Genomic DNA, 42,410 nt, shown 5'->3' with positions numbered 1-42,410 from the left:
ACACGCAGCCTGAACTTGATGCAATCGCAAGGCAACTCAACCAACGACCCCGCAAGACCTTGCAATATCAAACCCCAGCTGAGAAGTTCTCACAGTGTGTTGCCGCGACCAGTTGAATCCACCGCCAACTGCTGACATTCGAATGTTTCCATCATAGGTTGAGACACGTTCACCCGAAGGCGTTCACAATAGCTCTAACAGGCGATCTGGAGTGACTTTAGATGACGGACAGGTCCTACCTCCACAACGGATCTCTGGATTCGGGCAACATTTGCGCCGAATGTACAACGAGACCTGTGGCTCTTGGAACGAAGAATTTTCTCTTCATGGGATCAGAAGGCGGCGGTAAGGCTGCGGCTATATAGCCTATACCCTCATTGAAACCACTAAGCTCAATAATGTCGATCCCCAAGCCTGGCTCACGTGGGTGCCGGCTCAAATTGCAGGTCACAAAATCAATCGTATCAACGACCTCATGCCATGATGTTACGCTGCAAAAGCAGCGTAACTGAACCCGAACCAATGGAACAGGACGCCTTCACCGAACGCTCACGATTGTTCGGGAACAGGGGGAACTCCAGTTACGAAGTCTGCATGCTATCCCGCAACTTTGAGTATATAACCTCGTTCAGAACGCAAGGGTTTAAGCCGGGGGCTTTTACTAAAATAGTCATTTGTGCGATGGGGTCGAAATCAGCGCGGAAGTGAGCCGTACTTTTGACTACGATAATCAATGGACCTTCGAGCAATAGTCCAAAACTGCGCAAAAGGGCTAGGTCAACACATTGAAAGCGTTTTTCGCTAACCACGATATGGATATCATTGGTCAGTCCTGTAATGCGCAACAAGGCCATTTTACCAAGATCGGCAAGGCAACCAGCGTACATATCACCTGTACAGGCAATCGGTTTGTCAGTTAACTGTACCACTTCAAATGTTGCCGTTAGGGGTGTCTCATTTTCAATGGGGGCTGTGCCGCCAAGCGCAACTTTAATAAAAGACCCTAGCCCAGCCTCCCACGCCTGCGCCACACAATCAGTATCAGCAATGATCCCAACGATTGCAGGAACTGCATCCAGACTGACAAGCGAATGCAAAATAGAGGTAGTATCGCTGGATGCTCCAGCACCTGGATTGTCCTGAACATCCGCAAGAATGACCGGTTTTGGACATTGCTCTATTAACTCTGCAGCTTTGTGAATCGCATCCTCCGGCAATAAAAGATTGTTACCGATACTGCTGCGTGCTGCCATGAACCGATCAAAAATAATCTGAGTGGCCTGTTCTGCCGCCTTCTTTGTCGCGGCATAGGCAACAACGGACGGTCCTGCGTTAGCTACATCAGCAGAAGAAAACCCCGCTGCAGCATCCACACTGATTAGACCTTCTATGTTCAGCTCATCAAAACCGGAGTAAATTGTAGCAAATGGCTCAATAGAGGTCGCCTGTGCCGACAATGGGATCAAAAAGGGCAATTGTAAGAACGATTTTTCTATAGGTTTATTGTCGTTTAATATTTGTCTGAGAATACGTGTCGCCCGTACCCCTGTAAGCGCCATATCGATATGAGGGTATTCTCGGTATATTGTGATTGCATCACACGTCTCGACAAAGTCAGCTGAAATGTTAGCGTGAAAATCAAGCGCTGCAACAATTGGAACATTTCCTACAACAGAACGTATGCGTTCAAGAAATTCCTGTTCCCCATCATCAAAACCTTCTGCGACCATCGCGCCATGCAGATCTAACAGCACGCCATCAAGTGGAAGTAGACCACGTAACCCGTCACAAACTTCTTCGGTGTAAACGTCAAATGCTTCGCTCGTCACTTTGCCTGCAGGTTCTGCTGAAGCCCACAAGATCGGTAATAGTTCAAAATCATTACCCTCCGAGATAAAGCCACCAGTGGGAATGTTCATGCCGCAAAAAGTTTTGAGCATGTCTTGTCCACGCGTTGCAGCAGGCCAACTGTCTGCTTTCTCAAACTCAGATACTGGCGTTTTTACCGGATTAAACGTATTAGTTTCATGCATAAAGCTTGCAATTGCGACACGCGGTTTAGCATTCATCCTGATATTACCTCTTGTTTATTTTGGTTCTTTGCATACTCCCGAGAACTAACGCTCACTTTTCAGGAGTATGCTTTTGCCGCAAAACGGATGGACAGTATTAATGTAAATGAGTAGATTTATCAGTTGGTTGCTGTGTCATAATTGAGTTTCTGCAGTTACAAGCCCTGCAGCATGATACTTTTCACGCAAATGATCACGGTAAATCGCCTTACCCATTGCAATCATCATCAATCCCAAAATGAAAGAAAATGGCAAGGCTCCAATAATCATTGCGTTTTGTATCGCCTCCATCGGGTTACTTTCGCCCGCAGCAAGCAACAAAGTGCCAAGAACACCCGTCAAAACGAAGCCCCAAACAATGCGATGCTTGATGCCCGTTTCTTGATCTCCACCAGACATGATGGTGTTCATGACCAAAATACCAGAGTCTGCTGTTGTCACCAAGAATGTCAGGACCAGTACAGCACATACAACATTCATCGCAGACAAAAATCCGCCGTCCAGAATGTAGGACATAGTTATGAAAAGCTTGTTTGTATTGGAGGCGCTAGAGATAGCTCCGTTCGCAATGCCACTAAGTTCAAGGTCAATTGCTGTAGCACCCAGAATTGTCATCCACGCAAAGCAAACCAAGGAAGGTGCAACAACACAACCGATAACAAATTCACGAACCGTACGGCCTTTTGATATCCGAGCAAGAAACAAACCTACAAAAGGTGCGTATGCAACCATCCAAGCCCAGTAGAAGGTTGTCCATCCTGCCTGCCATGTGAACTGACGACCATTGTTGCCTGCCTCGTAGACAGCCAAAAGGGTCGCTTCATCTAGCGTTGCTGCCTCGCTACTCAACCCTGAAACAAATTTATCATAGCTGCCCCAGGCATTGGTTGCACCAGCAAAAAGGTCATTTGAGTATGGCTGCGCCACTGCTGGCAACGCCGTTGTGAATTCAGCCTCACTTAGTGGGAAGTAAGCAAGAAAAGACAGAGATAAGAAGTTCAGAATGTAATCTACCAGTGCGATGCCGTAGGTGGTCATTGCAAAGAAAAACGAACCAAATATTACGAAGGTGAGTAGCAACACCATAGACAGTATTAAGTTCAAGTTTGATAGGTATTTTACGCCTTTTCCTACGCCTGATACGGCGGATAGAATAGACAAAGACATTATGATCACAAGCCCTGCGATCAGACCCGCATCACTTGGTGTTGGGGTTTCACCGCCCAGGTTCATGATCCATTCCATCCCGGTAATTGCGTAAACACCGTTCAGAAACTGACTGACACCAAAGCCAATCGTCACAGAAACAGCCAAAATTGTTGCTACGACGCCAAACGTGTCGATAATGTGCCCGAAAAATCCGTTTGCATACCGTCCAATAAGCGGAGTCAGAGCGCTGCGGAGTGTTAAAGGCAAGCCTCGAGTGTAAGAGCAGTAGGCCATAGCTAGACCGGCAATCACAAACACGCCCCATGTATGAAAACCATAGTGTGCGAATGTGAAGATGTATGCTGGCCTTAGCGCTTCTATAGTATTTGCCTCAACCTTTTGCGCTAGAATTTCAGGATTTGATGCCCATAATCCCAAAGGCTCTGCAGTAGCAAAGACCATAAGACCTACGCCTAAACCTGCACCAAACATCATTGCAAACCATGAGAAATTCGAATATTCGGGCTTTTCTCCGGGAAGCCCCATTACTAGCTTACCTGTTGAAGGAATGACTGCAATTGCGATGAGAAAAACTGCAAAAACTCCAAAAAGTATAATGTAGAAGGCATTGAAGTTTTCAAGAAGCTGCCATTTAAAACTATTTAGAATGTTGTTCGCGGATTTAGGCCAAAGCAATGCCCAAAGAACCAGCGCAACCATGATGCATTTACTGCCTATTGCAATTGGAAAACAGTAATTCTCATAGAATCCAGACGATGATTTTTTAATCACAACATCCGTAAACGGTGGTTTTATCATACTCAATCCCCTCCTTAGTACTTTTTACTTAGGTGGTTCCACCACAATATGATAGCGATCAACAGTGCGCAGATATTCACACCTGTAATCATTTGTAATCACATTAACGTCTTACTGCGAAGCTTGGAGCCATGATGACTACCAATTTTTCAAAAAATTTACGTAGATTATGTTCTGAACATTTCAGTATTGCACAAGTTTGCCGTGAAATTAATTTCAACCGCCAGCAGTTTAATCGCTATCTCAACGGAGGTGGCATGCCTTCGGCCCATAATCTAAGGAGAATTTCTCAGTATTTCGGGGTAAGTGTAGATGCTCTGATGTTGGATGAAGAACAGTTTTCTGCTGTATTAAAGTCTAACAGATATGGAGAAGTTCATAGATCACGCCATTCACTGGATTCGATTTTCGTAGACCAAGCTAGGCATTTGCGTCGGTACTTAGGATACTATCATGGGCATTTTCAAACTCCGACTTGGGAGGGTGGGATCATCCGCACTTTGATCAGATTGCAGGAAGAGAACGGCAAAGTTGTAAGCTACACGCTTGAACGAGCCAAAAGCCAGGATGGCAGCGTACGCCAAAGAACGCGTCATTTAGGTCTAGTAGCTTTTCAAGGTAACAGGATTTACCTTATCGAAAACTCAAATAGCGAGGATAATTTTATATCAAGCACCATCATGTTTCCCGAACATCGGCAGAAGATCAATTTAGTTCAGGGGCTTACAATGGGAGTCGCTACCAAGCCCCGAGTTATGCCTTACGCGACGCCAATAGTCTGGAAGCGCATTACCGACGAAAAATCGGCACGCTGGAGTATAGAGCAAACAGGGATCTTTTCTACTTCCAGCACCGCTATTGATCCTGTCATTCGCAAACTCTTGACGGGAGTTCGTCCCTGATCCAGATCAGACTTTGAGTATCCGTCATGCGCAATGTGTACTGGCATTCCTGCCATTCTGTAGAAACATTTCAGGCGAACGTTGCGTAGCCTTGAAGGTCTAGAAATATGCGCTGAAAATCGCCTGGGTGTTGAAGAGGCCGTAGCACCGGGTGCTGTTGCACAATTCGAAATTAGCATACAGCTTGCCCAATCCCATGCATCTGGTCATGCAGAAACCTTCTCGAACCTGGCGCGTCCGAGGGCCGTCATTGTGTTGAGAACGGCGACGCCAAGTTTTGCCTCTGTCCTCTGATTGTTCATCTTTCGTGACCGGAGCGTGGTCCCGATCACCTGCTTAAAACGACCCATCAAGGTTTCGCCTCTAGACCTTTGGCCATATCCGGTTTGCTTTTGCCAAGACATCCTGCCGTTTTTTTTGAATGACAAGAACTAATCTCGGTCGCGGTATATCTTTGAGAAGCTGCTGTTGAACGAAATGTTCAAAAGGGTATCCGTCGTCTGATGCCAACATATTGGAAATCTGGCTGAGACCTCAAGTTGATTGACTTTGTTGAACCAAATGATGGACAAGATAAGATGATCGCAGAGTTGAAGGCAAAGATCTTTAACGGGTGAAACTTTAAGTCATTGCGGCCAAATCAACTTGAGATTGAGTGCTTGTTCAGAAAAGAATTTCACTATGTAAGGGTCGATGTCCGCTTTTGGTCACGCGCGACGCGTCAGGAATGGCAGTGATTGATCTTTCAAAAAGAAAAGGAAGCAAACTTTGAGGGGACTACTTGGGGTCGCTGCAATCAATCTTTATCGTACTTATTCTGTCCATGAAATTTTCTCCTTGTGACATGCACAGGAGGACTTCCCAAGAGATTGAGGCTTCGCTCGTAGGTCATCATTGTTTGATTTTGTGTTCTAGTTCTAGGTATAAGCATTTTAGCTATTGCAATTATTAGTTGATTGATTGCCTAGAGAGGACCTCAAGGGGACATTATGCCGACAGGAAGAATACTCATTACGATATTATTTTTACTCGTGAGTTTCTGGCAAACGCAGGCCGCAGCTCAAACTTTAGAAGAATGTAAATCTGATCTGATCGGTGACGAGCCCAGCTATTTTCAAGCATGTAAAGACATAGCATGGCAAACTGGAGATAAATACCTTCTGGGTTACATTGGTCGTGTTTATTTTGATGATGAGAGAATAGAACAGAATTATCAGGAAGCGGCCAAATGGTTCTTACTGGCTGCAGAGCGAGGAAACTCCGGGGCACAACAAGCAATGGGTACTTTTTTTGAGTTCGGTATGGGCGTTCCACGTGATTACCGTGAAGCCCTTAAATGGTACCTTCGAGCTGCTGAAGATAAAGATGCCTCTGCCTTTACTTTTAAAGCTTTGGGTAGGTTTTATGAAAATGGTCGGGGTACCCCACCAAACTATAAAATTGCTATGAAATGGTATCACCTCGCGGCCAAGCACGGAGACGAGTTCGACGTCTTCAGATTAGGTGATATATACGCCCGCGGCCAAATTGTGCCACAGGATCTCGATGAAGCTGAGAAATGGTATAGCCTTGCCGCAGAACAAGGCAACGCGTCTGCTCAAGCTTCCCTTGCTGAGATGTATTTGCAAAATCGTAGTAAGTTCTACAATCCTGTACAGGGATATAAATGGCTTCTTCTTGCTGAGCTCCTTGATAATGAAAAGGCTAAAAGAGTGCGAAGAAAGGTTGAAGGAGTTCTCGAGTACCAACAGATTGTTGAAGGGCAACGACTGGCTCGCGAATGGTGGGATGCCCGAGAAAACTAGTGGCCGATTACCCTGCACACCCGAGATAGCGGTGTTCGGAGGATGCTTTCAGACTATCGCCCGGCAGAATGGCCACAATCCGAAAAAGAAACAGGGCAAATGGGACGTAAGCAGGCATCCCAGGTATCTTTGGAGACTCGGGCATTAGCGGTGGACAAACCTCTTTTTTGAGGATTTATGAGCCTGATTACTAAAAGCGGGCGTTGTCGTAGACAAGAAGTAAGCCAACAAAGTACAGCTTCTTTTACCCCTCCATCATCGGTTTAGATAGGCCGACCAGCAGTTGAAATTTCGTTCTTGCTGGCAACGCTTCGAACTAGCGCGAATGTCTGTTCTTGGTCACGTATGGTAATTCTAGATCACGCACAAGAGCTACTGTAGAAGTCTTGGGGTGAAGGTATCTCAACCCATGATGGAAGCGATCGAAGGTCCGGCTTTAGCCCTATCAGAGTGAAACTTTATTTTTTTCGCATCAACGCTGCTACAATCTCTGCCTTGTCTCTATGTCGCGCGCTATCGAGGTGCGCATAGTGTCGCCGCGTTGTCGTTAAGTCAGAATGCCCTAAGATGTCCGCGATATCAGCCAGATCAACCCCACTCAAACGCAGATGAGATCCAACGGTGCGGCGCAGGTCATGGACTTGCAAGTCAGAAATGCCAGCCTTCTTGCACACATCATTATGTGCACCATAGAGAGTATGCTCATTTACAGCTGTGTTCCCCTTACCAAAAGAAGCAAAAACATAATCACAGCCTTTTACTGGAGGATACTTCTCAGGTGACCGACTACTTCTTGGGCAAGTCGAAATGTCTTCTCCCCAGTCTTCGTTGGCTGTGATACCGCCCCCATCTCCAAGTCAAGCTGGTCCCGGCGCAGACTGAGCGTCTCTTCCTTTCTTCGGCCAGTCATCAGAAGATAACGCAGAGCATGGACACCCATGATCCAATGCCGCCCCCACCGGCCTGAACCTCTTCCAGCCCATTCCAATACTTGCTCAGCTCCTCTGAACTCATAAACCATGTTCGCGGCTTACGAGGATTCCTCGTTACGTGGAGCCAAGGATTAGCAAACGAAAGAGGGAGCAAACCCTGGGAGATTGACCAGTTGATTATTACCTGGCTTGTGATCGCTGCAGTATTTGCTGCGATCAGGCCATGCTTCTCAGAAAGCAGCCCAAACTTCATGCGACACCTATCGACCGTCAACGCTGCCGGGCTTAAGTTGTGCCAGTCCTTAAACTTGTTTTTCCAATCAGATTTGTACTTTGCAAGGGTAGTGTCTGCGACCTCCCCCTCTCTGCGTTTGAAGTAAATCTGAGCAAGCTCATCCAGGGTCTCGATATGCAATAACCCTTCGCGCATAGCGTTTTTCATTTTGCGCGCCTTCTCACGCGCTTCATCTACACTGAGTTCTGGGAAATACCCTAGCGTCTCATGCAGGCGCTGACCTGCAACTTTGACGTAAACCGAAAAGGTTTTTTTTTTGCGCCAACTGTGACGAGCAGCCCCTCCTCTACGGAGTCGGAGAGCCGGATACGTTTGCCTTCATACTTAAAAATTTTGAGATATGAGTTGGTGAGCCGGGTTGCCATGGAGATGCCTTAAATCACCCCCCCTATATGAACACGAAAAATAAATCACACGCTAGTCACACAACCAATAAAACTTGCGGCATTTCGATATAGCTCGAAATAACCGCAAGCCATTGAAATTAAAAGAAGAGGCAGCTCAGCCTAAACCCATCAAACAGCACCCGGATAATTTGGGCTTTCGCGTGTAATCGTGACGTCGTGGGCGTGGCTTTCACGAAGGGAGGCGCCGGAGATGCGGACGAAGGTTGCGCGGTCTTTGTACTCTGGCAGGTTCGGCGCACCGACATATCCCATGGACGCACGAACACCACCTGCGAGCTGGTGCAGAACGGAAGAGAGAGGACCTTTGTAAGGCACCTGTCCTTCAATACCTTCTGGAACCAGCTTCAGCTTATCAGAGACCTCTGCCTGGAAGTAACGATCTGCGGAACCACGTGCCATTGCACCGACAGAGCCCATACCACGATAGGCTTTGTAGGAACGCCCCTGATGCAGATAAACCTCACCTGGGCTTTCTTCGGTACCAGCCAGTAGTGAACCCACCATGCAGGAGCCTGCACCTGCTGCGAATGCTTTTGCCATATCGCCGGAGAACTTGATGCCACCATCTGCAATGATTGGCACGTCAGCCTTAGCAGCCTCGGCTGCGCACTCAAGGATCGCTGTGAGCTGAGGAACGCCGACACCAGCAACAATGCGCGTTGTACAGATAGAACCCGGCCCGATACCAACCTTCACGGCATCTGCACCAGCTTCAATCAGCGCTTTTGTTGCAGCTGGAGTTGCTACGTTGCCAGCCACCAGCTCTACACTCGGGAAGCGCTTCTTGATTGCAGCTACCTGATCGATCACTGCTTGCGAATGGCCGTGCGCGGTATCCACAACCAGAAGGTCGACATCAGCCTCAATCAGGGCCTCAGCGCGGCGCATGCCATCTTCACCCACGCTGGTTGCTGCGCCAGACAGAAGGCGGCCTTGCACATCCTTGGATGCATTCGGGTTGAGCTGCGCCTTTTCCATGTCTTTTACAGTAATAAGACCAACACAATATTGGTTCTCATCAACCACCAAAAGCTTTTCGATACGGTGTTGGTGCAATAAGCGCTTGGCTTCATCCTGACGAACGTTATCGCGCACTGTGATCAGGTTGTCGCGGGTCATCAGCTCACAGACCAGCTGCTCAGGGTTTGAGGCGAAGCGTACGTCGCGGTTGGTCAGAATACCAACGAGGCGACCTGTGGCAGTGCCGCCGCGACCACCGTTTTCAACCACTGGCACACCAGAGATCTTATGCGCTTCCATCAGATTGAGAGCGTCTTCCAGAGTTGCATCGGGACCAATCACCAATGGATTGACAACCATGCCGCTCTCGAATTTCTTCACCTGACGGACTTCTTCGGCCTGACGTTCTGGTGTCATGTTCTTGTGGATGATGCCGAGGCCACCAGCCTGTGCCATAGCAATCGCTAGGCGCGCTTCTGTCACTGTGTCCATTGCGGAAGAGAGGATAGGCAAATGCAAATGAAGATTGCGAGAGATTCGCGAGTGCAGTTCGACCTGCGCTGGCATGATCTCAGAATGCCCTGGAAGGAGCAGAACATCATCAAAAGTCAGCGCTTCGTGACCTGAAGATGGTTCGTAAAATGTAGGCATTGCCAAGTTCCCTTCGGATGAATATAGACCGCCCTGACCCACTCCCTGCTCAAGTGGATTTGACTGCAGAGTTGTCTGAAAAGATAGAGAAGTTGACGCGGGTCACTACCACGGCTTTTGCGATTTGAAAAGGGGCATTTATCAATTTCAGGCCGCGGATTGCATATTTGAGCCTCACCACATTGATTTTACTAAATTGCCAGTATCACCGATGAGTGTTGGTAGACCGAGTTCCTTTAGGGTCAGCTTTCTAGAACAGACACCTTCAGAGATACTCAGAGGCCTCAACGACACCCCTGAGTGATTTCAGACCGGAAAGCTCCGAGTATGCCGCACCGCCTCCGCATGACGACTGTGATCGTTGGCATGACGCTTTTGCTGGTGCAGCTGGACGCCACAGTGCTTGGAGTTGCGATCCCCACTATCGCCCGCGACCTGAAAATCAATCCACTTTCGTTGCATATGACCATATCGCTCTATCAGCTCACATTGGCGGTGTTTATTCCCATTTCTGGCTGGGCAGCTGACCGCTTCGGCTCAAAACGATTGTTCATTGGTGCAGCGCTCCTGTTTATGAGCATGTCGGTGGCTTGCGCCCTTTCAAGCAATCTGACCCATCTTTTGATTGCCCGGGCAATACAGGGGTTTGCCGGAGCCTTTTTGATGCCGATTGGACGCCTAACAGTCATCCGCATGGCAGGCACGAAGAACCTTGTGCAAGCGATGGTTTGGGTCGTCACGCCCGCTGCATTCGGGATCGCCTTTGGACCCTTTCTGGGCGGCATCATTGTGCACTACCTCAATTGGCGCTGGATCTTTTTGATCAATGTGCCGGTTTGCATTGCAGTTGGCGCAATGAGCAGCTTTTACTTTCGCAATTACAGGCGGAAGAACAAGGTGCCCTTCGATTTTCTGGGGTTTATTTTGCTCGGAAGTACTGCCGCATCGCTCCTGGCTGGGATTGCTAGTCTAACGAAGATCACGGGCGATGCATTTATTCCCCTTGGCCTTTTTGCGGCAAGTTTATCATTCGCCTTGATCTTTATTTGGCATGCGCGGCGTGCTCCCCATCCAGTGATTGACCTGAAGCTCTTCACAAATCTCAGCTACCGTGTCTCGACCTATGCAGCCGTCCCATTGCGCATCGGCGTCGCTTCCTTTGCGTTTGTGATGCCACTCATCCTGCAAATCCCTATGGGCTTAGATAGCTTGACAACCGGCCTTCTCATGGGGGCTGCTGCCATCGGTGCCCTGCTTTCACGCGTGGTCGCTCACCGACTGATCAAAACATTCGGCTTTCGTGGCGTCCTGCTGCCCTGCACCGTTGCTCTTTCCGCTCTAACGATGGCTGTGGGCTTTGTCTGGCTTACCAAGTCACTTGCAGCAGTCACACTCCTTATCCTGCTCACGGGCTTCACACGAAGCCTTGTGTTCACATCTGCTAACACAGCAAGCTATGCAGATCTGACCAGATGTCTTGTTAATCAGGGTGTGAGCTTTGCAGGGCTGGTTCAGCAACTGTCCATTTCACTGGCGGTTGGTTTTGCTGCAGCCATTTTGCATGTTCGGCAGAATATCACAGAGGAGCCTTTGCTCACCGGGCCTGATTTTATCTGGCTTTCCGTTTGCACTGGTCTGTTTGCATTGCTGCCTGTTCTGTTTTTCTGGTTTCTACCCGTCAATCTTGGAAAGAACAAAGTGGATGAACAGGCACATTTGCATCATTAAAAAAGGCTGGTCGAAACCAGCCTTTCTGAAAACTATTTAGACCCTCTGTAGCCCTTGGCGAGAATGAACATCTCAGGGCTACCTTTGCGGCTCGCTGGTGGTTTGATATGCACCACCGACTTAAATTCCTTCTTTAGATCCTGAAGCAGCTTTGCCTCAGCGCCTCCAGCAAACACCTTGGATAGGAATGCGCCGCCTTCGTTCAGGTTCTGACGAGCAAAATCGATCGCGATCTCGAACAAATAAGTCGTACGCAGGTGGTCTGTCTGACGATGACCTGTTGTCGGTGCTGCCATGTCTGACATCACCAGATCGGGACGATGCCCGCCGAGCGCTTTCATCAACTCATCAGGAGCATCATCATCCAGAAAGTCTTTTTGAAGGATCACAACACCTGGGATCGGTTCAACTTCGAGATAATCAATCCCGACCACCAAGGGCTCATCATCCATAGAGCCGACAATTGGCGCAGTTAGCTGTGACCAGCCACCCGGAGCACATCCCAGATCGACCACACGCATGCCCGGCTTCAGGATTTCATGCTTCTCATTGATCTCGATCAGCTTGTAAGCCGCCCTGGAGCGATAACCATCGACCTTGGCACGGCGGACGTACGGATCATTCAGCTGGCGTTGTAGCCAGAGCGTTGAAGAGTTGGACCGTTTACGCGCAGTTTTCACGCGCTGAAACATGCCCCGATCACCTGATCCACGACCACTTGAGTTGCCGCTCATCTGTTATATTCCTTTCTAGGGGTGCGCCGGCGCTTATGGTTGGAGTTGCTCCAGACTTTGTCTGCAGCCATCATCTCCATCAAAATACCTTCTCGCAGTCCTCTGTCAGCAACACGTAAACGCTGACAAGGCCATCTGCGGCGTATTCCTTCCAAAATTGCGCAACCTGCTAGCACCAAATCGGCTCGGTCCTCACCAATACAAGGGTTTTCTACCCGTTCTTGGTAGGACATATTCAAAAGCTGGTTAATCATGGCTGAAACATCTTCCTGTTCCATCCATGCTCCATCAACGCGGCGGCGATCATAGCGCTTAAGACCCAAGTGGACCCCAGCCAATGTGGTCACCGTCCCGGATGTTCCCAGCATATGGACATTTCCGCGCTCTATAGCACGGGAGAGTTCATTGCCAAGAGGGAAATTCTCCAATCTCTGCGAGACATCACCAACCATGGCTTCAAAAACATCTGGCGTAACGTGCACGCCGCCATGTCTTTCCGCCAGATTTACAACGCCCAGAGGCAGAGACGTCCATGTTCTGACAAAGCGCGTCAGCGCATATCCCCGCGCACCATATCTGTTGCGCAGATCAAGCCAGACAATCTCAGAGGACCCGCCCCCAATATCGAAAAGAAGAACACCGTCAGCCTCAGGATCGACCAGAGAAACACACCCTGCAACTGCTAAGCGTGCTTCAGTCTCCTGACTGACAATCTCAAGCTCAAGCCCTGCCTCTTTCTTGGCACGGCTGACAAACTCCTCGCCAGTTTCAGCTGCCCGGCAGGCTTCGGTTGCAATCAGCCGTGCCCGCTGAACGCCGCGCTCGGAAATCTTTTGCTGACAAACCTGCAAGGCCTCAATGGCTCGTGAAATGGCGTCATCGGAGAGTTTCCGGTTACGTCCGACACCCTCCCCCAAGCGTACAATCTTGGAGTAGGCATCGACAACGCGAAACCCGCGCTGCTCTGGTCTGGCAATCAACAAACGACAATTGTTGGTGCCTAGATCCAAAGCTGCATAAAGTTCCTGAGACCCTGTCGCCTGATGCCTGTGGCGCGAAGGAAAACGATGCGTCCCATCACCACGCGTATCCGCATGATGATTGCGTCGGTTTGCATCATTTTCGCGAGATCTATAGCCTTGAGAAGGACGCGGAGATTGTTGCTCTACAGGCCCTGACTGTCTGGCCTGCGATGACCCATGCGTTTTAACCTCCTCCTTAGGTGCAGGAGCAGGTTGTATAACTTCTACTGATGTACCGCCCGGATCAATATTGACAACGGGCGCATGTAGTTTCTGGTTTAGGAGCGCACGTCTTTCTGCCCGATTAGGCTTTGCGCGACGTGCTTTCCTCTGCCGCTTGGCGCCTTCAGGACGAGAACTGCCGGCCTCTTCCGCAATCCCAGCAGAATGACCAGCTTCAGCGCGGTGCAAAGACGCATTTTTGGCGTCACCACCTTGGCGCTTTCTATGGCGTTGCTTCCGTCTGCCCTTTTTCGAGCTTCCCGGGACGCCGGGCGTTCTCGCTCCATCCGAAGAGGACCGCTCACCCGTTTTCTTCAAGTGCTATGCCTTTGTGCAGTCCTTGAGGCATCTAAATGCGATCTGGACTGAAGTCATTTTAAGTTGGCAACATTGTAACAGTTTCATAGCAAACAGCAATCGCCCCATTTGAATGGTACAGTCCTAAATTTAAACGAATTCTCTCAAATTGCAGGAAACTCCAGAGGCTTACAAATCGGCTCGCCGGTGGTCGGAGTTGATACAGCCGTGCCATAGCCAGAGCACATTTGCGCATAAACACGCAGAGCCATACCCTTATTCACAAGAGAAGGGCATGAAATCCGCTTAGCCCACTGATTTTGTTAAAACTCACGAGAACCAAGTTGACAAGGTCCGGTCCGAACACTAAAAGCCCTCTCACCGACGAATTGAACGACTTGCTTCACTTTGTTGGTTGGCAGTAGCTAACGTGCTGTTATTGCTGGGGATTAGTTTAATGGTAGAACAGCGGACTCTGACTCCGTCGGTCCTGGTTCGAGTCCAGGATCCCCAGCCAATTACTCACGTATTAAAAGCTTCAATTGCCAGGTAGGGAACACTTCCCTCCTGTTCTGCTGGGGATTAGTTTAATGGTAGAACAGCGGACTCTGACTCCGTCGGTCCTGGTTCGAGTCCAGGATCCCCAGCCATTTTCTTCCATACATCATATCTAAACAGATTGCCTGAGTGGCTCTCATATTCCGCTAATTGACGGCTTTGTGTCCCTCAAGAACACTGCTTGCGTCTTCAACGCTTGCAGAGGCCCTGTCATGCCCTTTTCTCCCAAACGGATTGCCGTTTTTGGTGCCAGCGGCGCGATTGGCTCTGCTTTTGTCAATGAATGCATTAATCGCTATCACACGGCGACTGTGTTTTGTTTTGCCCGTTCTTTAGAGCGCATCCCAGTCCATGAGCGTGTTGAAAGTCGGACTTTCTCATTAGAGGATCCAGAAGGGCTCAATGCCAGTGCAGATGCAATTAAAGCAGCTGGTGGGCTTGATCTGATTTTCGTGGCCACGGGGCAGCTTCAAAGCACCACCACGAAACCTGAAAAAACTATCCGCGCCCTCACCTACGCCGGAATGGAAGAAACGTTTTGCACGAACACGATCTTACCAGCGATGATCATGAAGTACTTTCTGCCGCTGTTACCCAAACACAAGAGAGCCGTTTTCGCAGCCATTTCAGCGCGCGTTGGCAGCATTTCTGATAATTATCTGGGGGGATGGTATTCGTACCGGGCCTCAAAAGCAGCCCTTAACATGCTCATCAGGTGCGCTGCGATTGAGATGCAGCGCACGCATCAAAGCTCTGTCATTATTGGCCTGCATCCGGGCACGGTGGATAGCTCCCTATCAAAACCGTTTCAACGCGGCATTCAAGAAAGCCAGTTGATGCAGCCAAAGCAATCCGCTGCAATGTTGCTGGATGTAATCAGTAAGGTGGATCAGTCCCAAACCGGCAAATGTCTGGCTTATGACGGGACTGAAATTGCACCCTGAGCGGTCATTAAGCGTCGACAGTGGCTTTCAGAACGTACTGTTCAAAAACATCGCGGCTTTGCGTCAGAAGTGCTTCACACCACTCTTGTGTATCAACAAAGAGCGCGTCCTTGAGCTCCTGCCTGATTTCGGCGGCCAACTCTGAGTCGACAGTGTCCCGATTGCGTTTAAGCCAGTTGTCTCGGCGATGAGCGTCCAGCACTTGTTCAAATGGGACGGTGCCAAACTCCAGGATCAACTTGGTTGGTGGGACCTCCAGATCCAAACTGTCCAAAGTATCGCACATGAAACCACCAATGAGGCTCCACTCCGCCTCTTCTCCCGGTTTTGAACTGAGGTCCATCACTTCACAGAAGCCGCAGGGGCCAACACCAGTGTGCAGATCAATGATCGTTGCACGTTTTGCGCCTTGTCCGTAACAGACAATGACCTGCTTCAAGGTTTTAGTGGACCAGGACGTTTCCTCCCCACCGTAGAACAGACCCATTGGGACCGTGTACTGCCCCTTCAACACTTTTTGCGTCAGAGCGCCAGCCCCGTTCTTTGCCGTATAGGCTTTGATTGCGGCATTGGCAGCCTGCCACTCCTCGCCCGTGATCTGCGGCGCACAAATGGCGGTGTGCAGCTCCTCATAGTCCGGGTTTTGAGGAAGGTCTCCATCAAAGCTAATGGAGTTGCGGTTGTTGTCGACGTTGTTCTCATCTGTTCGTGTAAAGATCGCGCAGCCAGCAGGATTAACTGCATGCACCCAGACTACTTTTGTATTGTCTGGCAGCTGCTCCAGATAGCGCTGCATCAAGTCCAGCTGAATTCCAGAGCCTGCTGTGAGTTCTGTTCCATGCACGCCAGAGGTGATGAACACCACATGCTCACTGTCCGGTTTGCCTTGCAATGCAACAGTCATCTGCACAGGCCCCTCTTCATTCTTGAAGGTTGGGTGCGGGATGATCTCTGTCTCAAATCCAAGTCGACTGGCCAGGTCCATGAAACGCTGTTGAGCTTGGAAATAGTCCTCAGAGAAAATGGGATTTGCAGGCATTATGTACTCTTCAAATAACGGGACGAAGCTGTGATATATCGGCGGTTACATTACACACCTAATTGACCCGGAAAGAATAATCTAGTCTGTTGTTCCTTATCTTTTTTTTCTCGCATCACATGCAAGTTTTCAATCAATTGCGATGATGCGTCTTCATATCAGGCTGCCGCTGCGCACCCATAGAGTTAGCAGCGATCAGCTTTCCGGGAGCGAATAATGAAAAGAAAACTGATACTAGATGTGGACACGGGCACGGATGATGCTGTTGCCATTATGCTGGCTGCTTTGCATGAAGATCTTGACCTGATTGGCGTAACCACTGTGAACGGGAATGCCGAGCTGCATTATTGCACAGATAATTCCTTGCGTGTTCTCGACTATATCGGCAAGCCTGAGATTCCGGTTTACGCTGGCTGTCACAAGCCTCTGGTACGAAATGACTTTCCAACTCCACGCACCAAAAACGATCTGACCGAGAAGATCCACGGCAAGCATCTTCCTCTGCCAGAAACCGCTTTAAAAGCACAAAAGCAGCATGCCGTTGAGTATCTGGTAGAGACCTACCGCAGTGCGATTGATCCAATCACGCTGGTTCCGGTTGCACCGCTAACCAACATTGCAGCAGCGCTGGCTGTTGAGCCGAAGCTGGTGGACCTCATTCCTGAAGTCGTGATCATGGGCGGTGGTCATGATGTTGGCAATGTGACCCCTGCTGCGGAATTCAACATCTGGGCTGACCCTGAAGCTGCTTATGCAGTCTTTAATGCTGGCTTTGAAAAGCTGACCATGGTGCCGCTGGATGCAACACACAAAGCGCTGGTGACAGCAACGCAATGTCGTCAGTTTGATGAGCTGGGCACGCCTGCTGGTAAGGCTATGGCGGCTTGTACAGGCCATCGCATTGGCATTCACGACAAGATCCAGAAGATGGATGTTGAGCACAGCGCACCGGTGCATGATGCGCTTTGTATCGCGCACCTCATTCAGCCAGACGTGATTACGCTGGGAGAGTACCCGGTCGATATTGAAACACAGGGTGCGCTGACTGTTGGGCGTACAATTGTTGACAAGAACCACCGCGGCACCAAACAAGCCAATTGCAAAGTGGCCTTTGACGCGAATGCAGCACTCTTCGTCGACATCATGATGAAGACGTTCGCCAGCAATAAGTAAAATTAGAAAGCGCTGAGAGCATCAGGCTGTCGGCGCTTTTAAGCACCTTACTTTGTGAATGCCATCTGATTGGCATTGCCGAGCATCCAGCGCGACCCGAACTTATCAATTGCAACGCAGCTTGCAGATGCTTCAGATCCGAACATCAGGCATTTCACTTTGACTGCGGTCGCCAATTGACGGCGCAAAGAGTAATGATTTTCCGCAGGCCACATCAGACCAACGCGAATAATCCCATGTTGGTGATAGATATTGAGCTGGCGTTTATCGACAACTTCCGCTCGTCCACTCACTTCTGTCAATTGCTGTATGCCCAAGGCATTACCGAGTGAGACTGATATCAGCATTGTCGACAGACCTGTCAGTATCACCATCGAAAACTTAAGTGAGCGCATCATTTCTCTCCGTGGTCGCACCTTTAATTCCATTAGGGAAAATCAAAGCATACCACGATCAAAGCGCACTCAATGCGCTTTATTGCATTTCTGTGACAATTGAGGGGTATTGTGGACTTCAGTGATCTGATGCTGTGCAATCAAATGGCTCATGCCTTCAATTTTATCGTTTGGTTTTGAGGGGAAATCAGATCTTTGGACTATAATTCGCTCTGCAATTTGCATCTGAAAGGCTGGGTATAGATTAGATGCTTCGTTCTAGTGTTCATCAACTGTTTGACGAGCTGGTCTCCTGCGAGCAATTTCTTGATAATTGCGGCGAGCTTATGTGGCGCGACAAGCTTCGCCAGACCCGTGTCGTTGACGCCGCCGGTAATGAGGCGCTCGATCTGGATTTGCTGCTCTCCTACTTTTCTCAAAGTGAAGCGTTCTTTGAGTTGGAGCTGTCGCAAGATCTCGGCCACCGTGTGAGTGAGACGACCGAGCCGGGCGCAAACTCCCACCTGGTCACACTGCGGCTGGACATCTTTTATCTTGCGCAGAAATGCCGAGATGAAGGCAATGCAAGCATTGTTATCATCTCGGCCTGTCCTTAACTGCAGCTATTCTGCTGGCGTATTCGTGGTGCCCAGCGCTTTATCAAGCTCACTGTGCAACTTTTCTTCACTGGCTTTGCGTGGCTTCGTAAAGCGCATCAGCAGCAAGTAAGCAGCTGGTGTCACGAAGAGTGTGGAGAGTGTTGCAAAGCCTAAGCCACCAACGATTACCCATCCCATCTCAATGCGCGCTTCTGCCCCTGCACCAAAGGCCATGACCAGTGGCACACCGCCGAGGACCGTCGAGACCACAGTCATGACAACTGGGCGGAAGCGGATGAGGCATGCATCATGGATCGCTTCAAAGACTGAACGCCCTTCCTCCCTCAAGGTATTTGCAAACTCCACAATGAGAATGCCGTTCTTGGCCATCAAACCAACGAGCAAAATGATACCGATCTGAGAGTAGACGTTGATGGAGCCCCCAGTCAGGCCGATAGAGATAATCGCTGCTGAAATGCCAAAGGGCACTGTGCAGAGAATGACAAAGGCGCTCATGAAGCTTTCAAACTGCGCAGCGAGTACAAGGAAGACCACGAGGATTGCAAAGAGGAAGGTCATGTAGACGTTGGACGTGGTTTTCTCCAAAACCGCAGCTTCACTCAAGAGCGTGACATTTGTGCCTTCCGGCAAGACTTCCTCAGCAACTTCCTTCATGTCGGAGATTGCCTGCGCAAGATCATAACCATCATTGATGGAGATGGTGACGGGGACTGCTCTTTGCTGCTCTTCGCGAGTCAAGCTTGGTGCCACGGCCTCTTCTTCAATGGAGACAATAGAGGACATAGGCAGCATGGTGCCGTCTTTGCTCTTGATGAAGATATTCTCGAGATCTCGGGTGGAGCGCAATGGTAGACCACCTGCTTCCATGACCATTGGAATGCCGTCATCCTCTACGAAGAGATCCGCTACTGACGAGCCATCGAGCAGCATCCGCAGATTAGAGGCGATCCGGTCGGAAGACAGTCCCAGATCATTTGCGCGTTCCCTGTCTACACTCACCAGCAATTGCGGCTGTGTCGTCTCATAGGACACGGAAGCAAAGCCAACTTTGTCACCGTAACGAGCCTGCATCTCCGAGACGATATCATCTGCATTTTCAGCCAGTTCATCATAATTGGTGCCAGTCACAGCAAAGCGGAGTCCCTGCCCAGCGCCACGAATTCCGATTGTATTGGGTTGAGCAACACGCACCTTCAGGCCGGGAATTTTAGCGGTCTTGCGTTGTAGTTCGTTGACAATTTCCTGCTGACTGCGATCTCGCTCTGCCCAGTCTTTCAAAGACATAACAAGGAAGCCGCGATTGATCTGCCCCCCCATGCCAACAAGGCTCATGACGCTTCGGGCCTCGCCATTTTCAACATAGGGCTGAGCAATATATTCCAATTCACTCATCTTGCCCGCGGTGTAGTCCAAACTTGTCCCTTGAGGTGTCGATGCAATCATGAAGATCACAGATCTGTCCTCTGTTGGGGTGAGCTGTCTTGGCAGTGAGGTATATTGGGATGCTCCCAGGATGACGAAGAGTGTTGCTGCACCCAGCAATATGAATGGACGGCGTAATGTCCAATCCAACGTGCTGGAGTACCAACGCTCAATGGCGGTCCCCATATTGGAAATCACAGTCCAAGTCGCAGAGGGTTTGTGCGTGTCCTCATAGTTTTTCGTTCGCAACAGACGAGAAGCCATCATCGGCGCAAGGGTCAGCGCAACGAAGGACGACAGCATCACGCTGATTGCAAGCACGAAGCCGAACTCAGAGAAGAGTTTGCCGACACTGCCTGGGAGGAATGAGATTGGTATAAACACAGCAGCCAGCGTGGCCGTTGTGGTGATGACTGCAAAGAAGACTTCCCGCGTACCAAGAATCGCAGCAGCACGCGGCCCCTGCCCTTTGTGAACGCGCTTGGAGATATTCTCCAGAACCACAATTGCATCATCAACCACCATGCCGGTTGCCAGCAAAAGGGCCAGAAGCGTCAAAACGTTTGCGGAAAAGCCCGCTAGCCAGATGCCAACCAAAGCCCCAATCAAGGCAACAGGAACAGTGACAGCAGGAATAAGCGTGACTCGAATAGAACCGAGGAACAGCAGCATCACACCAATGACAATGCTGGTGGATAGGAACAGCGAGAACACCACTTCCTTGATCGCGCCACCAATGAACGTTGCATCATCACTGCTGACGTTGACTTCAACATCCTTTGGAAGCTGGTCCTTCATGCGCTCAATTTCAGCACGGACGTTGTTGGAGATGTCGATGGTATTTGAGTTTGCCGAGCGAATGATACCCATACCGACAGCACGTTTGCCGTTGTAAAACGCACCAGAGGATGCACGTTCCGGCCCATAGCTCACAAACGCAATATCGCGAATTCGGGTAGTATCATTGAGCTTGACCATACCGATCTGTTCGGCAGTTTTCACGTCAGAGTTTGCACGAACAAAGAGCTCCTGATCGCCCGTTTCCAGCGATCCGCCGGAGGTATCAAGCGCAAGCTCTTCTAAAACAGAGCGCAGATTATCCGGTGTCAGGCCGCGAGATGACATTGCCTGCACATTGATCGCGATTTTGAAAACGGGCGTTTGAGAGCCATACAGATCCACACTGGCGACACCCGGTACAGACGTGATGCGGTCAACGATCTCGTCATCCACAAACTTGCTCAGTTCTTCGATGCGCATTTCGTCAGAGGTGACAACAACGCGCATGACAGGATCGGCATCCGCGTCTGCCTTCACCACAACGGGAGTATCTGCATCTTCTGGCAGATTACGCCCCGCTCCGCTCACAGCATCGCGGATATCATTGGCAGCTTCACTGACGTCGACACCATCATTGAATTCAACGGTAATTCGGCTGCGACCATATTTTGAATTGGATGAAATGGATTCGATGCCTGCGGTGCGGGAAATCGCTTTTTCCAGCACACTGGTTATCTCGGCATCCGTAACTTCTGGCGGCGCACCGGAGTATGTGGTCGTGACCGTTACAACGGGCCGGTCCACATTTGGCATTTCGCGCACTTCAACGCCAAGTAATGCCGCAATACCGGCCACGATAATAAGAAGGTTTAGGGTAATTGCCAGAACCGGGCGCCGTACACACAAGGCGTACAATCCGCTCAGGTGACTTTCCCGTGTCGATTTTTTGTCGGTTGTCATAAAAACACCTTCGGGTCAGTCATTCAGGAGTTGGATTGCGTCGTGCCATCAGGCGATATTCTAGATTGGGAACCAGAGCTTTTTACTGGTTCGCCCTTATCGGTTTGACCTGTGTCCGGCTTATTCTTGCCTTGCCCACGTCCCTGCCCTTTGCCCTTTACCCCAGCTTTATCACCGGGTGCCTGTGTCTCACTCACGAGTGGGGCGGCCGGCTCATCAGGGCTGGTCAGCGTAAAACCCGGCTCGGCCTGAAGCGTCACTTTTGTTCCCGGACGCAAGTCGCGCACTGATTCCGTGATGACGATATCGCCCGGTTCGACCTCGCCTTCGATCAAGACGCGATCAGCGCTGCGCTCAATGACGGTTACGTCGGCTCGCAGAGCTTCACCATTCTCAGCAAGCCAGACATGCGGGCCGGACCGATCCCATTTGAGCGCGATTGACGGGACGGATGGCCATTCATCCCCTTCCAACTGGACACGAGCATCGAATGCGATCCCAGATCGGAGGAGATCGTCAGGGTTTGCGACTGTTGCCTGAACTTTCAAAGTGCGGGATTCAGAATTAACGCGGTTTTCCAGAGCTGTCAGCTCGCCACTGAACGTATGCCCCGGCATGGCTTCTGTGCGCAGTTCCACCGTATCTCCGCGTTTGACCTTGTTCGCAAACCGTTCCGGTACAACAAATTCGACCAAAATGCTGGAGCGGTCATCCAGACCCGTGATCCGAGAGGATTGCGTTACATAGTCACCAATTTCGACATCCATAATGCCGAGAATACCTTCAAACGGAGCTCTCACCAGTCTGCGATCAAGGTCGATGCTGGCTTTGTCCAAATCCAGCCGGGCCTGATTGGTTGCCAGCAGAGCGTTCTGCATCTGGACCGTTGAAATGGTCTGCGAGGACATGAGTTTTTCGTATCGCTCAACCTGTTCCTCGGCGTCTTTCAGCGCGAGCTTGGCGCGATTGACCGCAAGCTTCTCTTCCGCATCATCCAGACGTAAAACCACATCCCCTGTAGAGACTCGCGTTCCTGCCTTGAAGGGTAGCTCTTGAATACGTCCGGAGCTCTCCGGATAAAGGTCTGTCATCTTGGCTGCACGACCCGTACCAATTGCGCGGACGAACGTGTCCGTTACGCCTGTGGTCACATTGCGAGCACGGGCCAGAATTTCCTGACTGCCACCGCCACGTTTTCCGCTGCCACGCTTGCCCTGCTGTTTGTTGCCGGAGCCCTTCACGGCGACATCAGCCGTCTCAGTTGGCCAAAGCGTTAGTCCAACGGAAGCGAACAAGGGGACAGGCTTGGAGAAAAGAACCGGTTTGCCGATGTATAAACCCGCAATACCAACTACGACGGCGATCAGACCAACTTTTACAGCCTGTCTAGAACGAGACATTAACAGCCAACTCCTACCAGAATTTGCAGTACTTACGGCTATTCAGGCTCACTGGATCAATGAGGAGCCTCTTGGCGATTCAAGCACGCTTGAAAGAACACATTAGTTGAGAGTGTTTTACATTGCTTTTGTGAGACATGTGCATTTTGAAGTTTGTAAAAACGTAATGACATTGTCTGAACCGGCGTTTTGCTACAGTTCGTTACACTTTCCTTGGTCTGCCCCGCGCGTTTTCCAGAGGCAGATGCACAAAAGGCCTGACAGTGATATCAGGCCTTTCAGTCATTTTCGCGATGCTACATTTAGCTAAACGCTGAGTGGTTCCACTGGGTTACTTGCCGGACGCACCACAACGCGTGATCCATTTGGCACGCGGTTGTACAGGTCAATCACATCCTGATTGAGCAGGCGGATACAGCCACTTGAGACGTTTTTGCCGATTGACCAGTGCTCGTTGGTTCCGTGCAGGCGGTACAACGTGTCTTTGCCGTTCTGGAACAGATAAAGCGCACGCGCACCCAGCGGGTTTTCAATACCCGGCGCCATGCCATGGCGGAACTCTTCAAGCTCTGGCTGACGTGCGATCATCTCTGCGGGCGGCGTCCATTTTGGCCACTGACGTTTGTACTGGATGACAGCATCGCCGTTCCAGCTAAAGCCAGCACGACCTACACCGACACCATAGCGCATGGCAGTGCCATCACCACGCACCAGATAAAGGAAGCGGTTGGATGGGTCGACAACAAGTGTGCCGCCGACTTCCGGACCGGTGTAGTTCACCACCTGACGGAGGTACTTACCGTCTGGGATCTGACTGAGATTGACTGCAGGGATGGGGAATTTTTCTTCCGGCATCGGGCCATAAACAGCCTTGTAGTACGGATCCTGGCGAAGGTCGGCCACAGTCTTGCGTTTTGGAGCACCGGTTGTCTGACAGCCTGCCAAAGCGAGGGCTGCTGTTCCGATTACAAAACCACGTCTGGACAAACTACCTTTGTTACAATGCCTCGCCTTCTCGGCAGTTGTACTTAAAAAGCTCATGGTCACCCTATTATTGTTCCTTAAGTTAGATTGCCGAGCATGCTGCAATAAACATATCGCACAGTCGATTTGCGTTTCTAACTTGTCTCTATCAATAACTAATTGAGGAAGACAGATGGTCACGACAATTTGAACCTATGCACAATTCACTATGTGGATTCAAAGGGTGCGACCAACAAGGCCTTAAAGGGTGTGTCTGGCCTGCAAATGGCTGGATTGCGGCCAGTTCAAGAACAAGATGGCTTTTCTACAGATGTTGAAGAAACCTCCCTCACCTGAGGCAAGAGAGGCAAAGGCTTCAGTTTTTGAAACGGTTAGGGCTTGTGGTGTTCATGCCAATGGCGGGCAATATCGATCCGGCGCGGCACCCAGACATCCTGCTTTTGGGAGATATAATCCAAGAAACGGGCAAGAGCTGCTGTTCTGCCAGGGCGTCCGGCAAGGCGGCAGTGCAAGCCGATGGACATCATTTTGGCCGCTCCGTCTTCCCCTTCCGCGTAAAGCGTGTCGAAGCTATCTTTCAGGTAGGTAAAGAATTGGTCACCGCTGTTAAAGCCCTGCGGTGTTGCAAACCGCATATCATTGGCATCCAGCGTGTAAGGGATGATCAAGTGCGGGCCGTTTGGACCTTCAACCCAATAAGGCAGGTCGTCTGCATAGCTGTCTGAGCTGTAAAGGAAGCCACCTTCTTCCATTACCAATGGCAGAGTGTTTACGGAGCTTCTGCCTGTGTACCACCCGTAAGGACGCTCTCCAGTCGTCTCTATATGACTCTTGATCGCCTGCTGGAGGTGCCAGCGCTCTTCATCGGCAGAGAAATCTTTGTACTCGATCCACTTGAGGCCGTGAGATGCAATTTCCCAGTTAGCCTCTTTCATGGCCTCAACCACTTCAGGATTTCGCTCCAGTGCCGTGGCAACGCCATAACAAGTCACCGGATGTCCATGTTTGCGGAACAAACGCCACAGACGCCAGAAGCCAGCACGCGAGCCGTACTCATACATTGACTCCATATTCATGTGTCGTTGGTTAAGCCAGGTTTGGGCGCCAACAATCTCAGAAAGGAAAGCTTCAGACCCAGCATCTCCATGAAGGATGTTGTTCTCGCCGCCTTCTTCGTAATTGATGACAAACTGAACCGCGATTTTCGCATTGCCTGGCCAGTTAGGGTTCGGCGTGTTCCGGCCATACCCAATCATGTCGCGTGCATAATCCATCATGAAATACCTTTTTGAAGTTTGTTGGAAACACTTCACCTCAAAACAGCAAGACAAGACAAGTAGGTTTGTGCAGAATTCCAATGCACAACTCCTCCTGAACTCACAAAAAATGGCTCAACTTGTGATGGCGGACACATTCTTTTGTAGAAATCTTATTAAATTTGAAGGGTAACCATTGAAATTTTGAGCACGAGAACAATCTGAACCCTATGTAGCGCGACCGGGACATCCTGTTACATTTCTACATTTGACAGTGATTAAAGCTTTCAGTAAAAAGTTTCACATATATCTAGTCGATATATATCGAACGTGACCAGACTTTAGCTCTAATCGATTTTAAGTCTTTTAAGTTCAGTAAGTTATTCGACCTCACACCTATATGAGGTCTCTTTTAACACTCAGTGCGATGTGGTGGGGAATGAGCACACGTAAATTTTGTCTTGCCATATTATCCAGCGGGGATGCTACTGGATATGAAATTCGCAAGACTGCGCAAGAAGGGCATTTCAGTCATTTCATTGAAGCCAGTTACGGGTCAATTTATCCGTCGCTTGCCAAGATGGAACAGGACGGTCTTGTGACGTGGCGCGAAGAAATTTCACCAGGCAAACCTTCTCGGAAAATCTATTCTATTACACAGGCAGGTCGTGACGCTTTTGTACAAGAGCTGTCTGAGACCCCTGTCGAAGATTTGTTCAGATCCCCGTTTCTTCTGCTTGCACTTTATAGCCGCTGGGTTGGTGGCGAGTTTATTTCCAAGGAGATTGACCGTCGCATTGAGCATCTGGAGCTCAAAATCGGGGGCATGGCCCACGAACTTGAGATTTGTGAGGATCCGGCAAGCGCGTGGACACTGGAATACGGCATTACCACACTGAGTGCTTCCCTTAATTACATGAAAATGAACCGAAGCAAGCTTGAGCGTATCGCCAGCGAGCGTGTCTCCCACGCTCAAGCAGCTGAATAATCGCCTAGAACCGGCGGAGAGAAAAATGGCAATTCGATTTTCACATGTTCTGGCTTTGGGGCTTACAGCCGGAATCGGTATCTGGATGGCGACCGGCACAACCGTGGTTATGGGTCAGGGGACGGGCGAAGGTTCGACTCCACCACCAGCAGAAAGAGTGAAAGCTCTCGGCTCTGTTCCCTTTGCCGTAAAAGTGCAGACCCTTGAAGCGACTGTACGAACTCCATTTTTGGAAATGCGCGGACGGACGCAGGCTGATACGCGTGTTGAAGTGCATTCGGAGACAGCTGGCGTGGTGCGTACACGCCCAGCAACGGAAGGCATGTTCGTTCGTAAAGGTGATTTGCTCTGTTCTCTTGATCGCGGCGCACGTGAAGCACGCGTTCTTCAAGCCAATGCAGCGCTGGCTCAGGCCAATATTGATTTTGAAGCTGCCAGCAAGCTCAACAACAGAGGCTTTTCTGCTGCGAACCGTGTGATCGCACTTAAAGCGACAAGCGACGCGGCCAAAGCCCAGTTGCAGGAAGCTGAACTTGAGCTGGAACGTACTGCAATCCGCGCCCCTATTGATGGAATCATCGAGACACCACTGACAGAAGTGGGCGCGATGCTGGCTGTTGGCAAAGTTTGCGCGACAATTATGGCACCGGACCCAATGCTTGCAATCGGCGCTGTTTCAGAATCCAACATTCAGGCTGTAAAGATTGGCCAGACAGCTGTTGTAAATCTGGTGACCGGTCAAACCGTTGAAGGCAAAGTGAGCCACATTGCGAGCTCCGCCAATCCGGACACACGTACTTTCCACGTGGAAGTTGAACTGCCGAACTCTGATTTTGATTTGAAGGACGGCGTTACGACCAGCACCCAGCTGCAACTTGCCAATGAGAAAGCACACTTTGTATCACCGGGCATTTTGACCCTTGCTGACAATGGGGATATTGGCCTGCGCGGCGTTGGTGCAGACAACAAGGTCATTTTCTATCCTGTTGAAATGATCGGCGGAGACACAAAGGGCGTCTGGCTCAAGGGCCTGCCAGAAAAAGTGACCGTTATTACTGTTGGTCAGGACTTCGTTAAAGAAGGCCGCGTTGTTCATCCCGTTTTTGAAACCGCGGAGGTTTCACAATGATATCCATGCTGGAAGGGGTGCTCCAACGCCCTAAAACAGTTTTTGTGATGATGCTCTTCATGGTGATCGCAGGCATTATGTCCTACATCGCGATTCCCAAAGAAGCTGCGCCTGATATTGACGTTCCTTTCTTTTATGTTTCTGTCAGCCAGTCCGGTATTTCTCCAGAAGACGGAACCCGCCTGATCGGTCAACCGATGGAGACTGAACTGCGCGGTCTTGAAGGTTTGAAGGAGATCACAACGATCGCCGCCGAAGGGCATGTGGGCATTTTGTTGGAGTTCGACATTAATGTCGACAAAGACAAAGCGCTGACGGACGTTCGTGAAAAGGTTGACACGGCGAAGACCAAGATCCCTGAGGACGCCAAAGAACCGACTGTCAGCACCCACAATATGGCTCTTCAGCCAACCATGACCATCGCCCTTTCCGGTGATGTTCCTGCCCGCACGCTTTACCGTCTTGCAGACCGTTTAAAAGACGAGATCGAGTCCATTGCGTCGGTGAAAGAGGTTGAGCTGACTGGCCAGCGTGATGAGTTGCTGGAAGTGATCATTGATACGCTTAAGATGGAAAGCTACTCCATCAGCCAGAGCGAGCTAATCAATGCACTTCGGCTGAACAACCAGCTGATTGCTGCAGGCTTTATTGATGGAGGTGCTGGCCGCTTCAACATCAAAGTGCCGGGTCTGATCCTTGATGCGGATGATGTGTATTCCTTGCCGGTGAAACAAGCTGGTGAAGGTGTCGTGACACTTGGCGATATCGCTATGATCAAACGTACCTTCAAAGACCCAAGCACCTTTACACTTGTGAATGGTCAGCCTGCTGTTTCTCTGGATGTGATCAAACGCATTGGCGAGAACATTATCGAGAACAATGCTGCTGTTCGCACTGTTGTTGAAGACGTTACTGCAGAGCTGCCAAGTACAGTATCTGTGAGCTATATGCTCGATGTATCAGACAACATTTTTCAGACCCTAAACTCTCTTGAATCTTCCATCATGACAGCAATTTTCCTCGTGATGGTTGTTGTTATTGCTGCTCTTGGTTTGCGGTCTGCCATCTTGGTTGGCTTGGCTATTCCAACAAGCTTCATGTTGGGCTTCCTGACACTCACGACCATCGGTATGACCGTGAACACCATGGTGATGTTCGGCCTGGTGCTGACTGTTGGTATGCTGGTTGACGGCGCGATTGTGATGGTGGAGTACGCAGACCGTAAGGCAGCTGAAGGTATGCCTCCACGGGATGCTTACATCCGTGCTGCCAAGCTGATGTTCTGGCCGATCGTCTCTTCCACGGCAACAACGCTGGCGGCTTTCTTGCCAATGTTGCTGTGGCCGGGCGTACCAGGCGAGTTTATGAGCTACTTGCCAATCATGGTGATCATCGTTCTGTCCGGCTCTTTGCTGACGGCCATGGTGTTCCTGCCCGTGACAGGTGGTATTTTGGCCGCTGTCTTTGCGTTTATGAGCAAGTATGGCGAGCATCTTCTGGCTCTTATCGTTGCTGTAGGGCTGGCTGCCGTCGTCTCCAGCCTGACACCAATCGTTGCGGTCCTTGGTCCTGCATCAAAACTGCTTGGGGCCGCTATCGTCATCATGGCTTATTTGCCGTTGATGAAGATGTTCAAACCAATCCTCAACTATTCTCGTGCGCGTGCTGAGCGCCGTAAAACGGAAGAGTTGGCAGCAGCAAAAGTGTTCTCCGGACATGGTCCGTTTGACACATCAAAGCTGCGCGGTATTACGCGTGCCTATATTGCCGTTCTGGAGTTTCTGGTTCGCAAGTGGTGGGCCGGCATGCTGGCGATCGTCGCTATGCTGGTTCTTTGTGGCAGCATCTTTATGACCTTTATGAGCAACAATGCCGGCACAGAGTTCTTCGTGGATGAAGAGCCTGAGCAGGGTAAGTTCTATGTGACCGCTCGCGGTAACATGTCCGCTCTTGAGGCCCTTGAACTGGTTCGGGACGTTGACAGCATCATTCTGGCTGAGCCGGGCATTGAAAATGTCGTGACCCGCGCCTTCCCTGTTGGTGTGCGTGGTGGCGGTGGCAACAACGCTCCTGCGGATCTGATTGGCTCTATCGACATTGAGTTTGCTGACTTCTGCTGCCGTCCGTCGGCAAAGGAAATCTTTAACAGCGTTCGTGAGAAAACATCTCTGCTTCCGGGTATCAAGGTTGAGTCCCGGCAGGTTGAGGGCGGTCCTCCAACTGGTAAAGACATCCAGTTGCAGATCAACTCAAACAACTATGAAGCAGCTGTTGCAGCCGCAGACCGCGTTCGCAATCACATCGACACTGTTGATGGTTTGCGTGATCAGGAAGACAGCCGTCCACTACCGGGCATTGACTGGGAACTGACCATCAATCGCGAAAAAGCGGCTCGTTATAAGGCTGATATTGCAGCTGTGGGCGCTATGGTTCAGCTTGTAACCAACGGTGTTCTGATTGGTGACTATCGCCCGTCTGACTCAGAGGATGAAGTGGACATTCGTGTGCGTCTTCCTCAGAACGAGCGGACTTTGGACAAGTTTGATGAGCTGCGTCTTCGTACTCAGCTGGGTCAGATTCCCCTCTCCAACTTTGTGGAGCGGACACCGAAGCAGAAGGTTTCCAGCATTACACGCCGCAATGGCATGTTCTCTCTGGACGTTAAAGCTGGCGTTGATAAAGACCGCTTCCTCGTGACTGAGAAAGAGGCAGAGATTCAGGAATGGATCGATGCTCAGCAATGGCCGGATGGTGTGTTCATCAAGTTCCGCGGGGCGAATGAAGAGCAAGCCAAGTCTCAGGCCTTCCTGATGAAGGCAATGATTGGTGCGCTGTTCCTGATGTTCATCATTCTGCTGACCCAGTACAACAGCTTCTACCAGAGCTTCCTGACGCTCTCGACTGTAGTGATGAGTGTGTTTGGTGTGCTGCTTGGTATGTTGGTGACGGGGCAGAAGTTCTCAATCATCATGACCGGTACGGGTATTGTGGCGCTGGCAGGTATCGTGGTGAACAACGCGATCGTGCTTATTGATACCTACAATCGCTTCCGTGAAGATGGGCAGAGCCCGGTAGATGCAGCCCTGCGCACCAGTGCTCAGCGTGTCCGTCCGGTGATGCTGACCACCATCACCACGATTGCAGGGCTCATTCCAATGGCAACGCAGATCAGCTTTGACTTTGCCAATCAGGTCACGACCTTTGGCAGCGTCACTGCAAGTTGGTGGGTGCAGCTCTCAACCGCGGTGATCTCCGGCCTGGCGTTCTCAACCATGTTGACGCTGGTTGTGATCCCGATTGCTCTGGTGATGCCTATGCATCTTGCGAATGGTTATGGGCGGGTTGCAAACAGACGTAAAGGCCAGATGTCTGCAGATCAGTATGCGCTTGCAAATGGCAATCAGGATCCGAGAGAGCCAACCTTTGGTGATGAGGCTTCTGAAGAGGTCAAGCGGGTTCCTGAAGCCGCTGAGTGAGGCTTTCACTATAACAAACGCGAAAGAGGCTGCTTCGGCAGCCTTTTTTAATGCCTGCTATAAGAGCGAACAATGCGCTTGTGTCCCTCAGTCCAGTCTTCGCGTTCTTCGCGCCTAAGTCAGCTTCCTCTTCCCCACTCGCAGAGCTCACAAAAAAGGCCGCGGAATAATCCGCGGCCTTTTAAAATCAGATAGCAGAGCACAGCTACTCGCTACTTTTTTCCTTGTCCTGCTTGGGATCAAGGACGCCAGCTTTCGCAATGTCTTCGAGGCTGACTTTCAAAGACGTCTTGTCTTCAGAAACACTTTCCTCTTCGATCTCGGTGGTCACCACATCACAATCGGCGTGACTGCCCTTGCCGTTCACACAGTGGATCTTATAGGAGCGCCATGCGAATGGGATGGAGATGAGATAGCCGGAGCTGATCACGGTCAGGCACTCGAACGGATAGCTTGCACCAAGTGCAATGATACCGACAGCGACAACAAACAGCGGTAAAACCCATTCGCGGCGAATGTGGGTGCCGATCTGTTTGCCGGAAAACGTTGGCAACTGACTGACCATCAGGAGGCCGACGAACATGGTGTAGAGCGCAACCGGCAGAGCCAGCTCGTTCCAATGCGGCACACCCAAACGTTCCAGATAGATCGGCAGCAGAACTGTCAGCGCGCCTGCAGGAGCAGGAACACCAGTAAAGAACTTGTTGGCCCACTTTGGTTTATTCGGATCGTCCAGCGCCACGTTAAACCGCGCCAGTCGCAATGCCATGCAGATGGAGAACAGCAGAGAGGCGATCCATCCGAGGGAGCTGGCGTCTTCCAGCATCCATGCGTAAAGGATAATCCCTGGGGCAACACCAAAGTTCACGAAGTCGGCGAGCGAATCCAGCTCAGCACCAAACTTGGTGGACCCTTTGAGCATGCGCGCGACACGTCCGTCCAAAGCATCCAGAATGGCGGCGAGGAAGATGGCTGCAATCGCCATATCCCACCTGTCTTCCATGGCCATGCGAATGGCTGTCAGGCCGGAACATAGCGCCAGCAAGGTGACGACGTTTGGTAAAACAATACGAAGCGGAATACGCTTGCGCGTGGATCCTTTCGCATTGGTGGTTTGACCTCCCGGTTCATAGGGAGGAAATGGATTTGACACGCTATACTACCTTAAGAAACGCGGGCAACGATGTCGCCTGCTTCTTCATCTTTCAGATTTGCCAGAATACTCTCACCAGCAATCATGGTCTGGCCAAGGGCAACTTGTGGCTTTGTCCCCTGAGGCAGGTAAACATCAAGACGGGATCCAAAGCGGATCAGACCGAAGCGATCGCCTGCAGAAATGTTTTCGCCTTCTTTTACGAAGCACACAATACGGCGTGCTACGAGGCCAGCGATTTGCACAACGCCGATGCGGGCATTGTCGTTTTCAATGATCAGGCCATTGCGCTCATTGTGCTCACTTGCCTTGTCCAGTTCCGCATTCAGGAACTTTCCGGCCTTGTAAGCCACGCGCGTGATGCGGCCTGCCATTGGCGCACGGTTTACGTGACAGTTAAAGACGTTCATGAAGATGCACACACGCATCATCGGCTGATCGCCCAGATCCAGCTCCCGTGGCGGGATAACGGACCCCATCAGGCACACAGTTCCGTCTGCGGGGGAAACAATCAGGCCGTCTTTAACGGGAGTGACGCGCGGCGGATCGCGGAAGAAGTAACAGACCCATCCAGTCAGGAAAAGGCCGATCCAGAAAAGGGGTGACCAGAACCATCCCAAAATGATGGTCAGGACAGCTGCAATGGCGATAAACGGGTAGCCTTCTTTATGAATAGGAACCAGTGTCTTGGAAATGCTGTCCGCCAAAGACATCTTTACCACCTTTGCTAGAGTGAGGGGTTCAGCTATTGAACCCCTCAGACGTTAAGTTTCTGCTCATAGAGCAACTCAGAGAGATCTGTGCAAGCAACTCTAGCTTATTTAAACAGAGATTCCCCTGATTGCGCGCGGAGCAATCACTTGAACCCACTATTTCTTATCAGTTATGCCCTCAATTAGGCTTTCCTCGGCACTTTTGCCCCTGGAAATGAAGCCCTGATCATCTTCGCGCATCTGTGCAAGGCGCGCTTCCGCTTCACTGACTTCACGCTGGCGGCTCCACATGGAAGCGTAGAGGCCGTCATTTGCCATCAGTTCAGCATGCGTCCCCTGCTCAACCGCTTCGCCTGCTTTCAGAACGAGGATCTGATCTGCGTTCACCACTGTGGAGAGACGGTGGGCGATGACAAGCGTGGTCCGGTCTTTGGAGACAATATCCAGAGCCGACTGAATTTCCTGCTCTGTGTGCGTGTCCAAAGCCGAGGTTGCTTCATCAAGAATGAGGATCGGCGGGCTTTTCAGGATGGTCCTTGCAATCGCGACGCGCTGCTTTTCACCGCCTGAGAGCTTCAGGCCACGTTCGCCCACTTCACTTTCATAGCCATGTGGCAGAGCTTCGATGAAGTGATCGATCTGAGCCAGCCGAGCTGCCTCTTTCACTTCTTCCTCTGATGCCCCTACGCGGCCATAGCCGATGTTGTAGGCGATGTTGTCGTTGAACAGAACCGTATCCTGAGGAACCATGCCAATGTGATCGCGCAGGGATTTCTGCGTCACTTCGCGGACATCCTTGCCATCAATGGTGATGCGGCCCGAGGTGACATCATAGAAACGGAACAGCAGACGGGAAATCGTGGACTTGCCCGCACCAGATGGACCAACAATCGCGATGGTGCTGCCTGCAGGCACTTCGAAGTTCACGCCTTTCAGGATCGGGCGCTCTTCGTCGTAGTGGAAATGCACGTCCTCGAACTTGATGGTGGCTTCTTTGACCTTCAGGTTCTCTGCAAGCGGCTCATCCTGAATTTCAGGTTCTACGGCCAGTACGGAGAACATGGCTTCCAGATCAGCAATGCCCTGACGGATTTCGCGATAGATGAAGCCAATGAAGTTGAGCGGAACCGACAGCTGCATGAGCAGCGCGTTGATCATGACGAAATCACCGATCGTCTGCTCACCGCGCTGAATTGCCATGGCGGACATAACCATACATGTGGTCATACCTGCACCGAGGATCAGCGCCTGCCCGAAGTTGAGCCAGGAGAGCGAGGTCCATGTTTTGATTGCAGCGCGCTCATACCCGCGCATTGCCTTATCAAAACGGCCACGTTCCATTTCTTCGTTACCGAAATATTTGACGGTTTCAAAGTTCAGCAGGCTGTCAACAGACTTGCTGTTTGCATCATTGTCCGCGTTGTTCATGTCACGGCGGATCTGAATACGTTTATCAGAGGCGACGACTGTGTAGTAGACGTAGGCAAAGACCGTTGCGCCAACGACCAGAACATACCAGAGGCCAAACTGGAACCAGATTACAACGGCCATCATCGCAAATTCGACGACAGTGGGAATGCCGCTCAGGATCGTGAAACGAACGATGCCTTCGATCCCCTTCACTCCGCGGTCGATCACACGGGTCAGGCCACCAGTGCGGCGTGACAGGTGGTAGCGCAGAGACAGCGCGTGAAGGTGCTGGAAGGTTAGATTGGCGAGTTCGCGAACGGCGTGGAGGCCAACGCTTGAAAAGATCGCGTCACGGATCTGGTTAAACCCGACAGCCATTGTTCTGGCGACATTGTAGGCCAGGACCAACATGATTGGCGCGACAAGAATTGGCGGCAACCATTTTGGCAAAACGCTGGCGTCAGTCAGGGCATCGGTTGCCCATGCATAAAGATAGGGTGCGAAAACGGTAATAATTTTTGCGACAATCAACGCCGCGAGGGCCAGAACGACACGCTTTTTAAGCTCCGGCCTTGCATCTGGCCACATGTAAACCCAAAGAGTTTTCAGTGAACGAAGCAAGCCTTTATCGTCTGCATCCAAAGCAGGGGCGGATTTTGCCTGCTGTTTTTTGCTTGTTGCAGTCATGCTAGTGCCTTGTTGCCCGGCGCGCTTCTTAAAACGCAGAAGCGGTTGGCGAATTTGGAATGTCATATCAGAAGAGCAATGATCCAGAACGCGTTCATTGCCATCAGATTGGAGAGAGTCTTTCGCCCTCTTTTGGAGCGCACCCTTATCCGAAAACCGGAACCACTTTTCGGGAGCACGCAGTAGGATCGCAAACCAGAGAAAGCGCTGGATTGCTCATCCAGCGCTTTCCTAAAGATCAATCTGGAAAGCTTTCTCTTCTTAAATAGGACGTTCGAAGAGAAGAATCCAGATCAGTTATTAATTGTTTTCCAATTCAGGTCAGCCACAGGCAACATGAACACCTGTCCTGGGAAGATCATATCCGGATTTTGGATCTGCTGGCTGTTGGCCTGATAGATGGTTGTGTAGCGTGTGCCCTTGCCATAGAGACGACGGGAAATGGTCCAAAGGTTATCGCCGCGGCGGATGATAACGTTCGGCAACTCGCCAATACCAACGGTTGCAGAGGCTCCTTTTGAACCAGACCCTTCCGCAACAAGGCGAACCGGGATCATGGCAACGTCATTCTCACCTTTGGTGAAGACAACCTGTGCGCGGGCTTCCACTTTACCGTTGGTGTTTTCGACTTTGTCAGCTCTGACTTCCACATTGCCAGCAGGGATTGTTTTTTCAGCTTCTACGAGCCAGCGACCCTCGGTGCCTGCTTGCGCTTCGCCAACAAACTCTTCGCCCACATAAACACGAACTTGCGCGCCTGGCTCACTTTCGCCAGCAACGAAGACCTTGCCCTTCTCAGTTTCAACGGCTTTGACAGTCAGCTGCGGCTCTTCAGTTGCGGCTACAACCGGTGCTGCAGATGTCTCAACAGGCGCCGGAGTTTGCGCTGCGACTTCAACAGGTGCGTCAGCGGTCTGTGTGACTGCTTCTAGAGCTGGTGCAGATGTTGTATTTACAGGAGCAGGCGTCTCAGTGACGGCAACTTCAGTATTTGCAGATGCTTGTGCTGGTGTTTCAGCCGCTACATTAACCGGAGCTGGTGCTTTTTCCTTTGCGCCAGGGGTCTGTGCAGCTGCAACGTCAGCAGGAGCAGTCGTATCAGGTGAATCTGCATTCGCTGTTGCAACGAGCACTGCAGTCACAGGTGTTTCTGGCAGCTGGAGAATTTTCGATGGTGCGTCTGGTTCATTCAGAACAACCAGAACCTCACCGCTTTCGTCTTCAGGCACAGACACTGCGATGTGTTGCTGCGAGCCGCTCTTTTCCTGAGTTTCCTGATTGGTCGCTTCAAGGCTGACATCGTGGTCGCCCGGCTTCAGCGGTCTTTCCAGAACAATTGCAAATTCACCGCTGTTGTTCGCAATGCCTTTGCCGACCACATCCCCGTTGGAGATGAGTGCAACAATGGAACCAGCTTCAGCACGGCCAGCGACAACGGCATCGCCTGACGGCTCAACGCGCATCACATCAAAACTTGGAACATTGTCGGTGGTAACAGCGGCGGTATCCAGCTGAGTGGTCACTTCAGGGGCTTTGCCAGCTTCTGCCTTGTCCGTCTGAGTGCCCGACGAGTTGAGCTGTACTTTGCCATTTGCAGCAGCCTCCAGCTTTGCAACAGCCTTTTCAGCTTCTGCAACAACCGAAGTATCTTCCTTGCTCAGGTAGTACGCCCCCGCACCGATTGCGCCTGCAGCAACAGCCACAGCAACTGTCAGCAACCAGTTCATCCCCGATTTCGACATGGTTCTCAATTGCTCCTCAAGCAGACCATAGTTCACTCGACATGGCATGCTTTGACATTATATCAGATTGTCCGGATATCAGTTTATCCGGCTGTCTCTTTTCCTTAGCTTTAGGCAAAAAGGACAGACTTTAATCGTGTTTGTTATACATGTTTAACCCGAGGGGCAAGGTGCACCATGTCAGGCAAGTTGCGCATATGGTGAAGTTAACCTCATTTTACGAGCCTTGCTTGACGTTCCCCCTAGCCTAATGCGACAGAATACCTATGAAAACCTTGAAAAGCATCTGCGTATATTGCGGCTCCAATGCTGGAAGTCAGCCGCTGTTTGAAAAAGCGGCGATTCAGCTTGGTGAATTATTAGCCCGTGAAGGGATTCGACTCGTTTATGGTGGCGGATCCATTGGACTTATGGGAGCTGTTGCGAAAACTGTTCTTGAAAATGGCGGAGAAGTCACCGGTGTCATTCCCAAGTTCCTGATGGAACGAGAGGTGATGCTGGAAGACGCTCATGAGCTGATCGTTACTCAGGACATGCATGAGCGCAAACGCACCATGTTTGAAAAAGCTGATGCGTTTATCGCACTGCCCGGCGGGATCGGCACTCTTGAGGAACTTGTGGAGATGCTGACCTGGGCTCAGCTTGGCCGCCATGACAAGCCCATGCTGCTTCTCAACCTTGACCAGTTCTGGACGCCTTTGGTGGAATTGCTCGACCACATGCGTAGTCTTGGCTTTATTCGCCCGGACAGCGACATCACATACGAGATCACCGAGGATGTTGCTCAAAGCGTCCATATCCTTTGCAAGGCCATTGAGGGCTGCAAAGTTGAACATCCTGATTTGAAGGATATGTAACAAAAAGGCCGCTGAGTATTCAGCGGCCTTTTTAATTGTAGTCCAATTCATTGTTACGCCAGCTTCGCAACGCGGCGCCTTGCCATCACACCGTCGACCGAGAAGATGACGAGTGAGAACCAGATCATTCCAAACGCAAACAAGCCCTCAATCGACAGCTCTTCGCCAAACAGCCAAATGGCGCTGAGGAAGTGGATGGATGGCGCGATGTATTGCAAGAAGCCAATATAGATCATCGGCAAGCGGCGCGCTGAAAAGGCGAAGACCACCAATGGGACTGCTGTGATCACGCCTGTGAACAGCAGCAGAGACAAGAACCATGGGTGTTCCACCGGAATTGCCGGATAGATGCCACCGGTGCCAGCCTGCGCGAAGTACCAGATGCCGACAAGTGCAAATGGTAGGACGAGCAGGACTTCCACCAACTGGCCAGCAACGGCGCTTACAGGGGCTTGCTTGCGCACATAGCCGTAGAGCGCAAAGCTGAGGGCCAGTACAACAGACACCCACGGCAGTTCACCCACCTCAAAGGTTTTGTAGAGCACGGCAAAGATGGTGATCGCCAGAGCTGCGAGCTGTGCTTTGGACAGACGTTCGGACAACAGCACAACTCCCAAGCCCACGCTGACGAGCGGGTTGATGAAGTAGCCGAGGCTGGCATCCAGCACCCTGCCCGTTTCCACCGACCAGATAAAGATGGTCCAGTTGATACTGATGACGGAGGCCGACACCAGAAGGTAGCGCAGACGCGAGAAGTCGCAGAAGATCGCTAGGATCTCCTTGCGCAGTTTGCTCATGACCAGAAAGGCGCCAAGAAACAGCACGGAGCCAATCACGCGATAGCAGATCACGATGATCGCCGGCATGTCTGCTGTGAGCTTATAGTACATGGGAGCGAAGCCCCACATGAGATAAGCAGATACTGCTGCGATCAGTCCAGCCTTGAACGCTTCTGGCGTGCTTAGCGGATCAGCAGCGGACGCTGACTGGCTCATTCAACCCTCATATTACAACGTAAACAGGCGCCAGAGATCCTGACGCCAGTTAAAAAAGGAAGGCGTGGCCGCGCATCCGCGACCACAAATCGTTTCGTGCTCAAGAGCCTTTGGCAGCCCTTATCAGGCTGTTTCCAGCTCATTCGCTTTGAAAATGCAATAACGAACGGAATCGACCAGGGCCTGGAAGGATGCATCTACGATGTTTTCAGAGACGCCGACTGTGAACCAGCGCTTGCCGGTTTTCTTGTTCTGGCTTTCTATGAGAACACGCGTGATCGCGCTGGTGCCACCGTTCAATATTCGCACTTTATAATCTATCAGTTCAAGGTCAGCTATCAGGCTTTGGTATTTGCCGAGGTCTTTGCGCAGCGAGAGATCGAGTGCGTTGACCGGGCCATTCCCTTCAGCCACCGACATGAACGTCTCACCGTCCACTTCCACTTTCACAACCGCTTCGGAGACCGTGACACGCTCACCCAGTGCGTTGTAGCGGCGCTCGACACCGGTGCGGAAGGACAGGACATCGAAGTAATCCGGCACGGAATGCAGGCGTCGGCGGGCAAGCAGCTCGAAGGAGGCATCTGCGGCTTCATAGGCAAAGCCCTGCGCTTCCAGTTCTTTCACCTCTGCCAGCAGACGATCAAGGCGCGGATCGGCTTTGTCAGCTTCAACGCCAAGGCGTTTCAGTTCATTAAGCAGGTTGGACTTTCCAGCCTGATCGGAGACAAGCACACGGCGTTGGTTGCCGACCATTTCTGGTGGGATGTGCTCGTAAGTATCCGGATTCTTGAGGATGGCAGAGGCATGAATGCCTGCTTTGGTGGCGAAGGCGTTAGCGCCGACATAAGGAGCGTGGACGTTGGAAGATCGATTCAAGATCTCGTCAAAACTCCTTGATATTGCGGTTAATTCTGTCAGGTCGTCAACAACAATGCCAAGTTCGACCAGATCACGATACGGCTTTTTCAGCAGCATGTTTGGGATCAGGGTGATCATATTGGCGTTGCCGCAACGCTCGCCGATGCCGTTGAGCGTGCCCTGCATCTGACGGACGCCAGCAACAACAGCCGCCAGCGTATTTGCGACCGCATGGCCGGTGTCATCATGAGCGTGGATGCCCAGGTTGCTGCCCGGCACCACTTGCATCACTGCATTGACGATCTGTGTGACTTCGTGTGGAAGCGTGCCGCCGTTAGTATCGCATAAAACCACCCAGCGCGCACCAGCTTCAAAAGCGGTTTGTGCGCAGGCCAGAGCGTAGTCCGGGTTTGCCTTGTAGCCATCAAAGAAGTGCTCACAGTCGATCATGGCTTCTTTGCCCGCCTCGACGGAGGCTTTGACGGTGTCTGCGATGCTTTCCAGATTTTCCTCGTTGGTGCACTTCAGCGCAACATCAACGTGGTAGTCCCAGCTTTTTGCCACATAGCATGTGGCGTCTGCTGCCGACTGGAGGACCATTTGAACACCGGGGTCATTGCTGACAGAGCGCCCAGCGCGTTTGGTCATGCCAAAGGCGGTGAAGGTCGCTTTCTTTGTTCTTTTTTCGGAGAAGAACTGTGTATCTGTTGGGTTTGCGCCCGGGTAGCCGCCTTCAATATAGTCGACGCCCAGTCTCTCCAATAAGTCGGTAATGGCAATTTTTTCGTCCACGGAGAAATCAATGCCGGAGGTCTGAGCCCCATCGCGCAATGTCGTGTCGAAAAGATACAGACGCTCTTTCGTCATAGTATGCCTACCCTGCTTATTGTCCTGAGTTCACCCTCAGGCTCCCCTCATGTGACGGAGGTTTCCCTATTGTCTCCGTAGGATTTCTCAAGGCACGTATTGCGGGCGCCTTGAGAAAACTTAGCAAGCCTAACGGGTTATCCCGGACAGAACCATGGAGCAGACTTCAAGTTTCCTTGTGGTATCTGCGTAGTCCATGGCTCTGAAACCTCGTTAAGCGCAGGACCAGGTGGTCTCGATTTCACCTGTTTCCTTGTTTTTCATGTCTTTGAGCACAATGCCGTCGGCTGCCAGCTCATCGCGGATGCGGTCGCTTTCAGCAAAGTCTTTTGCCTTGCGGGCATCCAGACGTTTTGCAATCAGCTCTTCCACTTTGGCCTTCAGCTCCGGAGAGGCATCTGCTTCAGCTTTTTCTTCTTCCTGTGCTTTGGAAAATGATTCAAGATCAAAGCCCAAGAACTTGATAGAATTAGCTAATTTTTGTGCAGCGTCGGCATCTCCCCCGCGTGCATCGCGGGCCAGTTTATGAAGAGCGGCAAAGGCACGTGGTGTGTTCAGGTCGTCTTTCAGGCCTTCCAGAACACCTTCATCCAGTGCGCCATTTTCCTGTGCTGTAACACCGTGCTTCTTCATCAGCTCAATCCAGCGGGTGAGCTGCTTTTCACCTTCTGCCAGACTTTTGAATGTAAAGTCGATTGGCTGGCGGTACTGGGTTTGAAGCAGAGCATAGCGGATGGCCTGACCAGACCATTTACGTCCATCCCCCTCTTCCGTGTCCAGCAGCTGGTGAACGGTGAAGAAGTTGCCCAGAGATTTGGACATCTTCTCGCCTTCCACCTGCAGGAAGCCGTTGTGCATCCAAACATTTGCCATGGCATGCGTGCCGTGAGCACATCTGGATTGTGCAATCTCGTTCTCATGATGCGGGAACGTCAGATCGACACCGCCGCCATGGATATCAAAGGTCTTGCCCAGGTGCTTTTCAGACATTGCGGAACATTCGATGTGCCAGCCCGGACGGCCTGGTGTTTTGATGCCACATGGGCTTTCCCAACCCGGTTCATCCGCTTTGGATGGCTTCCAAAGCACGAAGTCGGTCGGGTCTTTTTTATAGGAAGCTACTTCAACACGCGCACCGGCGATCATCTCGTCCAGTGTGCGGTTGGAGAGTTTGCCGTACTCGGGCATGCTTGGCACATTGAAGAGGACATGCTCGTCCGCGACATAGGCATGGCCTTTGTCGACGAGTGTCTCGATCATCGTTTTCATCTCTTCGATGTGGTCGGTTGCCCGCGGCTCAATATCCGGCGCTTGTGCCCCCAGCGCAGCCATGTCCTCATGGTACTGGCCAGCGGTTTTTTCGGTCAGCTCACGAATGGAAATACCTTCGTTTGCTGCGCGCTCGTTGATTTTGTCGTCCACGTCTGTGATGTTTCGCACATATGTGACATGCTCTTTGCCATAGAGTTGACGCAGCAATCTGGCCAAAACGTCAAAAACTACGACTGGGCGCGCATTACCAATATGGGCGTAGTCATAAACGGTGGGACCACACACATACATGCGCACGTTGGACGCATCCATTGGCACAAAAGTTTCTTTTGTGCGTGTCAAAGTATTGGTGAGCAGAAGTCCCTTGCCGCCCTGGGCTGTGTCTGCGCTCATAATGGTTCGTCTCCTGGCCAGCTGGCCGGGCGTTCATCTCACGCAGAATCAAGGCAGGATAGAACGGCCACAGCCAGCGTTGTCGCTAGCTGCAAATAATGATGGTGCAAGAAGAAGTGTGCATCGCCGTTTTCATATGTTGCTTTTCGCTGATTGTTGCTTACAGGTCAAGTCTTAGTCTCACCAGATCACCCACATTTCTAACTAAGTTAAATACAAAATTTCTACCCGAAGATGCAATTCTAAGGGAAAGCTAAGAAAAAACAGGGAAGTAAAACGTGTCTCACAAGAGTATCTGTGCCACCGTTGTCGCTGCAAGTCTGATTGGAATGAGTTCGCCTTCAAGTGCGACCGGTAATGCC

At 51.0% G+C, this 42,410-nt stretch carries 31 protein-coding genes, 2 tRNA genes and 2 pseudogenes (1 of these 35 cut by a window edge); 15 read left to right on the top strand and 20 right to left on the bottom strand.

The genetic code is table 11. The annotated features are described in order from the left end of the window. A pseudogene (locus tag PsAD13_RS28360) lies at nucleotides 1–116 on the top strand (IS30 family transposase); the annotation flags it as partial. A gap of 174 nt (nucleotides 117–290) precedes the next feature. Continuing rightward, nucleotides 291–484, top strand: a pseudogene (locus tag PsAD13_RS28355) (transposase domain-containing protein); the annotation flags it as partial. Between the two features lie 97 nt (nucleotides 485–581). Here the strand turns inward: PsAD13_RS28355 and PsAD13_RS13850 are convergent. Further along, entirely contained in the window at nucleotides 582–2,069 is a 1,488-nt protein-coding gene (locus PsAD13_RS13850) for a M81 family metallopeptidase (RefSeq protein ID WP_057461029.1), read from the bottom strand. A 138-nt stretch (nucleotides 2,070–2,207) separates the two neighbouring features. Further along, the gene (locus PsAD13_RS13845) at nucleotides 2,208–4,040 is read right to left on the bottom strand and encodes a BCCT family transporter (RefSeq protein WP_057461028.1); all 1,833 of its coding nucleotides are present in this window, start codon (nucleotides 4,038–4,040) and stop codon (nucleotides 2,208–2,210) included. Nucleotides 4,041–4,174: 134 nt separating this feature from the next. On the opposite strand from PsAD13_RS13845, the gene PsAD13_RS13840 reads away from it, so the two are divergent. Together PsAD13_RS13840 and PsAD13_RS13830 are read left to right on the top strand one after the other, a co-directional pair. Next, nucleotides 4,175–4,942: a helix-turn-helix transcriptional regulator gene (locus tag PsAD13_RS13840; protein WP_161831182.1), complete on the top strand. Its 768-nt coding sequence runs from the start codon at nucleotides 4,175–4,177 to the stop codon at nucleotides 4,940–4,942. Nucleotides 4,943–5,931: 989 nt separating this feature from the next. Continuing rightward, complete coding sequence (locus PsAD13_RS13830; RefSeq protein WP_063318514.1) at nucleotides 5,932–6,747, top strand: tetratricopeptide repeat protein; 816 nt, start codon at nucleotides 5,932–5,934, stop codon at nucleotides 6,745–6,747. 458 nt (nucleotides 6,748–7,205) lie between these two features. Here the strand turns inward: PsAD13_RS13830 and PsAD13_RS27345 are convergent, their stop codons facing one another. The 3 genes from PsAD13_RS27345 to guaB all read right to left on the bottom strand — a co-directional run bounded on the left by PsAD13_RS27345 (nucleotide 7,206) and on the right by guaB (nucleotide 9,992). Then, nucleotides 7,206–7,556, bottom strand: coding sequence for a tyrosine-type recombinase/integrase (locus PsAD13_RS27345; RefSeq protein ID WP_244275164.1), 351 nt, complete (start codon nucleotides 7,554–7,556; stop codon nucleotides 7,206–7,208). Between the two features lie 100 nt (nucleotides 7,557–7,656). Further along, entirely contained in the window at nucleotides 7,657–8,121 is a 465-nt protein-coding gene (locus PsAD13_RS13825) for a hypothetical protein (RefSeq protein WP_063318513.1), read from the bottom strand. A gap of 368 nt (nucleotides 8,122–8,489) precedes the next feature. Then, complete coding sequence (gene guaB / locus PsAD13_RS13820) at nucleotides 8,490–9,992, bottom strand: IMP dehydrogenase (RefSeq protein ID WP_063318512.1); 1,503 nt, start codon at nucleotides 9,990–9,992, stop codon at nucleotides 8,490–8,492. A gap of 327 nt (nucleotides 9,993–10,319) precedes the next feature. Between guaB and PsAD13_RS13815 the strand changes: the two genes are divergently transcribed. After that, nucleotides 10,320–11,720 carry an MFS transporter gene (locus PsAD13_RS13815; protein ID WP_063318511.1) on the top strand — a complete coding sequence of 467 codons (1,401 nt, stop codon included), beginning with the start codon at nucleotides 10,320–10,322 and terminating at the stop codon, nucleotides 11,718–11,720. Between the two features lie 32 nt (nucleotides 11,721–11,752). Here the strand turns inward: PsAD13_RS13815 and PsAD13_RS13810 are convergent, their stop codons facing one another. Continuing rightward, a complete protein-coding gene (locus tag PsAD13_RS13810; RefSeq protein ID WP_057466074.1) occupies nucleotides 11,753–12,454 on the bottom strand; it encodes an RlmE family RNA methyltransferase in 702 nt (233 codons plus the stop codon). Then, nucleotides 12,451–13,887: a Ppx/GppA phosphatase family protein gene (locus PsAD13_RS13805; RefSeq protein ID WP_063318510.1), complete on the bottom strand. Its 1,437-nt coding sequence runs from the start codon at nucleotides 13,885–13,887 to the stop codon at nucleotides 12,451–12,453. The genes PsAD13_RS13810 and PsAD13_RS13805 overlap by 4 nt, the downstream gene beginning before the upstream one ends. 551 nt (nucleotides 13,888–14,438) lie before the next feature. Between PsAD13_RS13805 and PsAD13_RS13800 the strand changes: the two genes are divergently transcribed. The 3 genes from PsAD13_RS13800 (at nucleotide 14,439) to PsAD13_RS13790 (ending at nucleotide 15,497) form a co-directional block, all read left to right on the top strand. Next, nucleotides 14,439–14,512, top strand: a tRNA-Gln gene (locus PsAD13_RS13800). 59 nt (nucleotides 14,513–14,571) lie between these two features. Beyond that, nucleotides 14,572–14,645 (top strand) — tRNA-Gln (locus tag PsAD13_RS13795). 120 nt (nucleotides 14,646–14,765) lie between these two features. Beyond that, nucleotides 14,766–15,497 carry an SDR family NAD(P)-dependent oxidoreductase gene (locus tag PsAD13_RS13790; protein WP_063318509.1) on the top strand — a complete coding sequence of 244 codons (732 nt, stop codon included), beginning with the start codon at nucleotides 14,766–14,768 and terminating at the stop codon, nucleotides 15,495–15,497. 7 nt (nucleotides 15,498–15,504) lie between these two features. On the opposite strand, the gene PsAD13_RS13785 is transcribed toward PsAD13_RS13790, so the two are convergent. After that, entirely contained in the window at nucleotides 15,505–16,536 is a 1,032-nt protein-coding gene (locus tag PsAD13_RS13785) for a DUF2817 domain-containing protein (RefSeq protein ID WP_084404721.1), read from the bottom strand. Nucleotides 16,537–16,752: 216 nt separating this feature from the next. Here PsAD13_RS13785 and PsAD13_RS13780 point away from each other — a divergent pair, with 216 nt between their 5' ends. Further along, entirely contained in the window at nucleotides 16,753–17,709 is a 957-nt protein-coding gene (locus tag PsAD13_RS13780; protein WP_063318508.1) for a nucleoside hydrolase, read from the top strand. Between the two features lie 47 nt (nucleotides 17,710–17,756). Here the strand turns inward: PsAD13_RS13780 and PsAD13_RS13775 are convergent, their stop codons facing one another. Continuing rightward, nucleotides 17,757–18,104: a hypothetical protein gene (locus tag PsAD13_RS13775; RefSeq protein ID WP_063318507.1), complete on the bottom strand. Its 348-nt coding sequence runs from the start codon at nucleotides 18,102–18,104 to the stop codon at nucleotides 17,757–17,759. A 248-nt stretch (nucleotides 18,105–18,352) separates the two neighbouring features. On the opposite strand from PsAD13_RS13775, the gene PsAD13_RS13770 reads away from it, so the two are divergent. Continuing rightward, complete coding sequence (locus PsAD13_RS13770; protein WP_057466069.1) at nucleotides 18,353–18,700, top strand: hypothetical protein; 348 nt, start codon at nucleotides 18,353–18,355, stop codon at nucleotides 18,698–18,700. Between the two features lie 6 nt (nucleotides 18,701–18,706). Here the strand turns inward: PsAD13_RS13770 and PsAD13_RS13765 are convergent, their stop codons facing one another. The 4 genes from PsAD13_RS13765 to puuE form a co-directional block, all read right to left on the bottom strand. Next, entirely contained in the window at nucleotides 18,707–21,865 is a 3,159-nt protein-coding gene (locus PsAD13_RS13765; RefSeq protein WP_063318506.1) for an efflux RND transporter permease subunit, read from the bottom strand. A 23-nt stretch (nucleotides 21,866–21,888) separates the two neighbouring features. Continuing rightward, nucleotides 21,889–23,265: an efflux RND transporter periplasmic adaptor subunit gene (locus PsAD13_RS13760; protein WP_063318505.1), complete on the bottom strand. Its 1,377-nt coding sequence runs from the start codon at nucleotides 23,263–23,265 to the stop codon at nucleotides 21,889–21,891. Nucleotides 23,266–23,571: 306 nt separating this feature from the next. After that, entirely contained in the window at nucleotides 23,572–24,306 is a 735-nt protein-coding gene (locus tag PsAD13_RS13755) for a L,D-transpeptidase (RefSeq protein WP_208986626.1), read from the bottom strand. A gap of 314 nt (nucleotides 24,307–24,620) precedes the next feature. Continuing rightward, nucleotides 24,621–25,526, bottom strand: coding sequence for an allantoinase PuuE (gene puuE, locus PsAD13_RS13750; protein ID WP_063318503.1), 906 nt, complete (start codon nucleotides 25,524–25,526; stop codon nucleotides 24,621–24,623). Between the two features lie 418 nt (nucleotides 25,527–25,944). Here puuE and PsAD13_RS13745 point away from each other — a divergent pair, with 418 nt between their 5' ends. From PsAD13_RS13745 to PsAD13_RS13735, 3 genes are read left to right on the top strand one after another with little or no spacing between them, the layout of a single operon-like run. Next, entirely contained in the window at nucleotides 25,945–26,493 is a 549-nt protein-coding gene (locus tag PsAD13_RS13745) for a PadR family transcriptional regulator (RefSeq protein WP_063318502.1), read from the top strand. A gap of 25 nt (nucleotides 26,494–26,518) precedes the next feature. Then, nucleotides 26,519–27,622 (top strand): efflux RND transporter periplasmic adaptor subunit, encoded by a 1,104-nt coding sequence (locus tag PsAD13_RS13740; protein ID WP_063307213.1) that lies wholly within the window; start codon nucleotides 26,519–26,521, stop codon nucleotides 27,620–27,622. After that, nucleotides 27,619–31,098 (top strand): efflux RND transporter permease subunit, encoded by a 3,480-nt coding sequence (locus tag PsAD13_RS13735; RefSeq protein WP_063318501.1) that lies wholly within the window; start codon nucleotides 27,619–27,621, stop codon nucleotides 31,096–31,098. Before PsAD13_RS13740 ends, PsAD13_RS13735 begins: the two co-directional genes overlap by 4 nt. Nucleotides 31,099–31,303: 205 nt before the next feature. Here the strand turns inward: PsAD13_RS13735 and pssA are convergent, their stop codons facing one another. The 4 genes from pssA to PsAD13_RS13715 all read right to left on the bottom strand — a co-directional run bounded on the left by pssA (nucleotide 31,304) and on the right by PsAD13_RS13715 (nucleotide 36,803). Continuing rightward, nucleotides 31,304–32,251, bottom strand: a complete 948-nt coding sequence (gene pssA / locus PsAD13_RS13730) for a CDP-diacylglycerol--serine O-phosphatidyltransferase (RefSeq protein WP_063318500.1) — start codon at nucleotides 32,249–32,251, stop codon at nucleotides 31,304–31,306. Between the two features lie 11 nt (nucleotides 32,252–32,262). After that, on the bottom strand, nucleotides 32,263–32,964 hold the full coding sequence (locus tag PsAD13_RS13725) for a phosphatidylserine decarboxylase (protein ID WP_057466061.1): 702 nt from the start codon (nucleotides 32,962–32,964) through the stop codon (nucleotides 32,263–32,265). Nucleotides 32,965–33,120: 156 nt separating this feature from the next. Further along, nucleotides 33,121–35,061, bottom strand: coding sequence for an ABC transporter ATP-binding protein/permease (locus PsAD13_RS13720; RefSeq protein WP_057466188.1), 1,941 nt, complete (start codon nucleotides 35,059–35,061; stop codon nucleotides 33,121–33,123). A gap of 293 nt (nucleotides 35,062–35,354) precedes the next feature. Further along, nucleotides 35,355–36,803: an Ig-like domain-containing protein gene (locus tag PsAD13_RS13715; protein ID WP_208986625.1), complete on the bottom strand. Its 1,449-nt coding sequence runs from the start codon at nucleotides 36,801–36,803 to the stop codon at nucleotides 35,355–35,357. Between the two features lie 266 nt (nucleotides 36,804–37,069). On the opposite strand from PsAD13_RS13715, the gene PsAD13_RS13710 reads away from it, so the two are divergent. Then, a complete protein-coding gene (locus PsAD13_RS13710) occupies nucleotides 37,070–37,660 on the top strand; it encodes a TIGR00730 family Rossman fold protein (RefSeq protein ID WP_063318498.1) in 591 nt (196 codons plus the stop codon). A gap of 53 nt (nucleotides 37,661–37,713) precedes the next feature. Here PsAD13_RS13710 and rarD read toward each other — a convergent pair whose 3' ends face one another. The 3 genes from rarD to cysS form a co-directional block, all read right to left on the bottom strand. Further along, nucleotides 37,714–38,655 carry an EamA family transporter RarD gene (gene rarD / locus PsAD13_RS13705; protein WP_057466058.1) on the bottom strand — a complete coding sequence of 314 codons (942 nt, stop codon included), beginning with the start codon at nucleotides 38,653–38,655 and terminating at the stop codon, nucleotides 37,714–37,716. 123 nt (nucleotides 38,656–38,778) lie between these two features. Beyond that, nucleotides 38,779–40,383, bottom strand: coding sequence for a citramalate synthase (cimA, locus tag PsAD13_RS13700; RefSeq protein ID WP_063303786.1), 1,605 nt, complete (start codon nucleotides 40,381–40,383; stop codon nucleotides 38,779–38,781). Between the two features lie 213 nt (nucleotides 40,384–40,596). After that, nucleotides 40,597–42,048, bottom strand: a complete 1,452-nt coding sequence (gene cysS / locus PsAD13_RS13695; protein WP_063318497.1) for a cysteine--tRNA ligase — start codon at nucleotides 42,046–42,048, stop codon at nucleotides 40,597–40,599. A gap of 278 nt (nucleotides 42,049–42,326) precedes the next feature. Here cysS and PsAD13_RS13690 point away from each other — a divergent pair, with 278 nt between their 5' ends. Beyond that, nucleotides 42,327–42,410 carry the beginning of a L,D-transpeptidase family protein gene (locus tag PsAD13_RS13690; RefSeq protein WP_063318496.1) on the top strand. It continues 1,797 nt past the right edge of the window, so 84 of the gene's 1,881 nt are visible here — the first part of the coding sequence; it begins with the start codon at nucleotides 42,327–42,329; the stop codon falls past the right edge of the window.

This window comes from Pseudovibrio sp. Ad13, from assembly GCF_001623225.1.
In the GTDB taxonomy this organism is placed as follows: Bacteria; Pseudomonadota; Alphaproteobacteria; order Rhizobiales; family Stappiaceae; genus Pseudovibrio.
This window is presented reverse-complemented; position numbering and strand designations above follow the sequence as displayed.

Coding starts and splice junctions, on each gene's coding strand:
- cysS (WP_063318497.1), bottom strand. CDS start 42,048: ATGAGCGCAGACACAGCCCAGGGCGGCAAGGGACTTCTGCTCACCAAT.
- PsAD13_RS13725 (WP_057466061.1), bottom strand. CDS start 32,964: ATGTCTTTGGCGGACAGCATTTCCAAGACACTGGTTCCTATTCATAAA.
- puuE (WP_063318503.1), bottom strand. CDS start 25,526: ATGATGGATTATGCACGCGACATGATTGGGTATGGCCGGAACACGCCG.
- PsAD13_RS13765 (WP_063318506.1), bottom strand. CDS start 21,865: ATGACAACCGACAAAAAATCGACACGGGAAAGTCACCTGAGCGGATTG.
- PsAD13_RS13715 (WP_208986625.1), bottom strand. CDS start 36,803: ATGTCGAAATCGGGGATGAACTGGTTGCTGACAGTTGCTGTGGCTGTT.
- PsAD13_RS13810 (WP_057466074.1), bottom strand. CDS start 12,454: ATGAGCGGCAACTCAAGTGGTCGTGGATCAGGTGATCGGGGCATGTTT.
- PsAD13_RS13815 (WP_063318511.1), top strand. CDS start 10,320: ATGCCGCACCGCCTCCGCATGACGACTGTGATCGTTGGCATGACGCTT.
- cimA (WP_063303786.1), bottom strand. CDS start 40,383: ATGACGAAAGAGCGTCTGTATCTTTTCGACACGACATTGCGCGATGGG.
- PsAD13_RS13790 (WP_063318509.1), top strand. CDS start 14,766: ATGCCCTTTTCTCCCAAACGGATTGCCGTTTTTGGTGCCAGCGGCGCG.
- PsAD13_RS13850 (WP_057461029.1), bottom strand. CDS start 2,069: ATGAATGCTAAACCGCGTGTCGCAATTGCAAGCTTTATGCATGAAACT.
- PsAD13_RS13735 (WP_063318501.1), top strand. CDS start 27,619: ATGATATCCATGCTGGAAGGGGTGCTCCAACGCCCTAAAACAGTTTTT.
- PsAD13_RS13775 (WP_063318507.1), bottom strand. CDS start 18,104: ATGCGCTCACTTAAGTTTTCGATGGTGATACTGACAGGTCTGTCGACA.
- PsAD13_RS13830 (WP_063318514.1), top strand. CDS start 5,932: ATGCCGACAGGAAGAATACTCATTACGATATTATTTTTACTCGTGAGT.
- PsAD13_RS13785 (WP_084404721.1), bottom strand. CDS start 16,536: ATGCCTGCAAATCCCATTTTCTCTGAGGACTATTTCCAAGCTCAACAG.
- PsAD13_RS13745 (WP_063318502.1), top strand. CDS start 25,945: ATGAGCACACGTAAATTTTGTCTTGCCATATTATCCAGCGGGGATGCT.
- PsAD13_RS13840 (WP_161831182.1), top strand. CDS start 4,175: ATGACTACCAATTTTTCAAAAAATTTACGTAGATTATGTTCTGAACAT.
- PsAD13_RS13740 (WP_063307213.1), top strand. CDS start 26,519: ATGGCAATTCGATTTTCACATGTTCTGGCTTTGGGGCTTACAGCCGGA.
- PsAD13_RS13825 (WP_063318513.1), bottom strand. CDS start 8,121: ATGAAAAACGCTATGCGCGAAGGGTTATTGCATATCGAGACCCTGGAT.
- PsAD13_RS13760 (WP_063318505.1), bottom strand. CDS start 23,265: ATGTCTCGTTCTAGACAGGCTGTAAAAGTTGGTCTGATCGCCGTCGTA.
- PsAD13_RS13845 (WP_057461028.1), bottom strand. CDS start 4,040: ATGATAAAACCACCGTTTACGGATGTTGTGATTAAAAAATCATCGTCT.
- PsAD13_RS13780 (WP_063318508.1), top strand. CDS start 16,753: ATGAAAAGAAAACTGATACTAGATGTGGACACGGGCACGGATGATGCT.
- PsAD13_RS13770 (WP_057466069.1), top strand. CDS start 18,353: ATGCTTCGTTCTAGTGTTCATCAACTGTTTGACGAGCTGGTCTCCTGC.
- PsAD13_RS13710 (WP_063318498.1), top strand. CDS start 37,070: ATGAAAACCTTGAAAAGCATCTGCGTATATTGCGGCTCCAATGCTGGA.
- rarD (WP_057466058.1), bottom strand. CDS start 38,655: ATGAGCCAGTCAGCGTCCGCTGCTGATCCGCTAAGCACGCCAGAAGCG.
- PsAD13_RS13720 (WP_057466188.1), bottom strand. CDS start 35,061: ATGACTGCAACAAGCAAAAAACAGCAGGCAAAATCCGCCCCTGCTTTG.
- guaB (WP_063318512.1), bottom strand. CDS start 9,992: ATGCCTACATTTTACGAACCATCTTCAGGTCACGAAGCGCTGACTTTT.
- PsAD13_RS13755 (WP_208986626.1), bottom strand. CDS start 24,306: ATGAGCTTTTTAAGTACAACTGCCGAGAAGGCGAGGCATTGTAACAAA.